The 54,077-nt window shown below is 58.7% G+C and carries 46 protein-coding genes and 2 tRNA genes; 12 read left to right on the forward strand and 36 right to left on the reverse strand.

What is annotated here, in order from left to right:
• The 12 genes from scpB to sdhC form a co-directional block, all read right to left on the reverse strand.
• On the reverse strand, window positions 1–393 hold a 393-nt coding region (scpB, locus tag ACESMW_RS07080), incomplete at its 3' end, for an SMC-Scp complex subunit ScpB (RefSeq protein WP_372986357.1).
• 42 nt (window positions 394–435) lie between these two features.
• Window positions 436–1,266: a segregation and condensation protein A gene (locus ACESMW_RS07085; RefSeq protein WP_372986358.1), complete on the reverse strand. Its 831-nt coding sequence runs from the start codon at window positions 1,264–1,266 to the stop codon at window positions 436–438.
• A gap of 48 nt (window positions 1,267–1,314) precedes the next feature.
• The gene (locus tag ACESMW_RS07090) at window positions 1,315–2,529 is read right to left on the reverse strand and encodes a tryptophan--tRNA ligase (protein WP_113862924.1); all 1,215 of its coding nucleotides are present in this window, start codon (window positions 2,527–2,529) and stop codon (window positions 1,315–1,317) included.
• Between the two features lie 158 nt (window positions 2,530–2,687).
• Window positions 2,688–3,560 carry a succinate--CoA ligase subunit alpha gene (gene sucD / locus ACESMW_RS07095; RefSeq protein ID WP_092002410.1) on the reverse strand — a complete coding sequence of 291 codons (873 nt, stop codon included), beginning with the start codon at window positions 3,558–3,560 and terminating at the stop codon, window positions 2,688–2,690.
• Entirely contained in the window at window positions 3,560–4,726 is a 1,167-nt protein-coding gene (gene sucC / locus ACESMW_RS07100; protein ID WP_092002413.1) for an ADP-forming succinate--CoA ligase subunit beta, read from the reverse strand. The genes sucD and sucC overlap by 1 nt, the downstream gene beginning before the upstream one ends.
• 36 nt (window positions 4,727–4,762) lie before the next feature.
• A complete protein-coding gene (gene lpdA / locus ACESMW_RS07105; protein WP_372986359.1) occupies window positions 4,763–6,205 on the reverse strand; it encodes a dihydrolipoyl dehydrogenase in 1,443 nt (480 codons plus the stop codon).
• A 35-nt stretch (window positions 6,206–6,240) separates the two neighbouring features.
• Complete coding sequence (gene odhB, locus ACESMW_RS07110) at window positions 6,241–7,467, reverse strand: 2-oxoglutarate dehydrogenase complex dihydrolipoyllysine-residue succinyltransferase (RefSeq protein WP_372986360.1); 1,227 nt, start codon at window positions 7,465–7,467, stop codon at window positions 6,241–6,243.
• A 25-nt stretch (window positions 7,468–7,492) separates the two neighbouring features.
• On the reverse strand, window positions 7,493–10,330 hold the full coding sequence (locus ACESMW_RS07115) for a 2-oxoglutarate dehydrogenase E1 component (protein ID WP_372986361.1): 2,838 nt from the start codon (window positions 10,328–10,330) through the stop codon (window positions 7,493–7,495).
• Between the two features lie 307 nt (window positions 10,331–10,637).
• Window positions 10,638–11,342: a succinate dehydrogenase iron-sulfur subunit gene (locus ACESMW_RS07120; RefSeq protein WP_372986362.1), complete on the reverse strand. Its 705-nt coding sequence runs from the start codon at window positions 11,340–11,342 to the stop codon at window positions 10,638–10,640.
• A gap of 16 nt (window positions 11,343–11,358) precedes the next feature.
• Window positions 11,359–13,131 (reverse strand): succinate dehydrogenase flavoprotein subunit, encoded by a 1,773-nt coding sequence (gene sdhA, locus ACESMW_RS07125; RefSeq protein ID WP_372986363.1) that lies wholly within the window; start codon window positions 13,129–13,131, stop codon window positions 11,359–11,361.
• Between the two features lie 3 nt (window positions 13,132–13,134).
• Window positions 13,135–13,476, reverse strand: coding sequence for a succinate dehydrogenase, hydrophobic membrane anchor protein (gene sdhD / locus ACESMW_RS07130; protein WP_372986397.1), 342 nt, complete (start codon window positions 13,474–13,476; stop codon window positions 13,135–13,137).
• Window positions 13,473–13,850: a succinate dehydrogenase, cytochrome b556 subunit gene (gene sdhC / locus ACESMW_RS07135; protein WP_092002432.1), complete on the reverse strand. Its 378-nt coding sequence runs from the start codon at window positions 13,848–13,850 to the stop codon at window positions 13,473–13,475. The genes sdhD and sdhC overlap by 4 nt, the downstream gene beginning before the upstream one ends.
• A gap of 477 nt (window positions 13,851–14,327) precedes the next feature.
• On the opposite strand from sdhC, the gene gltA reads away from it, so the two are divergent.
• A complete protein-coding gene (gene gltA, locus ACESMW_RS07140) occupies window positions 14,328–15,602 on the forward strand; it encodes a citrate synthase (protein WP_372986364.1) in 1,275 nt (424 codons plus the stop codon).
• A gap of 79 nt (window positions 15,603–15,681) precedes the next feature.
• On the opposite strand, the gene ACESMW_RS07145 is transcribed toward gltA, so the two are convergent.
• Together ACESMW_RS07145 and ACESMW_RS07150 are read right to left on the reverse strand one after the other, a co-directional pair.
• Window positions 15,682–16,956 carry an erythromycin esterase family protein gene (locus tag ACESMW_RS07145; protein ID WP_372986365.1) on the reverse strand — a complete coding sequence of 425 codons (1,275 nt, stop codon included), beginning with the start codon at window positions 16,954–16,956 and terminating at the stop codon, window positions 15,682–15,684.
• 211 nt (window positions 16,957–17,167) lie between these two features.
• Entirely contained in the window at window positions 17,168–18,379 is a 1,212-nt protein-coding gene (locus ACESMW_RS07150) for a pilin (protein WP_372986366.1), read from the reverse strand.
• 336 nt (window positions 18,380–18,715) lie between these two features.
• On the opposite strand from ACESMW_RS07150, the gene ACESMW_RS07155 reads away from it, so the two are divergent.
• Together ACESMW_RS07155 and ACESMW_RS07160 are read left to right on the forward strand one after the other, a co-directional pair.
• Entirely contained in the window at window positions 18,716–18,958 is a 243-nt protein-coding gene (locus ACESMW_RS07155) for a hypothetical protein (protein WP_372986367.1), read from the forward strand.
• Between the two features lie 200 nt (window positions 18,959–19,158).
• Complete coding sequence (locus ACESMW_RS07160; RefSeq protein ID WP_372986368.1) at window positions 19,159–20,034, forward strand: NAD(P)-dependent oxidoreductase; 876 nt, start codon at window positions 19,159–19,161, stop codon at window positions 20,032–20,034.
• A 197-nt stretch (window positions 20,035–20,231) separates the two neighbouring features.
• Here ACESMW_RS07160 and topA read toward each other — a convergent pair whose 3' ends face one another.
• The 3 genes from topA to fadB form a co-directional block, all read right to left on the reverse strand.
• The gene (topA, locus tag ACESMW_RS07165) at window positions 20,232–22,871 is read right to left on the reverse strand and encodes a type I DNA topoisomerase (RefSeq protein WP_372986369.1); all 2,640 of its coding nucleotides are present in this window, start codon (window positions 22,869–22,871) and stop codon (window positions 20,232–20,234) included.
• A 249-nt stretch (window positions 22,872–23,120) separates the two neighbouring features.
• Complete coding sequence (gene fadA / locus ACESMW_RS07170) at window positions 23,121–24,296, reverse strand: acetyl-CoA C-acyltransferase FadA (protein ID WP_372986370.1); 1,176 nt, start codon at window positions 24,294–24,296, stop codon at window positions 23,121–23,123.
• Between the two features lie 32 nt (window positions 24,297–24,328).
• Window positions 24,329–26,476, reverse strand: coding sequence for a fatty acid oxidation complex subunit alpha FadB (gene fadB, locus ACESMW_RS07175; RefSeq protein WP_372986371.1), 2,148 nt, complete (start codon window positions 26,474–26,476; stop codon window positions 24,329–24,331).
• Window positions 26,477–26,906: 430 nt separating this feature from the next.
• Between fadB and ACESMW_RS07180 the strand changes: the two genes are divergently transcribed.
• Together ACESMW_RS07180 and ACESMW_RS07185 are read left to right on the forward strand one after the other, a co-directional pair.
• Complete coding sequence (locus ACESMW_RS07180) at window positions 26,907–27,728, forward strand: hypothetical protein (RefSeq protein WP_372986372.1); 822 nt, start codon at window positions 26,907–26,909, stop codon at window positions 27,726–27,728.
• A gap of 150 nt (window positions 27,729–27,878) precedes the next feature.
• A complete protein-coding gene (locus ACESMW_RS07185; protein WP_372986373.1) occupies window positions 27,879–28,310 on the forward strand; it encodes a universal stress protein in 432 nt (143 codons plus the stop codon).
• Between the two features lie 54 nt (window positions 28,311–28,364).
• Here ACESMW_RS07185 and ACESMW_RS07190 read toward each other — a convergent pair whose 3' ends face one another.
• The 5 genes from ACESMW_RS07190 to ACESMW_RS07210 form a co-directional block, all read right to left on the reverse strand.
• The gene (locus ACESMW_RS07190; RefSeq protein ID WP_372986374.1) at window positions 28,365–30,293 is read right to left on the reverse strand and encodes an ATP-binding cassette domain-containing protein; all 1,929 of its coding nucleotides are present in this window, start codon (window positions 30,291–30,293) and stop codon (window positions 28,365–28,367) included.
• A 2-nt stretch (window positions 30,294–30,295) separates the two neighbouring features.
• Window positions 30,296–31,096, reverse strand: a complete 801-nt coding sequence (locus ACESMW_RS07195) for an MOSC domain-containing protein (RefSeq protein WP_372986375.1) — start codon at window positions 31,094–31,096, stop codon at window positions 30,296–30,298.
• 133 nt (window positions 31,097–31,229) lie between these two features.
• A tRNA-Gly gene (locus ACESMW_RS07200) sits at window positions 31,230–31,305 on the reverse strand.
• A gap of 141 nt (window positions 31,306–31,446) precedes the next feature.
• On the reverse strand, window positions 31,447–32,169 hold the full coding sequence (locus ACESMW_RS07205; RefSeq protein WP_372986376.1) for a murein L,D-transpeptidase catalytic domain family protein: 723 nt from the start codon (window positions 32,167–32,169) through the stop codon (window positions 31,447–31,449).
• 158 nt (window positions 32,170–32,327) lie between these two features.
• Window positions 32,328–32,930: a DUF924 family protein gene (locus ACESMW_RS07210; RefSeq protein ID WP_372986377.1), complete on the reverse strand. Its 603-nt coding sequence runs from the start codon at window positions 32,928–32,930 to the stop codon at window positions 32,328–32,330.
• A gap of 91 nt (window positions 32,931–33,021) precedes the next feature.
• On the opposite strand from ACESMW_RS07210, the gene ACESMW_RS07215 reads away from it, so the two are divergent.
• The 3 genes from ACESMW_RS07215 (at window position 33,022) to ACESMW_RS07225 (ending at window position 34,545) form a co-directional block, all read left to right on the forward strand.
• The gene (locus ACESMW_RS07215; protein WP_372986378.1) at window positions 33,022–33,408 is read left to right on the forward strand and encodes a sirohydrochlorin chelatase; all 387 of its coding nucleotides are present in this window, start codon (window positions 33,022–33,024) and stop codon (window positions 33,406–33,408) included.
• Between the two features lie 29 nt (window positions 33,409–33,437).
• On the forward strand, window positions 33,438–34,346 hold the full coding sequence (locus ACESMW_RS07220; protein ID WP_372986379.1) for a TIGR01777 family oxidoreductase: 909 nt from the start codon (window positions 33,438–33,440) through the stop codon (window positions 34,344–34,346).
• A gap of 123 nt (window positions 34,347–34,469) precedes the next feature.
• A tRNA-Glu gene (locus ACESMW_RS07225) sits at window positions 34,470–34,545 on the forward strand.
• Between the two features lie 54 nt (window positions 34,546–34,599).
• On the opposite strand, the gene ccoM is transcribed toward ACESMW_RS07225, so the two are convergent.
• Entirely contained in the window at window positions 34,600–34,755 is a 156-nt protein-coding gene (ccoM, locus tag ACESMW_RS07230; RefSeq protein WP_372986380.1) for a cytochrome c oxidase subunit CcoM, read from the reverse strand.
• Window positions 34,756–34,994: 239 nt separating this feature from the next.
• On the opposite strand from ccoM, the gene ACESMW_RS07235 reads away from it, so the two are divergent.
• Genes ACESMW_RS07235 through pta form a run of 3 tightly spaced genes read left to right on the forward strand, consistent with a single transcriptional unit; the run spans window position 34,995 to window position 40,798 of the window.
• Entirely contained in the window at window positions 34,995–37,412 is a 2,418-nt protein-coding gene (locus tag ACESMW_RS07235; RefSeq protein ID WP_372986381.1) for an EAL domain-containing protein, read from the forward strand.
• Window positions 37,413–37,430: 18 nt separating this feature from the next.
• Window positions 37,431–38,642 carry an acetate/propionate family kinase gene (locus tag ACESMW_RS07240; protein WP_372986382.1) on the forward strand — a complete coding sequence of 404 codons (1,212 nt, stop codon included), beginning with the start codon at window positions 37,431–37,433 and terminating at the stop codon, window positions 38,640–38,642.
• Window positions 38,643–38,647: 5 nt separating this feature from the next.
• Window positions 38,648–40,798 carry a phosphate acetyltransferase gene (gene pta, locus ACESMW_RS07245; RefSeq protein WP_372986383.1) on the forward strand — a complete coding sequence of 717 codons (2,151 nt, stop codon included), beginning with the start codon at window positions 38,648–38,650 and terminating at the stop codon, window positions 40,796–40,798.
• Between the two features lie 10 nt (window positions 40,799–40,808).
• Here the strand turns inward: pta and der are convergent, their stop codons facing one another.
• The 13 genes from der to trmJ form a co-directional block, all read right to left on the reverse strand.
• Window positions 40,809–42,230, reverse strand: coding sequence for a ribosome biogenesis GTPase Der (gene der, locus ACESMW_RS07250; protein ID WP_372986384.1), 1,422 nt, complete (start codon window positions 42,228–42,230; stop codon window positions 40,809–40,811).
• A gap of 9 nt (window positions 42,231–42,239) precedes the next feature.
• Window positions 42,240–43,412, reverse strand: a complete 1,173-nt coding sequence (gene bamB / locus ACESMW_RS07255; protein ID WP_372986385.1) for an outer membrane protein assembly factor BamB — start codon at window positions 43,410–43,412, stop codon at window positions 42,240–42,242.
• A complete protein-coding gene (locus ACESMW_RS07260; protein ID WP_372986386.1) occupies window positions 43,412–44,068 on the reverse strand; it encodes a YfgM family protein in 657 nt (218 codons plus the stop codon). Before ACESMW_RS07260 ends, bamB begins: the two co-directional genes overlap by 1 nt.
• 41 nt (window positions 44,069–44,109) lie before the next feature.
• On the reverse strand, window positions 44,110–45,390 hold the full coding sequence (gene hisS, locus ACESMW_RS07265) for a histidine--tRNA ligase (protein WP_372986387.1): 1,281 nt from the start codon (window positions 45,388–45,390) through the stop codon (window positions 44,110–44,112).
• 49 nt (window positions 45,391–45,439) lie between these two features.
• Window positions 45,440–46,558, reverse strand: coding sequence for a flavodoxin-dependent (E)-4-hydroxy-3-methylbut-2-enyl-diphosphate synthase (gene ispG / locus ACESMW_RS07270; protein ID WP_372986388.1), 1,119 nt, complete (start codon window positions 46,556–46,558; stop codon window positions 45,440–45,442).
• A gap of 34 nt (window positions 46,559–46,592) precedes the next feature.
• Window positions 46,593–47,588 carry a RodZ domain-containing protein gene (locus ACESMW_RS07275; protein WP_372986389.1) on the reverse strand — a complete coding sequence of 332 codons (996 nt, stop codon included), beginning with the start codon at window positions 47,586–47,588 and terminating at the stop codon, window positions 46,593–46,595.
• Complete coding sequence (pilW, locus tag ACESMW_RS07280; RefSeq protein ID WP_372986390.1) at window positions 47,578–48,339, reverse strand: type IV pilus biogenesis/stability protein PilW; 762 nt, start codon at window positions 48,337–48,339, stop codon at window positions 47,578–47,580. Before pilW ends, ACESMW_RS07275 begins: the two co-directional genes overlap by 11 nt.
• Before the next feature lie 76 nt (window positions 48,340–48,415).
• Complete coding sequence (gene rlmN, locus ACESMW_RS07285; protein ID WP_372986391.1) at window positions 48,416–49,528, reverse strand: 23S rRNA (adenine(2503)-C(2))-methyltransferase RlmN; 1,113 nt, start codon at window positions 49,526–49,528, stop codon at window positions 48,416–48,418.
• Between the two features lie 60 nt (window positions 49,529–49,588).
• Window positions 49,589–50,017, reverse strand: coding sequence for a nucleoside-diphosphate kinase (ndk, locus tag ACESMW_RS07290; protein ID WP_092002506.1), 429 nt, complete (start codon window positions 50,015–50,017; stop codon window positions 49,589–49,591).
• Between the two features lie 69 nt (window positions 50,018–50,086).
• A complete protein-coding gene (locus ACESMW_RS07295; protein WP_372986392.1) occupies window positions 50,087–51,235 on the reverse strand; it encodes an IscS subfamily cysteine desulfurase in 1,149 nt (382 codons plus the stop codon).
• A 21-nt stretch (window positions 51,236–51,256) separates the two neighbouring features.
• Window positions 51,257–51,754: a Fe-S cluster assembly transcriptional regulator IscR gene (gene iscR / locus ACESMW_RS07300; RefSeq protein ID WP_372986393.1), complete on the reverse strand. Its 498-nt coding sequence runs from the start codon at window positions 51,752–51,754 to the stop codon at window positions 51,257–51,259.
• Window positions 51,755–51,832: 78 nt separating this feature from the next.
• On the reverse strand, window positions 51,833–52,606 hold the full coding sequence (gene cysE, locus ACESMW_RS07305) for a serine O-acetyltransferase (RefSeq protein WP_372986394.1): 774 nt from the start codon (window positions 52,604–52,606) through the stop codon (window positions 51,833–51,835).
• A complete protein-coding gene (trmJ, locus tag ACESMW_RS07310) occupies window positions 52,599–53,465 on the reverse strand; it encodes a tRNA (cytosine(32)/uridine(32)-2'-O)-methyltransferase TrmJ (RefSeq protein WP_372986395.1) in 867 nt (288 codons plus the stop codon). Before trmJ ends, cysE begins: the two co-directional genes overlap by 8 nt.
• A gap of 190 nt (window positions 53,466–53,655) precedes the next feature.
• Between trmJ and ACESMW_RS07315 the strand changes: the two genes are divergently transcribed.
• Window positions 53,656–54,077, forward strand: a 422-nt coding sequence (locus ACESMW_RS07315; protein WP_372986396.1) for an inositol monophosphatase family protein, incomplete at its 3' end; no start/stop codon positions are given.

The raw sequence follows: 54,077 nt of genomic DNA on the forward strand, positions 1-54,077 counted from the left end.
AAGCAGGGTGCGAATGATATTGCTGCTTACCGTAACACCACGGATATCCTCGATTTCCCCCCGGGTAATCGGCTGCCGGTAGGCGATCAGGGCAAGGGTCTCCAGCAATGCCCGGGAGTAGCGCTGCGGTTTTTCCTCGAACAGGCGTCCGACCCAGGGTGCGTACTCTTCCCGAACCTGCAAACGGTAACCGCTGGCCACTTTTTTCAGCTCAAAGCCCCTGCCCTCGCATGCCGCCTCCAGCTGAACCATGACATGCTCCATCACCTGCCTGGCCGGCCGTTCGTCTTCGGTGAACAGTTCCCGGAGCTGTTCCAGTGAAAGCGGCTTGCCCGCTGCCAGCAGGGCTGCCTCGGCAATGGCCTGAATCCTTAGCAGGTGTTCTTCATTCATGATCAGAATCCGGTGTCTTGGGGTTTCTGGACTTGATGGCACTCAGCTCGCCGCACGGGCCCGGACGTGAATCGGCCCGAGCGTTGCGCCCTGAACCACCTCGATCAACTGTTCCTTGACCAGCTCCAGTGTGGCCAGGAAGGTTACCACCACGCCCAGCCGACCTTCTTCAGGGGTAAACAGGCTTTCAAAGGACACGAACCGGTCGTCCTGAAGCACCGAAAGGATGTGTGACATCCGCTCACGGGTGGACAGGATTTCCTTCTCAACGTGATGGCTGGTAAACAGATCCGCACGCTTGAGCACCCCCTGCATGGCCAGCAACAGCTCCCGGATATCCACATCGGGATGCGGCTGACTGGACGGCAGCTTCGGCAACGCTGCGGACGCGCCGAACGTATCACGCTCCATCCGGGGCAACTCGTCGATATCCTCGGCCGCCTGCTTGAAGCGCTCATACTGCTGCAGCCGGCGTATCAGTTCCGCCCTGGGATCCACTTCCTCTTCATCCTCGGACTCCTGGCGCGGCAACAACATCCGGGACTTGATTTCAGCCAGAGTGGCGGCCATCACCAGGTACTCCGCGGCCAGCTCGAAGCGCATCGCCTCCACGGCCCCGATGTAGTCCATGTACTGCCGGGTGATCTCGCTGACATCAATATCGAGGATATTCATGTTCTGGCGACGGATCAGATACAACAGCAGGTCCAGCGGGCCTTCAAAGGCCTCCAGAAACACCGCCAGGGCATCGGGTGGAATGTAAAGGTCCTTGGGAAGGTCAACGACGGGCTTGCCGGAAACCAGTGCCAGCGGCGTCTGTTCATCAGGCGCCTGTTCTGCTTCCGCTACCGTGGTGCTGGTATCGTCCGTCATAGCCTTCCCTCGGATGACACTGACCGGGATCCGGTCAGCGGCTGATCGTTAGCGGTAATGCAGCCCCATGGCTGCCCGCACTTCCTCCAGCGTATCACGGGCCGCATCCCGGGCATGCTCGCGACCTTCCTGCAGGATGGAATGCACCAGGTCCGGGTTGTTCTCGTATTCCCGGGCCCGTTCGTGCAGCGGGCGCTGCTCTTCGACAATGGCGTCGATCAGCGGCTTCTTGCAGTCGAGGCAGCCGATACCGGCACTGCGGCATCCGGTCTGCACCCACTCCTGGGTGTCGGCATCGGAGTAGATCTTGTGCAGTGCCCAGACCGGACACTTTTCCGGCTCACCCGGATCGGTGCGGCGTACCCGCTGGGGATCGGTCTGCATGGTGCGGATCTTGTCAGCGACCGCATCCGGCTCCTCACGCAGGCCGATGTAGTTGTTGTAGGACTTGGACATCTTCTGGCCGTCCAGTCCCGGCATCTTGGATTCGGGGGTCAGCAACGGCTGGGGCTCCGGCAGGATGACCTTGCCGCCACCTTCGATGTAACCGTACAAACGCTCCCGGTCACCCAGGGAGATATTCTGCTGCTCTTTCAGCAATGCCCGGGCAGTTTCCAGGGCCTCGAGATCGCCCTCTTCCTGGTACCGTTTCTTCAGGTTCCGGTACAGCTTGGCGTTCTTCTTGCCCATCTTGACGATGGCGCCTTCCGCCTGCTCCTCGAAGCCCGGCTCCCGGCCATAGATATGGTTGAATCGGCGGGCGATCTCGCGGGTGATCTCCACGTGGGAGACCTGGTCGGCACCCACCGGCACCTTGCCGGCCCGGTAGATCAGGATATCGGCGCTTTGCAGCAGCGGGTAACCGAGGAAGCCATAAGTGGCCAGGTCCTTCTCCCGCAGTTTCTCCTGCTGGTCCTTGAAGGTGGGAATACGCTCGAGCCAGCCCAGAGGCGTGATCATGGACAGCAACAGGTGCAGTTCCGCGTGCTCGGGCACCTGGGACTGGATAAACATGGTGGAGGACCCCGGGTTAACACCGGCGGCCAGCCAGTCGATCACCATGTCCCAGACACTCTGCTCAATGCCGGAAGGATCGTCGTACTGGGTGGTCAGGGCATGCCAGTCGGCGATGAAGAAGAAGCACTCATACTCGTGCTGGAGTTTGACCCAGTTTTTCAGCACACCGTGGTAGTGACCAAGGTGAAGCTTTCCGGTCGGACGCATGCCCGACAAAACCCGTTGCTGGGAATCTACAGAACTCAAAGCACGAACTCCTTCTGTTGCGAATAGTGCGCCCCGGCAAAAGAGGCTGACCGAGCATTATAGTCTGATAGCCCCTCGCCGTTAAGGATACAGGCCAAAAAACAAAAAACCCCCGGACACCGTCTGGTGCCGGGGGTTTTTCCTTCAGGAGGAAAGGCTTACCAGCCAGTCACTTCCTTCAGGGCCTTGCCGATTTCGGCCAGGCTGCGCACGGTTTTTACACCGGCGTCGTTCAGGGCAGCAAACTTCTCGTCTGCAGTACCCTTACCACCGGAGATGATAGCACCGGCGTGACCCATACGCTTGCCCGGAGGCGCAGTCACACCCGCGATGTAGGAAACAACCGGCTTGGTTACGTTCTCCTTGATGAACGCAGCCGCTTCTTCCTCGGCAGTACCGCCGATCTCACCGATCATGACGATGGCCTCGGTTTCCGGGTCTTCCTGCAGCAGCTTCAGGATATCGATGAAGTTGGAACCCGGGATCGGGTCACCACCGATGCCGACACAGGTGGACTGGCCGTAGCCGAAGTCAGTGGTCTGCTTGACCGCTTCGTAAGTCAGGGTACCGGAGCGGGATACGATGCCGACCTTACCCTTCTTGTGGATGTGGCCCGGCATGATGCCGATCTTGCACTCGTCCGGAGTAATCACGCCCGGGCAGTTCGGACCGATCATGCGAACGCCTTTACGATCAACGTATTCTTTGGCGTACAGCATGTCGATGGTCGGGATGCCTTCGGTGATGCAGACGATCAGCTGGATGCCGGCGTCTGCCGCTTCGATGATGGCGTCCTTACAGAACGGAGCCGGCACATAGATCACGGTGGCTTCCGCGCCAGTCGCTTCAACAGCGTCACGAACAGTGTTGAATACCGGCAGGCCCAGATGCTCGGTGCCGCCCTTACCGGGGCTTACACCGCCAACCATCTTGGTGCCATAGGCAATGGCCTGCTCGGAGTGGAAGGTACCCTGGGAGCCGGTAAAGCCCTGGCAGATAACCTTGGTGTCTTTGTTGATCAGGATGCTCATTACTTACCCCCTGCGGCTTTAACGACTTGCTCTGCAGCATCCGCCAGGCTGGTGGCGGCAATGATGTTCAGGCCACTCTCGGCCAGTACCTTGGTGCCCAGCTCGGCGTTATTACCTTCAAGGCGAACAACCACAGGAACTTTTACACCGACTTCCTTTACAGCGCCGATGATGCCCTCTGCAATCATGTCGCAGCGAACAATACCACCGAAGATGTTAACCAGAACGGCCTGAACCGCGTCGTCAGACAGGATGATCTTGAACGCTTCGGAAACACGCTCTTTGGTCGCGCCGCCGCCTACGTCCAGGAAGTTGGCAGGCTGGCCGCCGGACAGCTTGATGATGTCCATGGTGCCCATGGCCAGACCGGCACCGTTAACCATACAGCCGATGTTGCCTTCCAGCGCCACGTAGTTCAGTTCCCACTTGGCCGCTTCCGCTTCACGGGAATCTTCCTGGGAAGGATCGTGCATCTCGTGGATTTTCTTCTGGCGGTACAGGGCGTTGCCGTCCACACCAACCTTGGCGTCCAGGCAGTGCAGGTCACCGGCCGGAGTGATAACCAGCGGGTTGATCTCGACCAGTGCCAGGTCGGCTTCTTCGAACAGCTTGGCCAGACCCAGGAAGATCTTGGTGAACTGACCGATCTGCTTGCCTTCCAGGCCCAGCTTGAACGCCAGTTCACGGCCCTGGTACGGCTGCGCGCCAACCAGCGGGTCGATCTCGGCCTTCAGGATCTTTTCCGGAGTCTCTTCGGCAACCTTCTCGATCTCCACACCACCTTCGGTGGATGCCATGAAGACGATACGACGGGTGCCACGGTCAACCACGGCGCCCAGGTACAGCTCTTCCTCGATGTCGGTCAGGGATTCAACCAGGATCTTGCTGACCGGCTGACCGTTCTCGTCGGTCTGGTAGGTAACCAGGTTCTTGCCCAGCCACTTCTCGGCAAACTCACGGATTTCTTCTTTGCTCTTGACCAGCTTTACACCGCCGGCCTTACCACGGCCACCCGCGTGAACCTGGGCCTTGACTACCCAGCCGTCACCGCCGATTTCGTCTGCCGCTGCTACGGCTTCCTTGGGAGTATCGCAGGCAATACCCTTGGATACGGGCAGGCCGTACTCAGCAAACAGCTGCTTGCCCTGATATTCATGCAAATTCATAGTAAATGTCCCGAATTAAAGAATTCCTGGTTTGCGTTACTTCTTCTTGCGACGGTTCGCGATATGGATCGCGCCGCCGGCAACAGCCAGAGCCGCCTCGTGCACAGACTCGGACAGAGTCGGGTGCGCGAAACAGGTCAGGGCCAGATCTTCCGCGCTGGAACCAAACTCCATCGCAATCACACCCTGGGCCACGATTTCGGAGGCCTGGGGGCCTACCACGTGGAAACCGAGGATGCGGTCAGTCTTGGCATCAGCAATGATCTTGACCAGACCACTGGCTGCATTGGCTGCCATGGCGCGACCGTTGGCAGCGAACGGGAAGGTACCGACGTTGTACTCTTCACCCTCAGCCTTCAGCTGCTCTTCGGTCTTGCCTACCCAGGCCACTTCCGGCGCGGTGTAAATCACGTTCGGAATGCAGTCGTAATTGACCTGCGGCTTGTGCTCGGCAATGCGCTCGGCAACCATCACGCCCTCTTCAGACGCCTTGTGGGCCAGCATCGGACCGCGAACCACGTCACCGATTGCCCATACACCCGGTGCTTCGGTCTTGCAGTTGTCATCCACGAAGATGAAACCGCGCTCGTCCATCTGGACACCGGCGTCTTCGGCCAGCAGGTTGTCGGTGTAAGGACGACGGCCAACCGCAACGATCAGCTTGTCGAACTTGGCTTCCTGCTTGCCCTTGGAGTCTTCATAGGTGACGTTGATCAGCTTGCGCTTGACTTCAGCGCCGGTCATCCGTGCACCCATGACGATATTCAGGCCCTGCTTCTTGAACTGCTTCAGGGCGTCCTTCGCGACCTGCTGGTCAACCGCCGGCAGGAAGGTGTCCTGGGCTTCCAGAACAGTGACTTCGGAACCCAGACGGGCCCAGACACTGCCCAGCTCGAGGCCGATGACACCGGCACCGATAACGCCCAGACGCTTGGGCACTTCCCTGAACTCCAGCGCGCCCTCGGAATCGACGATGTACTCACCGTCGAACGGAGCCGGCGGAATCTCGATCGGCTTGGAGCCGGTGGCGAGGATTACGTTGTCGGCTTCGTAAGTCTTGGTCTTGCCGTCCTTGTCGGTCACTTCCACCTTGCGACCGGCCAACAGCTTGCCGTGGCCGTGGATGGGGGTTACACCGTTGGACTTGAACAGACCGGCAATACCACCGGTCAGCTGCTGCACGATGCCGGACTTGCGCTCCATCATCTTGGCGATGTCCATGGACACTTCTTTCGCCATGATGCCCTGCATCTCGTAGTCGTGGCTGGCTTCCTCGTACTTGTGAGAAATCTCCAGCAGGGCCTTGGACGGAATACAGCCCACGTTCAGGCAGGTACCGCCAAGTACCTGGCTCTTGCCGTCTTTGGACGTCCAGGACTCGACACAAGCGGTTTTCAGGCCGAGCTGAGCGGCTTTGATAGCGGCCACGTAACCGCCGGGGCCGGCACCGATGACAATGACGTCGTACTTATCAGACATAATTTATCCCGTTCTCTGATTCGTTAAGTGTCAGTTCACACGTCCAGCAGAATACGTGCCGGGTCTTCAAGCATTTCCTTGATGGCTACGAGGAACTGCACTGCTTCCTTACCATCGATCATACGGTGATCGTATGACAGCGCCAGGTACATCATCGGCAGGATTTCAACCTGACCGTTCACCGCCATCGGGCGCTCCTGGATCTTGTGCATGCCCAGGATTGCGGTCTGCGGCGGGTTCAGGATAGGCGTGGAGATCAACGAGCCGAAGATACCGCCGTTGGTGATGGTGAAGGTACCGCCGGTCATCTCGTCGATGCCCAGCTTGCCTTCTTTGGCCTTGGTACCGTACTCGACAATCTTCTTCTCGATGTCGGCCAGACCCATGGCGTCGGAATCGCGCAGAACCGGAACCACCAGACCACGATCGGTGGATACCGCGACACCGATATCCTGGTAGCCATGATAAACCATATCGTTGCCGTCGATGGACGCATTAACCGCCGGGAAACGCTTCAGGGCTTCGGTTGCCGCCTTGGTGAAGAAGGACATGAAGCCCAGCTTGATACCGTGGCGCTTCACGAAGCTGTCCTGGTACTGCTTACGCAGCTCCATGATCGGCTTCATGTTAACTTCGTTGAAGGTGGTCAGCATGGCCGCGGTCTGCTGAGCCTCGACCAGACGCTTGGCGATGCTGGCACGCAGACGGGTCATCGGAACCCGCTTCTCCGGGCGCTCGCCCTGGGCCACGCTGACTTCCGGCATGCCGGCGGCAGCGGCCGGCTTGGCGGCACCACCGGAGGCCTTGCTGCTGTCGATGTGAGCCTGAACGTCTTCCTTGGTGACACGGCCATCTTTGCCGGTGCCCTTGACGGCGTTCGGGTCGACATCGTTTTCCTCGGCCAGCTTGCGAGCGGCCGGGCTCAGGATAGCTTCGCCGGAAGCGGCGTCTGACTTGGCCTCTTCCTTCGGAGCTTCCTCTTTGGCTTCCGGCTTGCTTTCGGCGGGTTTGGACTCACCCGCTGCGCCTTCCTTGAATTTGCCGATCACTTCGCCGCTTTCAACGGTATCGCCTTCATTCTTGACGATTTCCTCGATCACACCGTCAGCCGGTGCAACCACTTCGAGGACAACCTTGTCGGTTTCGATATCGACGATCAGCTCGTCGCGGGAACAGGCTTCGCCGGGCTGCTTGTGCCAGGTCGCGACGGTACCCTCTGCGACCGACTCCGGGAAAACGGGGGCTTTAATCTCAGTTGACATTACAAATCCTTAGTTCGGTAGCTCGTCAGATTTCAAACGCGTCGTTGACCAGTTTCTTCTGCTCTTCAATGTGAACAGACATATGTCCACAGGCTGGAGCAGCCGAGGCATCACGACCGGCATACTGAAGGTACAGCTTGGGGTTCAGGCGCTGCAGGGCATTACGCATGTGATGCTGGCTGCAGTACCAGGCACCCTGGTTCATCGGCTCTTCCTGACACCAGACCACGTGCTTGAGTTTGGTGTACTGGCTCAGCAGCTCGTCCAGGTCATCCCCCGGGAACGGATACAGCTGCTCGATCCGGACGATCGCAACGTCGTCGCGTTCGTCCGCCTTTTTCTTCTCCAGAAGATCAAAGTAGACCTTACCGCTGCACATGATCAGACGGGTGACCTTCTTCGGATCGGAAGGCTCCTTCTCGGGCAGAACCGTCTGGAACGTACCTGAGGTCAGATCATCCAGGCCGGAGGTCGCTTCCTTGTGGCGCAGCAGACTCTTCGGAGTGATGGCCACCAGCGGCTTGCGCAGAGGGCGCTTCACCTGACGGCGCAGCATGTGGAAGACCTGGGACGGCGTGGTCGGAACGCACACCTGGATGTTGTGCTCCGCACACAGCTGCAGGAAGCGCTCCAGGCGAGCGGAGCTGTGTTCCGGCCCCTGCCCTTCGTAACCGTGCGGCAGCAGCAGCGTCAGGCCACACAGACGGCCCCACTTGTGCTCGCCACTGGTCAGGAACTGGTCGATCACCACCTGGGCACCGTTGGCGAAGTCACCAAACTGGGCTTCCCAGACAATGAGCGCGTTCGGGGTGGTGGTAGAGTAACCATACTCGAACGCCATGACCGCTTCTTCGGACAGCAGCGAGTCATAGATCTCGAATTGTGGCTGGTCGTCGGACAGCTTCTGCAGGGAAATGTGGGTGGAGCCATCCTTCTGGTTATGCAGAACTGCATGACGGTGGGAGAATGTACCCCGGCCAATATCCTGACCGGTAAGACGGATCGGATGCCCTTCGTTCAGCAGTGTGGCGTATGCCATCATCTCGCCGTAGCCCCAGTTCAGGGCCAGAGCGCCCGCCGTCATCTTCTCGCGATCATTGACGATCTTGGACACCTGGCGCTGGACACTGAAACCTTCCGGCAGGGAGGTCAGTTGCTTGCCCAGCTTCTGGATCGTCTTCAGGTTGACGCTGGTCTTGCACTTGGCTGTCCACTCGTGCCCCAGGTACGGCGTCCAGTCAACGTACAGCTCCGTGTTGGGCTCCTTGACCAGAGACTTAACAACGTGCTCGCCATTATCCAGGGCGTCACGGTATTCAGTCTCCATCTGCTTGGCTTCGTCTTCGGAGATAACACCCGCCTCGACCAACTGTTCTGCATACAGGGCGCGGGTGGTCTTCAGTTTGCGGATCTTTTCATACATGAGCGGCTGGGTCGCAGCCGGCTCGTCGGCCTCGTTGTGGCCGCGACGACGGTAGCACACCAGATCGATGACCACATCGCCCTTGAATTCGTTGCGATAGTCCATGGCCATCTGGGTGGCGAACATGACCGCTTCGGGATCGTCCGCGTTCACGTGCAGGATCGGCGCCTGGACCATCTTGGCCACATCGGTACAGTACTCAGTGGAGCGGGCGTCTTCCTGCTTGCTGGTGGTAAAACCAACCTGGTTGTTGATGACGATATGGATGGTACCGCCAACGCCATAGCCCCGGGTCTGGGACATCTGGAAGGTTTCCATCACCACGCCCTGGCCGGCAAAGGCAGCATCGCCGTGCATCACAATAGGCACGACCTGAGTGCCATCGGTATCGCCACGACGGGTCTGGCGTGCACGCACCGAACCTTCAACCACCGGAGACACGATTTCAAGGTGAGACGGGTTGAACGCCATCGCCAGGTGCACTTCGCCACCGGGAGTCATGACGTTGGAAGAGAAGCCCTGGTGATACTTGACGTCACCGGAGCCGGAGTCCGCCAGTTTCTTGCCCTCGAACTCGTCGAAGAGTTCTTTCGGGTTTTTGCCGAGTGTGTTCACCAGAACGTTCAAACGGCCACGGTGGGCCATGCCAAGAACGATTTCTTTTGCACCGTAGGAGCCCGCGCGCTGGATCAGCTCATCCAGACAGGGAATCAGGCTCTCACCGCCTTCCAGGCCGAAACGCTTGACGCCGGGGTAACGGGAACCCAGGTACTTCTCGAGCCCTTCAGCCGCGGTCAGGCGCTCGAGGATATGCTTGCGCGTGGTTACTTCGTATTCCGGTCGTGAGCGAACCGGCTCCATACGCTGCTGGAACCAACGCTTCACCCGGGTATCGACGACGTGCATATATTCCGCGCCGATACTTTCGCAATAGGTCTTGCGCAGCCCGTCCACGATATCCGAGAGCCTCATGGTCTCGGAACCGAAATTCAGGGAACCAGTCTGAAATTCGAGATCGAGGTCGGATTCGCCAAGTTCATGGAACCGGGGATCCAGGTCTTCTACCTGGGGACGCTGCCAAACGCCGAGAGGATCGAGCTTCGCTTCCTGGTGGCCGCGGAAACGGAAAGCGTTGATCATCTGGAGTACGCGGATCTGCTTCTTGTCCGCGTCAGATGTGGCGCTGGCGGGAACGCCGCCGGTGGCCAGGAAACGCTGGTTTCGGGAAATATGCTCGAACTGTTCGCGGATGGAAGAGTGGACGATATCGCGGCCGTGGTAGCCGTCAACGCTGGGAAGCTTGTCAAAGTAGCTTCGCCACTCTTCGGGAACGGCGTTGGGGTCTGTCAGGTAGGTTTCGAAAAGCTGTTCAACGTAGGCAAGATTTCCACCCTGCAGGTGGGAAGTCTGCCACAACTGCTCCATTATGCTTTCGTGCATCTTGAATAGCTCACCTTGGGCTGGTGCGGGGAGCCGGTATGGTCGGTCAGGGGTAAAACTCAGTCAATACGGGTATCTACGGCATGACTTTGACCACCACACGCGACACGGATGTTTTCCATTCCCCAGTGGTTTTTATACTCGGCAAGCCGCGAAAAACCTTTTAAGTTATCGTCACGGCATGCGTAGTGTGCACCCGGCTAAGACTTTTGACCATAAGCCTTTGGTTGAAGGCCCCGCGTATAGCGAGGCCTTCGGGGTGCTAACCTGGTCAGAACAGTATAGCGTCTGTGTCGGAACCTGCTGATCAGGTTGCCCGTTGCAGCAGGAGGTTCCGGATGTGGCCGATAGCCCTTGTGGGGTTCAGGCCTTTCGGGCAGACACTGACGCAGTTCATGATGCCCCGGCAGCGGAACACACTGAACGGATCGTCCAGGTCAGCCAGGCGCTCCGCCTGGGCGGTATCGCGGCTGTCCGCCAGGAACCGGTAGGCCTGCAGCAGGCCGGCCGGGCCGATGAACTTGTCCGGGTTCCACCAGAAGGACGGACAGGAAGTGGAACAGCAGGCACAGAGAATACACTCGTACAGGCCGTCCAGCTTCTCCCGGTCTTCAGGAGACTGCAGACGCTCGATCGCAGGCGCCGGCTTGTCGTTGATGAGGTACGGCATGACCTTTTCGTACTGCTTGTAGAACAGGCTCATGTCGACCACCAGGTCACGGATGACCGGCAGACCCGGCAGCGGGCGCAGCACCAGCTTGTTATTCTTCACCACCTGGGAAACAGGCGTGATACAGGCCAGGCCGTTCTTGCCGTTCATGTTCATGCCGTCGGAGCCGCACACACCCTCGCGGCAGGAACGACGGTAGGACATGGTTTCATCTTTTTCCTTCACCAGATTCAGCACGTCAAGAACCATCAGGTCCTTGCCGGCGGGAATCTCCACCTCAACGTCCTGCATGTAGGGGGCGTTGTCAGTCTCGGGATTGTAACGGTACAGGCTTACCAACATTCTCTACATCCTCCCCTTAGTAAGTCCGGATCTTCGGCTCGAACATCGGCACAGTCTTCGGCGCAAAGTTCACATCACGCTTACCAACCCGCTTGTCCAGAGGGAAGTACATGGAGTGCTTCAGCCAGTTCTCGTCGTCACGCTCGGTGAAATCGTTCCTGGCGTGGGCGCCACGACTTTCCTTACGCTCGAACGCGGAAATGGCTGTCGCCAGAGCAACCTCAAAAAGATTGTCCAACTCAAGCGCCTCTATGCGAGCGGTATTGAAGGCATCACTGGTATCAGCAAGCCTGGTGTTACGAACACGCTCGCCAATAGCCTCCAGCTTCTTCAAGCCCTCTTCCATGCTCTTGCCATCACGGAATACACCGAAATACAGTTGCATGCAGTTCTGAAGATCCTTGCGAACCTCTGCAACGCTCTCACCCTCGGAAGCACTGTTCAGACGATCCAGACGAGCCATGGCACGCTTGATATCTTCTTCGCTAGCGCCGTCAACTTCGAAGCCGCCGCGCAGTTGCTCTTCAATGTGCAGACCAGCCGCACGACCGAACACCACCAGATCCAGCAGAGAGTTGCCACCCAGACGGTTGGCACCGTGTACGGACACACAGGCAGCCTCGCCACAGGCAAACAGACCCGGGATCGGCTTGTCGTTGCCGTTTTCGTCCTGAGTCAGAGCCTGGCCACCAACGTTGGTCGGAATACCACCCATCATGTAGTGACAGGTCGGCACAACCGGAATCGGCTCTTTCACCGGATCCACGTGCGCAAAGGTGCGGGACAGCTCACAGATGCCCGGCAGGCGCAGATTCAGAGTCTCTTCACCCAGGTGATCCAGCTTCAGCAGCACGTGATCCTTGTCGGGACCGCAGCCGCGACCTTCGAGGATTTCCAGAACCATGGAGCGGGCCACAACGTCACGGCCAGCCAGGTCCTTCGCATTCGGAGCATAGCGCTCCATGAAACGCTCACCCTCGGAGTTGATCAGGTAACCACCCTCACCCCGACAACCTTCGGTCACCAGCGTACCGGCACCGTGGATACCGGTCGGGTGGAACTGCCACATCTCCATATCCTGCATCGGGAAGCCGGCACGCAGGGCCATGCCGATACCGTCACCGGTGTTGATCATGGCATTGGTGGTGGAAGCGTAGATACGGCCAGCACCACCGGTGGCCAGAACCGTGGCCTTGGACTTGATGTAGCAGACTTCGCCAGTCTCGATCTCGATGGCAACAACGCCAACCACTTCGTCTTTGGAATTCTTGACCAGATCGACGGCGTACCACTCATTAAGGAAAGTAGTACCGCCTTTCAGGTTGGCCTGATAAAGGGTATGCAGCAGCGCGTGGCCGGTACGGTCAGCAGCGGCACAGGTACGGGCTGCCTGGGTGGGGTTGTCCGGACCCTTGGACTGACCGCCAAACGGACGCTGATAGATACGGCCCTGCTCGGTACGGGAGAACGGGAGGCCCATGTGCTCCAGCTCGAAAACAGCCTGGGGGCCTACGGAACACATGTACTCGATGGCGTCCTGGTCACCGATATAGTCGGAGCCCTTGACGGTGTCATACATGTGCCAGCGCCAGTCATCGTTGGGATCGGCACTTGCGATCGCACAGGTGATACCGCCCTGGGCGGACACGGTGTGAGACCGGGTCGGAAATACTTTCGTGATACACGCAGTGTTGACGCCGGATTCAGTCAACTGAAGGGCGGCTCGCATACCGGCACCGCCACCACCGACAACAATCGCGTCAAAAGACATGGTCTTGATGTTAGCCATCGATTAAAGCCCCCAAAGAATCTGAATGCCCCACACCACATACACGAAAATCACGAGCACGCAGGCAGCCTGGAACAGGAAACGCTGCATCGCGGATTTGATGTAGTCGGTGGAAACGGTCCATAAGCCAACCCACGCATGCCCGGCAATGGACAGCAGCGCCAGCAGAGTGAAGATCTTGAACCACCCCTGACCGAACAGAGCGGACCAGGACTGATAATCGACATCAGTGGTCACTAAGAAGCCAAGAAGGAACAGTGTATAAAGGGCTAATACGTAAGCGGTGACCCGCTGGATGATCCAGTCCTGGATCCCGTTACGACCAATGTTCGTTGCGCTGTTCATGCCCATACCCAGACTCCTGCCAGAACGATGAGAATGACGGAAACCACGATCGTAGCTTTCGCAGCGAGGCGACCGCTCTCAAGATCTTCACCGATGCCCATATCCATGAACAGGTGCTTGATACCCGCAACCAGGTGGTAAAGCAGAGCAGACAAAATGCCCCAGGTAATCAGCTTGGCAAGGAAGCTGTCCAGCAGTTCACTTACCCGACTGAAGCCCTCTTCCCCGGACAGGGAAAGCTGAAGCCCATAAAGCAGGAACGCAACACCAACAAAAATGATGATGCCGCTGATACGGTGCAATATGGACGTAATGGCTGGCAGCGGAAAATGAAACTTGCCGAGATCGAGATTTACTGGTCGTTTGCTATTCACAGCGCTCTCACACTCTCTCTTGGTTCCGCGAAGCCGGCGAGCCGACGTACGGATGGTTGGTATGTAAGGTTCGGCCGATCGATACGCTACCGATAACCGATTGGTTCAGGAGGGCGGATGCCATCCAGATAGCTTGCTATGCTGCAGCTCGCGTGAAAGTGCATCCCCGATTCCGGGCTACGGATTATAAGGAGTGACCCTTACAATTACAAACGCGCAGCCCGCTCCCCAGCCTGTATTTACGGGGGCTAAGCCATCTATAAGGATTATTGACAAATCCGTTTCTGCATTGCATCAGGCTCTGTGCGGGATTTCCCTGATTTACATCAATGGGGAATTCGATCTTTTTACGGCACCCTCCATTGACAAAAAAAGCTGACGCCCTATATTTTGCCGCCAGTTTTGCGATAATACGCGCCTTCTAGCGCATCGACACATGCAGATAAAGCTTCCAAAGCTGATAAATAGGAGAGCACCATGACCGACAGGAAAGCCACGCTCTCGGTGGGGGACAAGTCCATTGAGCTACCGGTTTATTCCGGCACCGTCGGCCCTGACGTTATCGACGTACGAGGCCTGGTCCAGGAAGGCGTTTTTACCTACGACCCGGGATTTGTTTCCACAGCGGCCTGCGAATCAGCCATCACCTACATTGACGGCGCCAACGGGGTTCTCCTGCACCGCGGCTACCCTATTGACCAGCTTGCCGAGCATTCCGACTACCTGGAAGTCTGCTATCTGCTGCTGAACGGCGAACTGCCGTCCGAGGAAGAGAACAAGCGCTTCCACGACACTATCAAGAACCACACCATGCTGCACGACCAGATGCGCAACTTCTTCAACGGCTTCCGCCGTGACGCGCATCCGATGGCCATCATGTGCGGCGTAGTGGGCGCGCTGTCGGCGTTCTACCATGACCAGATGGACGTAACCGACGAGACCCAGCGCCAGATCACCGCGCACCGCCTGATCGCCAAGATGCCGACCATCGCCGCCTGGTGTTACAAGTACAGCCTGGGCCAGCCGTTCATGTACCCGCGGAACGACCTGTCCTACTCCGAAAACTTCCTGCAGATGATGTTCGGCGTTCCCTGCGAGGAATACAAGCCAAACCCGGTTCTGGCCAAGGCCATGGACAAGATCTTCATCCTGCACGCGGACCACGAGCAGAACGCATCTACTTCTACCGTGCGTCTGGCCGGCTCCACCGGCGCCAACCCGTACGCCTGTATCGCTTCCGGCATTGCCGCCCTTTGGGGCCCGGCTCACGGTGGCGCCAACGAGGCGGTACTGGATATGCTGGCCGAGATCGGCGACGAAGCCAACATTGAGAAGTTCATCGAGAAGGCCAAGGACAAAGACGACCCGTTCCGCCTGATGGGCTTCGGTCACCGCGTTTACAAGAACTTCGACCCGCGCGCCAAGGTGATGCGCGAGACTGCGCACGAAGTTCTGAAGGAACTGGGTCTGGAAAACGATCCGCTGCTCAAGATCGCCCAGCGCCTGGAAAAGATCGCCCTGGAAGACGAGTACTTCGTGGAGCGCAAGCTGTACCCGAACGTCGACTTCTACTCCGGCATCATCCTGAAGGCCATCGGTATCCCGACCTCCATGTTCACCGTAATCTTTGCCATGGCACGCACCATCGGCTGGTTCTCCCACTGGAACGAAATGGTCAGTGGCAACTACCGCATCGGCCGTCCGCGCCAACTTTACACCGGCTCCGACAAGCGGGACTATCCGAAAAAGTAAGTCTTTCAGAGACTTGCCAGCCGGAACGAGAGAGGCCGCTGATTTCAGCGGCCTCTTTTTTTATGCACACATTCATCACCTACAACCCGAATGGATAGGTATCCGGAACCCCCGGCAATACGCCTGTGGCAAACGGCGTGATCGCCCGGGTCTCGTCCAGCCAGACATACTCATCGAACTGCTCAGGCAGGCAGGCCCGGAAATAATGGCTCTGCCGCTCCGTTTCAGGCCGATAGATCACACCGATTGCCCGTTCCAGAAACCGCTCCGACAACGCCTCAAGCACTCTGCCCTGCGCCTTTTTAAACGGGAGCAGAAATCCAGGGAGTTCGGTCTGATGGCATAACCGCTCGAAACTGCCCTCCAGCGACGGCCTGACCTGCTTGATTTCCATCGGCGCATCCCAGTTTGACGCCGCCGCCACCGTGCCATGATCGGTGCCGAACCCGATGGTATAGAGTTCCTTGCCAAACCGGGCCCGGCAAAGCCGGCCGATATTGAACTCTCCCCGCCGGCTCATGTCCGTCGCATCGGAATCGCCTACATGGCTGTTATGGGCCCAGACCACCGCCTTGCTGCCGTCTCCGTAGTGTTTAAGCAGCGACTCCAGGGTCTCGAACATGTGGGTATCCCGCAGATTCCACGCGCTGTGGGAGCCGTAATACATGGTGCGGTAATACTCCTCGGCATCCGCCACCAGCCGAGCATTCTGGATCGCATCCAGAAACCGGTCGGAATCGTGCTCCGCATAGCGCCGATGCCGGCTGAGTAACTCGTCGAGCATGTCGAGGACAGGCTTTTCGCAGGTCTGGTAATCCGGATTGAGCGCCGCTTTGGCGTAGGTTGCCGGCTCACCCTCGAACGGTGCCAGGCATTCATAGCGCTGCCGGGCATCAATCGCGAGATCCGGATCCACCTCTTCCAGGTACTCGAGCACCGCGCGGATAGAGCTATAAAGGCTGTAAAGGTCGAGACCATGAAACGCCACCCGCTCATGGGCCGGGCGTGCGCTGTTGTAGCCATGTAGCCAGTCGACAAAGCCCCGCACTTCCTCGTTGCGCCACATCCAGGTGGGGAAGCGGGAAAAGGCGGCCCATTCCGAGGGCGGGTATTCGGCGTGACGGACGTAATGATCCACCCGCGCCGCGTCCGGCCAGTCCCCTTCAATGGCCACGAAGGAAAACCCCTTCCTCTCGATCAGGGCTCGGGTGATACGTTGGCGGGCGAGATAAAATTCTGCGGTACCGTGGGACGCCTCTCCCAGAAGCACCACTCGCGCATCACCGATGCGCGAAAGCAGGTTATCGAGAGGCAGGGCATTCACGGAACTGAAGGGCTCGGCAAGACCGGCCATTGTCTTTGAAAGATCTGGTCCGCCTGTACCCGCGGAACCTCCAAAACCGAATGGATCATAACCAATGGCCATGGCGAGTCCTCCCCTCTGTCGGTGTCCTGATTACAGTCTAGTACACCAGAGGAAGCTCAGGTCAATTCTATGAAGTACACCTAACACAATGAAATAAATAGAAAGGGACCCGAAAGCCCCTTTTGGTTACAGCCTGAACCTACTGACAATCAGCGGGCAAATACTGCTCGTTCACGTTCTGGCCATAGCACGCCCAGCTGATCTCGCCGCTATCAACGGAAGGCTCAAGCACAATGTATTCTGACTCGCCGGAATCATCGACGCCCATTTCGACGCCGATCAGACCGTCGTCATAAACGTCGATAGAGTAGTTCTGCTCTTCATTTGCCAGGACCAGCTCGGGGTATCCCAACTCCTGCATTGTCACCGGCCAGGCCTGATTATCGTACGCGTAGGAAGTCACCCTTTCCTGAACACCCTGAGCCTCCGAGTAGGCTGCGGAGTAACGGGCTTTCTCCTCATACTGCTGATAGGCAGGTATGGCCACCGCAGCCAGAACACCAATAATCGCCACCGTTACCAGGAGCGACGCCGCCCCACCAGCTCCACCACCGACCCGGGGCACAAACATCGACAGTGTCCAGGCCCAGAGGCTACGGCGTGGATGCTTCACCTCCCTGCCCTGCGACAGTGCGACCGCGGTCGCCATCCGTTTGGTCAGCCACGGATAGTCACCGGTCAGCTCATTGAACGACATCCAGAAACCATTGGTGGCCTGCACCTGACTGACGTACGCATCCACATTGATGGTCTTCCAGCGAGTATCCCCGGCGGCAATCGCGGCAATGGCGGCCTTTATGTCCTCCTCGGACTGGCAACAGGCAACGCCGTAACGATCACAGGTGTATTCCTCAGCGCGCCGCAAAGCCGGGCCAACTATCGGCAACAACGAGCCTGGCATCACAAATGCACGCCAGGAAAGGTGCTTACGATGGATGTGGCCAAGTTCATGACCAATGTAGAAGTCGATTGCACCGGGCTGATCTTCCAGGGCATCGATCACATCCGTAAACAGTACGACAAAGTGACGCCCAAGGAACTTGGTGGCCAGTGCGTTAAAGAAATCCGTACGCAGCAGGTAAGCCTCAGGCACTTCCTTGACGCCAACCTTCTGGCAACAACGGACCAGCCGCTCATACAGATCCGGATATTGCTCCTGGCTGATCCGCACCCCCGAACCTTTCAGGTGGGAGATAAATGCGGAATGCGCAAACAGAAAGAACACATACCCCAGAAGCAGGTACAACAATACAATTCCGAAGGTCCCGACAAACAACGCCAGCCAGATAATCGCTGAAAACACGACCGCTATCCTGAGCAACGGTTTCTCGTTCTTGTAAACCAATTCCATGCTATTCCCTCAATTTAATGACTACAGGGTGACGGGCCACATCCGGGGCCCGGTTATCCAACCGGGCGAAAGCACAGGACAATGCACGAGGTGGTTCAGGGAGGAGGCGTCATTGCGGTGCGTCCGCACAGTAGACAAAGGAGTATAGGAACAGCATCAAATCACTGCCACGGCTGCCTGCCGATTTCACGGACCAGGTGGCCAGAGTGTGACCAGGTTCAATAATGCGATGCCTATTTGCTCGATAACGCGGGGGAACCGACTAGAAAATGCCCCATCAAACTACGACCGGGCAAACTATATTTCTCCGGGGCGTGCAAAAAAGGAGGCAATATTATGCGTTACTTAGCTGCACTCTTATTCACGGTGTTTTTCGCCGGTTCCGCACTGGCCAGCCAGTGCCCTTCTCTGATAAGCCAGATCGACCAACAGCTTCAGTCAGCTCAACTCGACAGTGAGACCGAAGCCAGCATCAGGGCTCTCCGGGATCAGGGGCAATCATTGCACAACCAGGGCAAGCATTCAGAATCAGTGAAGGTGCTCAGGAAAGCAATGGATAAACTGGACGCGACGTCCTGACAACCAACAGCCAGGTAGCGGTAAGGCCGTTAGCTGCCTGGCCCCCGCCTACCCTTCGACAATTCTCGATAGCCTTAGGACAGATCCATGAACGGGTCCCAACGGAGCGGGATCTGCGCTATGATCCCTATCGACTCGCAATAAAATGTTCTTCTCGACAATTTCATATAATCAACAACTTAGAGAACCCGGAGACAACTATGACAACCACTGCAACCTTCATCGGACTTGGTGTAATGGGCTACCCGATGGCCGGGCACCTGGCCAGAGCCGGCCTTGATGTCCGGGTCTGGAACCGGACGGCCGCCAAGGCCGAGCAATGGGCCGGCGAATACCAGGGAACCGCCTGCAAGACAATTGCGGAAGCCGTTGAAGGCGCAGACTTGGTCATGACCTGCGTGGGCGCAGACAAGGATCTGGTTGAGGTGTTCGAGGGCGAGGACGGCATCATTGCCAACGCACCCGAGGGCGCAATCCTGATTGATCACACCACCGCATCGGCGGGCGTTGCCGAGCGTCTGGCGGCGGCCGCGGCGAAACGGAATCAGGCCTTTATCGATGCGCCGGTTTCCGGTGGCCAGCAGGGGGCGGAGAACGGCAAATTGACCGTTATGTGTGGCGGGCCGGAGGAGGCTTTTGCCAGGGTGAAGCCGGTGATGGATTACTACGGCCGTGCGGTGAACCTGATGGGGCCTGCCGGTAGCGGGCAGAAGACCAAGATGGTTAACCAGATTGCCATCGCCGGCCTGGTTCAGGGGCTGTCAGAGGCGCTGCATTTTGCCGAGCAGGCGAACCTGGATGTGGCCAGGGTGGTGGATGTGATCTCCAAGGGCGCGGCGCAGTCCTGGCAGATGGAGAATCGCTCCGGGACGATGATCGAGGGGGAGTTCAACCACGGCTTTGCGGTGGACTGGATGCGCAAGGATCTGGGGATCTGCCTGGAGGAAGCGAACAAGATCAACGCGACGCTGCCGGTGACGGCACTGGTGGATCAGTTTTATGCGGATGTTCAGGCGATGGGAGGGAGTCGGTGGGATACTTCCTCGTTGATTCAGCGGTTGCGGAAGTTTCGGTGAGTGCGGGGTGGGCATGAACATGGGGTCAGATGAACAAGTTCATCTGACCCCTGAGAAAGTAGGGGTCTGAAGAAAGCTTTCTTCTGACCCCGGGGTTGACCTTAAGTTGGGGTCAGATGAACGAGTTCATCAGACCCCTGAGTATGGCCTGGCAATGGGGTCTGATGAAAACCTTCATCTGACCCCGTCCTGGAGGCTTACTTACCCTTCTCCCGCGGCTGCCACTTGCCGTTGACGTACCACGCGGACCAGCCGGTCGCCTTGCCATCCTTTTCCGACATGACGTACTGCTCTTTCGATTTCCGGCTGTAGCGGATCACCGTGGGGTTGCCTTCGGGGTCGGTTTCCGGGGCATCCATGAGGTAATCGTACTTGGGATCGATTTCCTTGCGGTGCGGTTTGATTTCCTTCACCAGCGGCGGGCGGGTTTCCCGGTTTTTGGGGAACTTGCTGGCTGCCAGGAACAGGCCGGAGGCGCCGTCGCGAAGCACGTAGGTGTCGTCCACTTTCTGGCATTGGAGCTCGGGCATGGGCACCGGGTCCATCTTGGGGGGTGCCGGTTCCCCGTTCTTGAGCAGTTTCCGGGTGTTCTTGCAGTCCGGGTTGGTGCAACCGAAGTATTTGCCGAAGCGGCCGGTCTTCAGCTGCATCTCGGAGCCGCACTTGTCGCATTCCAGGGTCGGGCCGTCGTAGCCCTTGATGCGGAAGGTGCCCTCCTCGACCTCATAACCTGAGCAGTCGGGGTTGTTACCACACACGTGCAGCTTGCGCTTCTCGTCGATCAGGTAGCTGTCCATGGCGGTGCCACACTTGGGGCAGCGGCGCTTCTTGCGCAGCAGGCGGGTTTCGCCCTCGCCTTCCACGTCCTCGTCGGCACTGACCACCTCATCGCCCGGAGTCAGGTTGATGGTGGTCTTACAGCGTTCCTTGGGTGGCAATGAATAGCCGGAGCAACCGAGGAATACACCGGTGCTGGCCACCCGGATTTGCATGTTGCGGCCACAGGACGGGCACGGAATGTCGGTCTCCGTGGGCGTGTTCGCGCGCATGCCACCTTCGGCTTTTTCCGCGGATTCCAGCTGTTGCCGGAACCGGGCGTAGAAATCATTGAGTACCTGCTTCCAGTCCTCGTCGCCCTCGGCAATCTCGTCCAGCTCGTCTTCCATGCGGGCGGTGAAATCAAAGTCCATCAGATTCGGGAAGGACTCGGATAACCGTTCGGTGACGATCTCGCCCATTTTCTCCGCGTAGAACCGGCGGTTCTGCAGGCGCACGTAACCACGGTCCTGGATGGTGGAAATGATCGAGGCATAGGTGGACGGCCGGCCAATACCCTGCTTTTCCAGTTCTTTTACCAGGCTCGCTTCAGTGTAACGCGGTGCCGGCTTGGTAAAATGCTGGCTCGGGTCGAGCTTTTTGAGGTCCAGGGTTTCGTTGACCTGGATATCCGGCAGCGCCACATCCTCGTCTTTCTTGCTGGACTGGGGTGCGGCCTTGAGGAAGCCGTCAAACTTGACGATGCGGCCACGGGTGCGGAGCTCGTAACCGTCATTGGCTACGACAATGGAGGTGCTCAGGAACTCGGCATCGGCCATCTGGCAGGCAATGAACTGGCGCCAGATCAGGTCGTAGAGCTTCTCTGCGTCTTTTTCCAGACCGGTAATGTCGGATGGACGACGGCTCACTTCGGTAGGTCGAATCGCCTCGTGGGCTTCCTGGGCGCCCTCCTTGCTGCCGTAGACGCGGGGCTTCTCGGGCAAGTACTTGTCGCCGAACTGTTTCCTGACGAATTCCCGGCAACTGGCAACCGCGTCCTGACTCAGGTTGGTGGAGTCGGTACGCATGTAGGTGATGAAACCCGCTTCGTACAGGCGCTGGGCCAGCATCATGGTTTTCTTGACGCTGAAGCCCATGCGGTTACTTGCCGCCTGCTGCAGCGTCGAGGTAATAAAGGGAGCAGACGGGCGTGACCGGGTCGGCTTGTCTTCCCGCTTGGCGACCTTGAAGCCACCTTCCTTCAGGCGCGCAACGTGCTCGTTGCTCTGGGTTTCATTGACCGGTCGGTAGGGCTGATCGTTGTACCGGGTCACCTCGAAGCGCACCGGATCCTTCGCGCCTTCTGGAGCCAGATCTGCGTGTAACTGCCAGAACTCTTCCGGGATGAACTTGCGGATTTCCCGCTCCCGCTCGACGATCAGGCGCACAGCCACCGACTGGACCCGGCCGGCGGACAGACCACGGGCAATCTTGGCCCACAGCAGCGGTGACACCATGTAACCCACGACCCGGTCCAGGAAGCGGCGGGCCTGCTGTGCATTCACCCGGTTCCGGTCCAGATGGCCGGGATCGTTGAACGCCTCCTGAATGGCACGCTTGGTGATCTCGTTGAAGACCACGCGCCGGTATTTATCGGAATCACCGCCAATGGTTTCCTGAAGGTGCCAGGCGATGGCCTCCCCTTCGCGGTCCAAATCCGTTGCCAGATAGATGTGGTCGGCGGACTTGGCCAGGCGTTTGAGTTCACTGACCACCTTTTCCTTGCCGGGAAGGATCTCGTAGCGGGCCTGCCAGTCGTGGTCGGGATCCACACCCATGCGGGCCACCAGCTGCTCACGGGCCTTGCGCTTCTTGTGCTCGGCCTTCTCTTCAGGACTCATCTTGCGGGTCAGCGCCGCCTGGCGCGCCCGTTCCTTGGGGTCGGTCTGGGAACCGCTACCGCTGACCGGCAGGTCCCGGATGTGCCCCACGCTGGACTTCACGATGTAGTCGGAGCCCAGGTACTTGTTGATGGTCTTCGCTTTCGCTGGCGACTCGACAATTACGAGACTTTTACCCATATCGGAGATCTGTTTCCTTGGCGACAAATCGGTCAATTATTCAGCAAACCGTAAACTCGCTGTAAAATCAGGCGGCTAGAAAACACGCAGGAGCCGCCATTCTGTATAGGCTCACTGTTTTACAGGGTCAAGATTGGCAAGACAACCCATTCTTTATTTTCTTGGGGGCTTTTTTCACAACTCACAAACAGCGAGGCCCGGCAGTTGCCGGGCCTCCTGTTCACAGAGCGATCAGTTCCGCAAGCGGAATCAGACGCGCTCCCACACAGTGGCAATGCCCTGACCCAGGCCGATACACATGGTGGAAACACCAAGCTTACCGCCTTTGGCCTGCATGACATTCAGCAGTGTGGTGGAGATGCGGGCACCGGAACAGCCCAGCGGATGGCCCAGGGCAATCGCGCCGCCGTTCAGGTTCACCTTCTCTTCCATAACACCCAGCAGTTTCAGATCCTTCAGGACCGGCAGGGACTGACCAGCGAAGGCTTCGTTCAGCTCCCAGAAGTCGATATCTTCGACTTTCAGGCCTGCACGCTTCAGTGCCTTCTTGGTGGCCGGAACCGGGCCATAACCCATGATTGCGGGGTCGCAGCCAGCCACGGCCATGCTGCGGATCTTGGCAATCGGGGTCAGGCCCAGGGCCTCTGCCCGCTCGGCGGACATCAGCACCATGGCAGAAGCGCCATCGGTCAGCTGGGAAGAAGTACCGGCAGTTACGGTACCGTTCTTCGGATCAAACGCCGGACGCAGCTGAGACAGAGACTCAACGGTGGTTTCCGGGCGAATGGTCTCGTCTTCCTCGATCAGCTTCACAAAGCCGTTCTCGTCATGACCTTCGATGGGAACGATTTCATTCTTGAAGCGGCCTTCAACGGTCGCTTCGTGGGCCAGGCGATGGGAACGGGCACCGAACTCATCCTGCTGCTCACGGGTGATACCGTGCATCTTCGCCAGCATTTCCGCGGTCAGGCCCATCATGTTGGAGGCCTTGGCGGAGTACTTGGACGCAGCCGGGTTGTGGTCGAAGCCTTCAGTCATGGGGACGTGGCCCATGTGCTCGACACCACCAACCATGAACATGTCACCGTTGCCAGTCTGGATCGCCTGGGCGGCTGTGTGGATGGCGCTCATGGCGGAGCCACACAGACGGTTCACAGTCTGGGCCGCGGATTCGTGCGGGATACGGGTCAGCAGGGAAATCTGCCGCGCCACGTTAAAGCCCTGCTCCTTGGTCTGGTTTACACAGCCCCAGATCACATCTTCCACTTCTTTCGGGTCGAGCTTCGGGTTGCGCTCAAACAGTGCTTCGATCAGCGCAGCCGAAAGGGTCTCGGCACGTACGTTGCGGAAACAGCCGTTTTTGGCACGACCCATCGGAGTCCGCACGCAATCGACGACGACAACGTCTCTCGGATTAAGGCTCATAGATCTTTCTCCGTTCGGAAATCTCGTTAGGGTTAGCCAAAGAACTTCTTGCCGGTCTTGGCCATTTCACGCAGCTTCTCAGTCGGGGCATAAAGCGGGCCAAGATCTGCGTACTTGTCTGCCAGTTCGACGAACTTGTCGACGCCCATGTCGTCGATGTAGCGCAGAGCACCACCACGGAACGGAGGGAAACCGATACCGTAGATCAGGCCCATATCTGCATCGGCCGGGTCTTCAACAATGTTGTCTTCCAGACAGCGAACGGTTTCCAGGCACAGAGGGATCATCATGCGGGCGATGATCTCTTCCTCGTCGAAGTCCTTGCTGCCGCTAACCACAGGCTCGATGAGCTTGTAGGTTTCTTCGTCGACAACCTTCTTCGGCTTGCCCTTCTTGTCTTCATCGTAGCGGTAGAAGCCCTTGTCGTTCTTCTGGCCGTAACGGTCGTTCTCGAACATCACGTCGATGGCGGACTTGAAGTCGGCCTTCATGCGATCCGGGAAGCCGTCTGCCATCACTTCGTTGGCGTGCCTGGCGGTGTCCATGCCGACTACGTCGAGCAGGTAGGCCGGACCCATGGGCCAGCCGAATTTTTCCATGACCTTGTCGATCTTCTGGAAGTCGGCGCCGTCACGTACCAGTGCGGCAAAACCACCGAAGTACGGGAACAGAACACGGTTAACCAGGAAGCCCGGGCAGTCGTTGACCACGATCGGGGTCTTGCCCATGGCCTTGGCGTAGGCAACGGTGGTCGCGATGGCGCGATCACTGGTCTTCTCGCCACGGATTACCTCAACCAGCGGCATCATGTGCACCGGGTTGAAGAAGTGCATGCCACAGAAGTTCTCCGGACGCTTCAGGTTCCTGGCCAGAAGGTTGATGGAGATGGTGGAGGTGTTGGAGGTCAGGATGGTGTCCTCGCGAACCGCGTCTTCGGTCTCGCGCAGAACGGCATCTTTCACCTTCGGGTTTTCAACAACTGCTTCAACAACCAGGTCTACGCTCTTGAAATCACCGTAGTTCAGGGTCGGCGTGATGTTGTTCAGGACGTCGCCCATCTTGTCGGCGTTCATCTTGCCCTTGGCAACACGCTTGGACAGCAGCTTCTTGGCCTCATTCAGGCCCAGCTTGATGCCGTCCTGATTGATGTCCTTCATGATGATCGGGGTGCCCTTCAGTGCGGACTGGAAGGCCACACCGCCACCCATGATACCCGCGCCCAGTACGGCGGCCAGGTTCACATCAGAGGCTTCCTTCTCCCAGGCACTGGCTTTCTTCTTCAGGGCCTGGTCATTCAGGAACAAGCCGACCAGGCACGCGGCGACGTTGGTCTTGGCCATCTTGGCGAAGCCCTTGGCTTCCACTTCGATCGCCTTGTCGCGGGTCAGACTGGCATGCTTCTGCATGGTCTTGATGGCTTCCACCGGCGCCGGATAGTTCTTGCCAGCCTTGCCGGCCACGAACGCCTTGGAGATCTCGAACGCCATCATGCTTTCCATGGCGTTGAGCTTGATCTTGCCCTTCTTCTCTTCCCGGCGAGCCATGTGGTCCAGCTTGCCTTCGTTGCACTGGTTGATGATGGCAACAGCCGCGTCCACCAGCTTGTCAGCCTCAACGACGGCATCCACAGCACCGGTCTTAAGAGCGGCATCGGCACGGTTCTCGGTACCACCGGCAATCCACTCAACGGCATTGTCCACGCCAACCAGTCGGGACAGACGTACGGTGCCGCCAAAGCCCGGGAAGATGCCCAGCTTGACTTCCGGCAGACCTACCTTGGCCTTCGGGGCCATAACCCGGTAGTCGGTTGCCAGACACATTTCAAAACCACCACCCAGCGCGATACCGTTGATGGCGGTGACGGTCGGGACCGACAGGTCCTCAATCGCGTTGAATACTTCGTTGGCTTTGAGGTTGTTGGCCACGAGGTCTTCCTCGGAACCGGCAAACAGCTCGGTGAACTCGGTGATATCCGCACCGACAATGAAGCTGTCCTTGGAGCTGGTGACTACCAGGCCCTTCAGATTCTTCTGGGACTTGAGTGCTTCGGCTGCGGCACCAAGCTCTTCAATGGTGAGACGGTTGAACTTGTTGACTGACTCGCCCTGCAAGTCAAAGTCCAACTGAGCGATCCCGCCTTCGATCTCTTTAACCGTGATGGCTTTACCTTCGTAAATCATCAACTGATCTCCAGTCTGTGTTTGGAACTGCTGACAGCCACCTGAACTTATCCTTCCCGGTGGCCGCCCGTGCAGCGAGATTTCGGTCACTGCCCGATCATCCGATCCAAAAATTCATACAGTCGTTTGAATCGTGAGGGCACACGATGAAAAAAAACCGAGCGTTTGTCAATTTGTTTCTTGCTGAAGGCGTGCAAAAGTCTCCGTCTGAACGGAGGCACCCAAAGGGAAGAACATCCGATTTGTTGTATATCAAGGAGATAACTGCAATCGACTGCTAAAAGTGATCCCTGTCACACTGATTTCAAAGTAATTGACAATTGCAGCCTCCGCTGCCGGCAAAATCGCTTGCTTGGCCGGTACAGTTAATTTACCTTCGAAGTACGACTTTGGTCGAGAATAACAACACAGTTTTACGGAGAGTCATCCGATGAAAGACGCCCGCCTGCGATTTGTATCCCTTGCTATCGGCTTGATCGCGCTTGCGATTGCGTCCCTGGGAGCGAAAGCCCAGGAGGCCTCCGACAGCTTCCTGGCTGAGCTGCATAATTTCCGTATCAGCAACTACATGGCACTGGATGCCTATTATCGTTTCAGCGGAACCGGAGACACCGACACCCTGAATGAAATAGTGGTGGGTATCAACACCGCCAACGACGCCATGAACAGTGTCAGTCAGAGCACGGCCGGCGTCCTTTCCGGAGACCAGATCGAAGCGCTCAATCAGGAATTCGACAAGTTCAAGGCGCTGATGCGGGACAACATCAATGACGTGCGCAATCGCGGCTATCCGGACCTGCGACTTGTCTCGGACATGGCAAACCAGGCTTTGACCATGAACAACAAGGCCACCGAGCTCTACACTGCCGCCCGGGAAAGCAGCGAAACCGATACCAACCCACGGGTGGAGGCGGCACGGATGGCCGCGGTGAAGATGGCCCAGATGATGGCCAAGTATTCGGTTCGATCCAACTCAGCAGTCACCCAGACCTTCCAGGGCTCGGATACCGAGACCTCCCTCGATGAGCAGGCCCGTGAATTTGATGAACTGCTTGCGACCGTGCAGCAGGGCCCCGCCCAGGGAGAGCTCAAGACCCTGCTGGAGGACATCGGCTCCAAGTGGCAGTTCATCCGCGGCTCCTACATCAACTACAACGAAAAGAACGTCGGCTTCGTGATTGATCGTTATTCCAAGGGCATCCTTAACAGCCTGGCCACCACCATCGACCTTTTGCAGAATCCTGCTTCCTGATTGGCCGCCGACCTCTGACGGGGTGTAATTCCCCGTCAGACTTCATTTTTTCCCGCCCCTGTATTGATACCTGTCAGTTTCCCGCTACACTCTTTCGATTAGATTTGGACTACTATTTCCTATGTAAGCCCGATGCGAAGGAGTGATGCGATGTCCGCCTACAAGAAGATGCTCGTTGCCATTGACCTGACGGAAGAAGCTCCGCAGGTACTGAACAAGGCAAAAGCGATCAGCAGCGCCCATGGCGCCGAACTGATGCTCGTACACGTTGTTGAACCGGTGGGCTATGCCTATGGCGGCGACATTCCCATGGACCTGACCGAGCTTCAGGATCAGCTCGACAAGGCTGCCAAGGACCAACTGGCAAAATATGGGGATGAGTACGGCGTGGCCAAGGAAGACCAGGTTGTTACCGTGGGTCGCCCTGAATCCGAGATCCACCGCCTGGCAAAAGAACAGGACGTCGACCTGGTCATTGTCGGCAGCCATGGCCGCAAAGGCTTCCAGCTGCTGCTCGGCTCCACCGCCAACGGCGTTCTCCACGGCACGGAATGTGATGTTCTCGCGGTGCGCATTCACTGATCCGGCAGACGTTTGCTACTGAAGGGCGGCCGATACGGCCGCTCTTGCTCCAGTTTACTGACCCGCCTGCTCTTCCAGCTCCATCCAACGCTCGATGGTCTGCTCCAGTTTTTGCTCCGCCTCCGTCAGTTTCTGCAGGGTAGCAGAGACTTCCTCGGCCGGCCCGGAGTAGAAATCCGATCCTGAAATGGTTTCCTGCAGCTCCGCCACTTCCTGTTCAAGCGCTTCAATTTTCGCAGGAAGCTGCTCCAGTTCCAGTTTGAGCTTGTAACTGAGCTTGACAGGTTTGGCTTTCGCAGGTGCCTTCGACGCCGCGGCATCGCCCTTCGCGGGCTCACCCGATTTCGATTGTTTATCCTGCTTGTCCGGCCGGTTGCCGCACTGCTCCGAGGGAAAACGACCGCCCTGGCGCCGCCAGTCAGAATAGCCGCCCACGTATTCCCGAACCCGGCCGGTGCCGTCCAGGAAGATGGTCTCGGTCACCACGTTATCCAGGAACTCACGGTCGTGACTGATCACGATGACGGTGCCCTTGAACTCGGCCAACTGTTCTTCCAACAGTTCGAGGGTTTCCACATCCAGGTCGTTCGTGGGCTCATCCAGAACCAGGATGTTGGCCGGCTTGCTGAACAGCTTGGCGAGCAGCAGACGGGCCCGCTCGCCGCCCGAGAATACCCGAACAGGCGACCGTGCCCGCTCTGGGGTAAACAGGAACTCCTGAAGGTAACCCAGCACGTGCTTGCTCTGGCCATTGATTTCGATGAATTCCCGCCCCTCGGAGAGGTTATCGAGGGCGTTACGCTCAAGATCCAGCTCGCCGCGCAGCTGATCGAAATAGGCCACTTCCAGATTCGTGCCGAGGCGGATAGCTCCGTTTGTTGGCTTGAGATCACCCAGCAGCAAACGTACCAGGGTCGTCTTGCCGGTACCGTTCTCACCCACCAGGCCGATCTTGTCGCCCCGGAGGATGGTCAGATTCATATCCCTAATTACCTGGGTACCATCGGGATAGGCAAATCCGGCGTCGCGGGCTTCCACCACCAGCTTGCCGGAACGGTCAGCCTGCTCCACGGCGAAGCTGGCGGTTCCGCCCCGGACCCGGCGCTGACGGTGCTCCTCGCGCATGGCCTTGAGCGCCCTTACCCGACCCATATTACGGGTACGGCGCGCCTTGATGCCCTGGCGAATCCACGCTTCCTCTTGCTTGAGCCGCTTGTCGAACAGAGCGTTCTGGCGCTCCTCTTCCTCCAGAGCCTTTTCCTTGAGCTCCAGGTAGCGATCGTAGGTCGCCGCAAAGCTGACCAGCTTGCCGCGGTCCAGCTCGACGATCCGGGTTGCCATGCGGCGGATGAACGCACGGTCGTGACTGACAAACAGCATGGCTCCGCGGAACTGGGTCAACGCCTCTTCGAGCCAGGCGATGGCGGGCACATCCAGATGGTTCGTCGGCTCATCCAGCAGCAGGATATCCGGCTCGGCCACCAGGGCACGCGCCAGCAAAACCCTGCGCTGCCAGCCCCCGGAGAGGGTGTTCAGGCGCCGGTCAGGATCGATGCCGTATTGCCCGAGAATAGTGGTGACCTTCTGGTCCAGTCGCCAACCGTCCAGGGCCTCGAGACGCTCCTGAACCTTTGTCATTTTCTCCAGGCTGGCCTCGTCGGCCTGCTGCGAGAGCCGGTGAAATTCGGCGAGCAATTCCCCGGTTTCCGGAAACGCCCCGGACACCACATCATAAGCGGTTCGGGTATCGTCAGATGGCAGGTTCTGCGGCAGTACGGCCAGCACAGCACCGTCGTCCAGGCGTACGGTGCCGCCATCGGGAGTGACTTCGCCACTGACGATCTTGAGCAGGGTGGACTTGCCCTCACCATTACGCCCCAGAAGGCACACACGATCGCCGGCCTCGATCACCAGAGAGGCATGATCAAGCAGCGGGTGCATACCATAGGCAAGGGACACCGAATCCAGAGTTAACAAAGGCACGTTCAGGTATTCTCCGTTTTGATAATGCTGACAGGGTCACCGACACGGATGCTGCCGGGCTGGTCGTGAATGGCATTCATGCCGAAGATGACGCCTTCCCCGGTACGGCGGTACCCTGAAAGTGTGCGAAGCGGCTGGGCTGAAGGGTCTTTCAACCCCTTATCCGGATCAACGGTGGTCATGATACAGCGGGAACAGGGCTTTACCAGCCGGAATTGCCGGTCACCGATCTGCAATTCACGCCAGTCATCCTCTGCCCAGGGCTCTGCGCCTTCAACGACAATATTGGGGCGGAAGCGGCGCATGGTGACCGGGTGCTCGAGGCGACCGTTCAGCTCTTCCAGCGATGCAAGGTTGGTTATCAGGAACGGAAAGCCGTCCGCAAATCCGACCCGGCGATACTCCCCGACCCGATCCGCGTCTACCCGGCGGAAGGTCTCATCCGCCATGTAGACAAACCGGAAAGACTGACCGCAGAAGCGGGAGAGCGCGTCGTTGGCCCCCGATTCTCCCAACCGGGCCTTCACCCAGTCACGCCAGACCAGCACGGGGAACATCTCATCGGTTGAAGAGAGCCGGAAGCCCCCCTCTCCAGGAATATCCACCTGGACCTGGCCCTCCGAAAACCGGGCCTTGATCCGGGCCAGCTGGGGATAACTGCGCTGGGTAACGAAACGACGCTCATCATCCACAATCATCCACCGCCGATCCCCCGCCGGTCCGAAGTCATCCATATCAAAGGAATCAACCTGGATACCAGCCAGCGACTTCACCGGATAGATATAAAGCGAGTGGATATGCATGCTGCGCGCCTCCCGTACTGAGAAGAATTGGGTATGGCTGCCGAGTATAACCGAGAGGAGGTTCGGGCGCTGCGCCTGAGCGGAGCCCTGAAACGAAGAAACCCGGCTTTTTTCAAAGCCGGGTTTCGGAATCTGGAGCGGGAAACGAGACTCGAACTCGCGACCCCAACCTTGGCAAGGTTGTGCTCTACCAACTGAGCTATTCCCGCATTGCTGAACGGTTATTGCCGTCAACGGAGGCGTATTCTACGGATCAGACTCCGGCCGTCAACCTCTTTTTTCAACTTTTTTACAGGACCGGGAAAATTGCTCAGATCCCATGCAATTCGTTGAATTTTCAGGCAGGGAGATCAACTCTGCCCTGCTTCATTACCGGCAGCCGCAGCCATCTGGGTATCGTCGCAGTGCAGGAAGCTGGAACTCTGCAACCACTCCTGATCCGGATAATACTTGAAGACCAGCTGACCGCCCTTGAGATTGTCGACCACCTCTTCAATGACCTGGTTATCCACTGCCGGGCAACCCAGGCTGCGGCCGATACGACCGTACTGATCCACCCAGCTGTCACTCACATAGTCCGCGCCATGAATGACGATGGCACGCTGACGGGCCAGATCATTCACGCCCGGCTCCAGTCCGTCCAGGCGCAGGGAGTAGCCGTGCTTTCCATAGTAGGACTCGCTGGCGCGGAACAGGCCGATGCTGGACATATTGCTGCCCTCGACATTGGAGAATGCCGTAGAACGGAAATTGCCGGATTTCCGGCCATGGGCAACGAGATCCCGGAGCACAAGGTTGCCGGTGCGAACGTCGAAAATCCACATACGCTCTTCACTGGACGGCAGCGAAAAATCGATGACCGCCAGGCGCTCAGGCATGGCCACGCCGTTTCCGATTGCGCACCTGGAAGCGTTCACCGCCATGGAGAGAACCTGGGGATCCAGCCTGGGCGCGGATTCGGTCATACGCGCCAGGAGGCTGCCATCAAGAGTTTCTGACTGGGCCTGCAGGCTTACAGTGGCCAACAGGGGCAAACACAGGGAGAAGGCAATACGCCGACTGCGTCTCAACATCTTCATTTACCGTTACAAAATGATTGGCGATTCCGGATCGTCCATAGCCGGATTACCTGAATTTTGGCTCATTCTATCAGGACCAAATGATAAACCGGTCTAATCGTACGCTTTTTATACAAAACGGTAACAAATCGCTCAAGAATGCAATCGGAGAGTTACTGCCCGAAAGACTTCCCTCCTTCGAGATAATCCTGCTCTTCCGGGGTGGACGTCCTGCCCAGCGCCCGGTTCCTGTGGGGGAATCGGCGGAACTTCCGAATGATGGCCCGGTGCTCTTCCGCCGACTCCAGGAAACTTGCAATGAAATCGCCCGGAATACCGCTGGTGGTGGCCACGAGCTGCCCATAACACTCCACTGAGAGGTCCTGATCCTCCAGGCGCTCGGAGTGCTGCAACGGCATATAGAGGAAAGCGCGCTGGACCGGTACAAGAGCCATATCCATCCCTTTATGCATGGCCTGCCGGCAAAGCTTCCGTGCCAGGGTGTCCTGCTCGAAGGCGAGCGCCCCGCCCCGGAAGATGTTCCGGGAGAACTGGTCCAGCAGGATGATTTCCGCCAGGGCGCCGCCCGGCTCGGTGCGCCAGTGGTCGAGGCCCTGTTCGGAAGCGAACAGCACCATGGAAAGAAAACGCCGGCGTACCTCCTGATCAAATTTTCGGTCTGACCGGAACCAGCGGTTGCGGTGAAAGTGGTCCGGAAGCCCCTGCTCGTCGAGCTCTCCGAACCAGAAATCCAGAATCTCTTTCCAATCGAACATTAACCTACACCCTGATATCTTGGACTTAAGGAAGCGCACAATTGTGCAGGATTACGACGGGGTTCCCCTAACTGATTACCCAGGAGCAGGAATGACCAGCAACCACCGCATTGTTCTTTTGGCCCACGGAAGCAGCGACAAACGCTGGTGCGAAACCTTCGAACAGCTCGCCGCGCCAACCCTCCAGGCCGTATCGGGCTCCCGCATTGCCTATATGGAGCTGGCTTCACCGTCCCTGGAGGAGACCATTGCCGAAGGCCTTACCGAGAATATCAGCGAGTATACGGTCGTGCCGCTGTTCCTGGCTGCTGGCCGACACCTGAGAAAAGACGTCCCGGCCATGATCGCGGACCTCGAGAAAAACCATGACGTAAAAATCCATCTTGCGCCACCAATTGGCGAAAATCCGCTACTTGGCCAGGCCATCAAGGATGTTGTTACCCTGCAACTGGAACAGACCGGGACGTCGGCGTCCTGATCAGGGAGCACCGAGGGAGGCACAAGGTTATGGCAAAAAGGATTCTGATTACCGGCGGCACCGGCTTTATCGGAAAAGAGCTCTGTCCCCGCTTACTGGAACGCGGGGACCAACTCTCGGTATACAGTCGGCAACCCCCGGAAAACGTCAAGGCAGTCTGCGGCCGGGTCGAGGCTGTGAGCGATCTTGACTCGCTTCGCTCCAGTCCGGGTTTTGATGCGGTGATCAATCTGGCCGGGGAAGGCATTGCCGACAAACGCTGGTCCGCCAGCCGCAAACAGGCGCTGAGGGATAGCCGGATCCAGCTGACCGAACAGCTTGCTGATGTGATCAGAACCTGGGAGACGTCACCGGAAGTGATGGTTTCCGGCTCGGCCGTCGGTTTTTACGGGGACCAGGGTGCGGCGCCTGTTACCGAAGACACCACTCCCCATGATGAATTCACCCATCGACTTTGCAACGACTGGGAAAAGGCGGCCATGGTGCTCGCTGGCGAGAACACTCGTGTCTGCCTGTCCAGGACCGGGGTGGTCGCCGGCCCGGGCGGTGGGTTCCTGCAAAGAATGCTGCTGCCCTTCAGGCTCGGACTGGGCGGCCGGTTGGGAAGTGGCGAGCAATACATGCCCTGGGTGCACCGAACGGATGTCGTGAACGCGCTGATCTGGATGGTCGACACAGAAACCGCGCAAGGCCCCTACAACGTCGTCAGCCCCAACCCGGTCACCAATGCCGAATTCACCAGGACACTGGGCAAGGTTTTGCATCGCCCCACCCCGTTCCCCGCACCGGGGCCGGTTCTGAAAGTTGCGTTGGGGGAAATGTCGCGGCTGTTGCTGACCGGGCAGAATGCCAGGCCGGCGAGACTTCTGGACGAGGGGTTCGAATTTCACTTCGAGGATCTGGAATCGGCCCTGCAGGATTCGGTGGGAAAGCACTAGCCGCAACGAAATTCGGGCGTCCGACAGACGCCCGAAATTTTTTTGATAAAAAGCGTTGACACTACCCCAAGGCTTACTTAATATACGCGCCACCTCGACGAGGCAAGCTTTTGAAAACGTTGCGTCCCCTTCGTCTAGTGGCCTAGGACTCCGCCCTTTCACGGCGGCAACAGGGGTTCGAACCCCCTAGGGGACGCCAATTTTTCCTTGCCCGAGATGATTCAGCTTCCCTGCTGAACATGATCTCGATTCCTCAGACCGGCTTTCCGCCGTGCTTGCCCTGCTGCTTTTTGCCCTGATGGCCGTGTTGCTTCTGATCTTTCATCACGAAGACTCCAACACCCACGAAAAAGCCCACCATCAGAAGTACCGTTACAATTCCTGCGATTACCACGGCGTCCATATACATAGCTACTCTCCTTCACTTATCAAACTTGATTAAGCTCAGGTTACGCCGGCCCTGAATGCAGGGTATTGACCCAGGTCAAACCAACCTTTCGAGTACGGATACGCAAAAACACCAATCCGTCACACAATTCTCTACAGTTTTCCTGCATTTGCAGGGAATTTGCCAAAGACAACTGCTATATTCGGGATTGTAGCCAAGGCACTGGTTTCCTCTCCCTGAAGGGTGGCTGTACTCACGACATGCCGAATTTGTCGAAGCATTTCCAACGTTTGCGCACAGGCTCCCCCCTGTCCTTCAGGCTGCTGGCCTGGATTCTTCTGTTCAGCTCGGCCTTCACCCTGATCGCCTCGGGTGTTCAGCTGTACTCGGACTATCGCAAAGATGTGGGCCTGATCGACCAGCGCCTGAAAGTCATTGAATCCGGATACGCGTCCAGCCTGGCGAGAAGTCTTTGGGCCCTGGACCAGAAACTGCTGCAAACCCAGATGGAGGGCATCCTCAGCCTGCCCGACATTACCCACCTCAGGCTACGAATCGAGCCGGACTCCGAGCTGGTTATGGGCAGTATTCCGCGGGGTGCCGAGACCAAAACCCACAGTTTCACACTGGTGCACGAAGGCGACCAGAGTTTCAGGCTCGGCGAACTGACTGTCACCGCCAATCTGGACCGGGTCTACCGGGAGATGAAACAGAAGATCGGGGTCATTCTCACCACCCAGTTCCTGAAAACATTATTCGTCTCCATCCTCATCCTCTTGATAATCCGCCACCTGGTCACCCGGCACCTCTCGGACATGGCCGCCTACGCCCGTGATTTTTCCCTGGAGAATCTGTCTGAGCCCCTCACACTGGACCGCCCGGATTCACGGGCCAACCGCAGTGACGAGCTCGGGCAGGTGGTAGACGCCATCAACCAGATGCGGGAACGCCTCAACACCGACATAGCGCGACAAAAGCGGGACGCCGCCGAGATCCGGAAATTCTCCAAGGCCATCGAGCAGAGCCCCTCCTCGGTGCTGATCTGTGATCGCCAGTGGCACATTGAATACGTGAACCAGAAATTCACCCAGCTCACCGGGTTCGATCGCAAGTCCATCCTCGGGAAACATCCGGCGGAACTGGGCGATGAAGGCGGCCAGAACCGAGAGCGCCAGAACCTGTGGCAATCCATCCGCCTGCAGGTGCAGCGCGTTGGTGTCTGGCAGGGTGAGGTCAACAGCATCCGCAAGAGCGGTGAGCGCTTCTGGGAACAGTTGGTGGTGACGCCCATCAAGGACAACGATGGCGAAATTACCGGCTACCTGATCCTCGGCGAGGACGTCAGCATCCGGAAACGGTACGAACAGCAACTGCTCCGGCAGGCCAATTACGACATCCTTACGGGTCTGCCCAACCGGATGCTGGCGCTGGACCGCCTAAAGCTTGCCCTGGCCCAGGCCCGCCGCGAGAATACCCTGGTGGGAGTCATGTTCCTGGACCTGGACAACTTCAAGCACATCAACGACACCCTGGGCCATGATGCCGGTGACAATCTCCTGATAGAGGCGGCCCGGCGTATCTCCAGTTGCCTGCGCGGCACCAGCACCGTCGCCCGCCTCGGGGGCGATGAATTCCTCGTGGTTCTGCCGGGGCTGCCGGGGCCGGACGCGTGCTCCCAGGTCGCTGAGCGGATACTGAAGACCTTTTCGCCACCGTTTACCCTGAATGCCCAGGAGGTCTTTGTCACCACCAGCATCGGCATCGCCATATTCCCCACCGATTCGGACAACAGCGGCACCCTGCTCCAGCACGCGGATGCCGCCATGTACGAGGCCAAGCACAATGGCAAGAGCGCTTACGCCCACTTCTCGCCGGAAATGAGCGAGGTGTCCCATGAACGGCTCCAGATGGAATCGTTGATGCGCCGGGCCCTGGAACTCGATGAATTCGAACTGCACTACCAGCCGATCGTGCACACCGAATCCGGCAAGCTGCAGGCAGCGGAAGCCCTGCTGCGCTGGAACAACCCCACCCTCGGGCTCGTCATGCCGGACCGGTTCATCCCGCTGGCCGAGGAAACCGGGCTGATCACGCCGGTTGGCGAATGGGTGCTCCAGGAAGCCTGTCGCACCGCGGTCGGTTGGGGCAAGAACACAGGCAGAGGTATCGGCATCTCCGTCAATGTATCCCCACGCCAGTTCCGTGATCCGGGCTTCCTGGATACGGTAATGGGCGCACTGCACAGCAGTGGCCTCAAACCGGAACTGCTGGAGCTTGAGATTACCGAACGCCTGCTCCTGGACAACTCCATTGAAACGGCAACCATCCTCTATCAACTGGATCAGGCCGGAGTGAGACTGTCCGTCGATGACTTCGGCACCGGCTACTCTGCCCTGAGCTATCTGAAAAGCTACCCCTTCGACGTCCTCAAGATCGACAAATCCTTCGTCAATGACGTCAACAAGGAACCGGAGGATGCCTCCCTTGTCCGTGCCATTATCAACATGGCCCACAGCCTCGGCCTCAAGGTCATTGCCGAGGGCGTGGAGGACGAGAGCCAGGCGGATTTCCTCCGGCAGGAGCATTGTGACTATTCCCAGGGTTACTATTACAGTCGGCCACAAACCGGCAAAGATTTTGAAGGCTGGCTCAAGAACAATCACCGGATACCGGTCTGAACAAGCGGGAAACGGGTTATGGATAACAAGATACTGGTGATCAATTGCGGCAGTTCCACCCTCAAGCTTGCCCTCTTTGACGACCAGAGCCTGAACTGCACGGCAACGGGACTGGCAGAGCGCCTGAACCATGACGATGCCGTAGCACGGATCGGAGAAATCGAAGGCGACATTCCATTACCGCCTGGCGCGACTCATCGCCAGGCTCTCGAAGCCATGACGACGGCCCTGAAAGAGTCCGGATTGCTGACAGGAGCGCCTGTCGCCATCGGGCACCGGGTCGTCCACGGCGGCGAGGACTTCCGGGAAGCCGCCCTGATAGACGACGGGGTTCTCAAGGCCATTGATGCCTGTGCCAGCCTGGCGCCGCTGCACAATCCGGTTAATATTTCCGGCATCGAGAGCACCCGAAGCCTGTTTCCGGACGTCCCCAATGTGGCCGTATTCGATACGGCCTATCACCAGACGCTACCGCCCAAGGCCTACCTTTACGCGGTTCCCCATTCCTACTACCGGGACTGGGGAGTTCGCCGCTATGGCTTCCACGGCATCAGCCACAGTTACATGCTGACAGAAGCAGCCAGACGCCTGGATAAAACTCCGGCGTCGACTTCCATCATCTCCGCCCACCTCGGCAACGGATGCAGCATCGCCGCTATACGTGACGGCCTCAGCGCCGATACCAGCATGGGCCTCACGCCCCTGGAAGGTCTGGTCATGGGCAGCCGCAGTGGCGATATCGATCCCGGACTGTTCGACTACCTTAAATCCAAAGGCATCGCCCAGGACGAACTGCACCACGTGCTGAACCACGAAAGCGGCCTGCTCGGACTGTCCGGCCAGACCAATGATATGCGGACACTGTGTGAACTGGCCGAACACGGCCACGAGCCATCACGGGTTGCGATCGAGGTTTTCTGCTTCCGGCTGGCCCGGTATATCGGTTCGATGATGGCCTCCCTGCGCCATCTGGACGCCCTCGTGTTCACCGGCGGCATTGGCGAGAACAGTGACCGGGTACGGCAACAGACCCTGGATAGCCTGCAGCTGCTAGGCTTCGAACTTGATGACGAGTTGAACCGTTACGGCGGCGAATTCAGTGGCGGTCATATCGAGGGGCCTGGATCAAGATTTCCGGTACTGGTGATTCCCACCAACGAAGAACTGGTGATTGCCCGGGAAGCCGCTCGCCTCGCCAAAGCTTCAAACGGAACCCAAACGCCAGGATAATCACTATGGCCAAAAGTCTTTTTATCGCACCTACCTCCATGGATGCCGGCCTCACCTCGGTCTGTCTCGGATTGCTCCGGGCACTGGAGCGTGTGGGCGTCAGCGTCGGCTTCTACAAGCCGTTCAGCCAGTCGGTCCACGAGGCCGAGTCCCTACATAACGCCGGGCAGGACTCCTCCGTCGCGTTCGTCCGTGATCGCAGCCACCTGGACACACCGGAACCCATCCCACTGAAGAAAGCCCAGCAATTGCTCAACCGGCATCAGTCCGATCTGCTGATGGAGAATGTGGTGGGCGAATTCCACAAGGTAGCCAGCAAGGTCGATGTGGTAGTGATCGAGGGCCTGGTGCCGGACCGTAGCGAAGCCTACATTGCCCGCCTCAACGTCGAGGTGGCGAGGAATCTGGGCTCCGAAGTTATCCTGGTCAGCACCCCGAAGAATTGCAGTGCCGAAGAGCTGGAAGAAGAGCTGGAGTTTTCGAGCCGGCTCTATGCCGACCCGAGTGATCCGGACGTCATTGCCGCCATTCTGAACAAGGTCGGAGAACCGGAACAGTCAGGCCTGACGCTACACCGGGACAGAGAGCCAACAGCCAGGATCGACTATCAGAAAGAGTGCCCGATATTCAGCAAAGGTCGGCTCCGTTTGTTGGCAGAGGTCCCCTGGCAGCCGGAGCTGCTGGCACCGAGGGTATCCGACATCGTACGCGAGCTGGGTGTGCCGGTGCTCAATGAGGGTCAGATGGAGAAACGGCGGGTCAAAACAGTCTCGGTGTGTGCCCGCACCATCAGCAACATGACCGACACACTCAAACCGGGAACCCTGATGGTTACCCCCGGCGACCGGGAAGACATCATTGTCACCACCGCCCTGGCGGCGCTCAACGGGGTTCCGCTGGCCGGTCTGATGCTGACCGGGGGCCTGATGCCGGCGAAGTCCGTCATCGACCTGTGTCGGCGGGCCCGGGATACCGGGTTGCCGGTACTTGGCTCTGACACCAATACCTACGAAAGCGCCTACATGCTTGCCAACCTGTCGTCTGCCATTCCGCTGGATGATCCGGAGCGGATCGAACAGGCCATGGATACGGTTGCTCCCCGGATCGACGCCGAATGGCTGCGGGAACACCTGCGGGTGGAACGCCAGAGCCGGTTGTCTCCGCCGGCTTTCCGTTACCAGCTGTCCGAGCGGGCACGGGCTGCCAACAAGCGCATTGTTCTGCCCGAGGGCAACGAACCCAGAACTATCCAGGCGGCGATCACCTGCCATGAGCGTAAGCTGGCGCGCTGTGTGCTAATCGGTGACCGGAACGAGATCGACAGCGTTGCCGCTACCCTGGGGCTGACCCTGCCGGATGACATCGAGGTGATTGAACCGGCGGCCGTGCGCAACCGGTACGTGGACCCGATGGTCAACCTCCGCAAGCACAAGGGACTGACCCCGCAGATGGCCGAGGCCATGCTGGAGGACAACGTGGTGCTGGGTACCATGATGGTTGCCCTCGATGAGGCCGACGGCCTGGTCTCCGGTGCCGTGCACACCACCGCCAACACCGTGCGCCCTGCCCTCCAGCTGATCAAGACCCACGATCAGGCCCGGGTGGTTTCCTCGGTGTTCTTCATGCTGCTGCCAGAACAGGTTGTGGTCTACGGAGACTGCGCCATCAATCCCGACCCGAACGCCGAGGAGCTGGCGGACATCGCCATCCAGAGCGCCCAATCCGCAGAAGCATTCGGTATCGAACCGGTGGTGGCAATGATAAGTTACAGCACCGGTGAATCCGGCACCGGCCAGGACGTGGACAAGGTTCGCGAAGCCACCCGGATCGCCCGGGAACGGAGGCCGGACCTTCTTATAGACGGGCCGTTACAGTACGATGCCGCAGCCATCGAGAGTGTGGGCCGCAGCAAGGCGCCGGACAGCAAGGTGGCCGGCCGTGCCACCGTGTTTGTGTTCCCGGATCTGAATACCGGCAACACCACCTACAAGGCGGTCCAGCGCAGTGCCAACGTGGTCAGCATCGGCCCGATGCTGCAGGGTCTGCGCAAACCGGTAAATGACCTTTCGCGCGGGGCTCTGGTGGAAGACATTGTCTTCACCATCGCCCTCACGGCGGTACAGGCAAAACAGGTGGAGGATGCCGGGCTGGCGTGAGCCTGCCCGGTTAACGCTTGAGGCTTTTCTGGCGGGTCTTGCGGATCCGGCGGCCTTTCTTCAGGTCGTTATCCTTCTTGACCTTCTGGCGCGGCGTCAGACGGTCCACCTTGCCGGCGAACGGGTTCTCGCTGGAGCGGAACTCGAACCGGATCGGGGAACCTGTCACCTTCAGCACTTTCCGGAAGGTATTCTCCAGGTACCGTTTGTAGGCACCGGGCAAGGCCTCGGTCTGGTTGCCATGGACCACGATGACCGGAGGATTAGATCCGCCCTGGTGCGCGTACCTGAGCTTGATACGGCGGCCATGGACCATGGGTGGCTGATGCTGGGCTACCGCATCCTGCAGGATCGCCGTCAGGCGGTTGGTCGGCCACTTGGCCATCGCAGACTCGTAACAGGCTTCCACGGATTCGTACATCACCCCGACACCGGAACCGTGCAGTGCGGAAATATAGTGCTTGTCCGCATAATCGAGGAAATCCAGACGGCGAAGCACCTGTTCCTTGACCCGCGCCCGGTCATCCGGATCCATGCCGTCCCACTTGTTGACGGCAATCACCAGTGACCGGCCGGCATCCAGGACGAAACCGATGAGATGCAGATCCTGATCCACCAGCCCTTCGCGGGCGTCGATCACCAGGATCACCACATGGGCGTCATCAATGGCCTGCAGGGTCTTGATGATGGAAAACTTCTCCACCACCTCACGAACGTTCTTGCGCCTGCGTACACCGGCCGTGTCGATCAGCGTGTATTGCTTGCCCTGGCGCTCATAGGGAATGTAGACGCTGTCCCGCGTGGTTCCGGGCATGTCATACACCACCACCCGGTCTTCGCCGAGCATCCGGTTCACCAGGGTGGATTTGCCCACGTTGGGGCGACCCACCACACCGATCCGGATTCCCGGGTACTTGTCAGCCCGGTCTTCCTCTTCGGCATCTTCCGGGCTCGGCAGCAGTTCGTCCAGCATGGACCGGATGCCCCGGTTATGGGACGCGGCAATCAGGTACACGGACTCGAAGCCGAGGCTGTAGAAATCAGACGCCGCAACATCGGGATCCTGGCCATCGGTCTTGTTCACCACCAGGTGCGCCTGCTTGCCGCTCCGGCGCAGATGGTCGGCAATCATTTCGTCCCCGGCGGTCAGGCCGGCGCGGCCATCCACCAGGAACAGCACGATGTCCGCTTCCTCGACGGCCTGCATGGACTGGCGTGCCATTTCGGCGTCGAGGCCAACCTCATCGCCGGTCAGGCCACCGGTATCGATCACGATAAACCGCTGGCCTTCGTAGTTGCCCTCGCCGTATTTCCGGTCACGGGTAAGCCCGGGGAAATCCGCCACGAGGGCGTCCCTGGAACGGGTCATCTGATTGAACAGAGTGGACTTGCCGACGTTCGGGCGTCCGACAAGGGCAATTACTGGGGTCATAATGATGCGTTACTCTACTGGCCTGAGTTCGAAAGACACCAGGCGGCCGCTGTTTCCAAAAACGAGCAGATTACCATTGCTCAGGCGCTGTGCCGGTAAGCGGATACCCTCATCATCGAATTCAAGCTGACCCTGGAGACTGCCGTCTTCCTGGGATATGGCATGGAGGTAGCCTTCGAAATCACCGACTACCAGATAATCTCCGGACACCATCGGCTGGGTCAGCTGACGCCAGGACAGGCGGTCCTGGACCCAAAGCTCGCGGCGATCCGAACCCCGCAGGGCAACAATGTCGCCGTTGGCCGAGGCAAGGTAAATGGAACCGTTACCGATCATCGGTGAATAAAGACTGGATGCCTTCTTGCTCCAGATTTCCTGGCCGGTACGGATATCAAGCAGTGCCAGCTTGCCCTGGTAACCCACCACCATCAGTGCGGACTCCAGCACCAGGGGCTGCCCGCCAATATCGACCAGGCGCTCCAGTTCGGTACGTCCCTGCGGCTGGCCGAGCTCGTACTGCCACATGGGCTGGCCGGAATCGGCAGACAGCGCAATCAGCTTGCCGTTGGCGAAAGAGGCAATGACAATGTCTCCACCCACCAGTGGTGCCGCAGCCGCCCGCATGGTGAGTACCGGCACCTGGCCATCGTATTGCCAGAGCTTCTCGCCGTCAGCAGCGTTGAACGCCAGCACACGACCATCGGTGGTCTGGATCACTACCATGGATCCGTTGGATTGTGGCGCAGCCAGCACTTCCGTCGGCAGTGGTGCCCGCCATCGTTCCTCGCCACCATCACGGGAAAGCGCGAGCAGGTCCGCTTCCCTGGTGACCAGGTACAGCTGGTTGGCATCGCCACCGATGCCCGCGAAGATCCGGTCCTCAAGTTCCCGTTCCCAGAATACTTTGCCATTCTCGGGAGCCACCGCCACCAGCTCTCCGTCTGCCGACGCAGCGTAGACGGTATCGCCGGCATTCAGCGGCGCAAGGTACAGGAATTCACCGTCATGGCCATCACCCACGGACATGCTCCAGACCTGCTTGAACTTCACGGTCGGATCAATCTCCGGAACCGGTGCCGGCTGTTCAAACGTATCCGTGGTGCTGCATCCGGTGATCCCGGCCAACGCCAGGAATCCTGCCAACAGAAACGGTTTCGGGATGCTCAAACGAAGCCCCGGCATCAGGCGTCCTCCCTGACACCCAGGTCAGACAGTTTCAGTTCGAGGATGCCGCTACGGCCCTGGGAGCTCTGTTCGCGGGCGGCAAGGTAGGCTTCTTTGGCGGCCTCCCGGTCACCCTGGGCAAGCAGGATGTCACCCTTCAATTCGGAGAAGATGGGGGCAAAGCTTCCCGCGTTGCTCACACCATCGATGGTGGCCAGGGCCTCGTCATACTGGCCGGCCGCAAACTGAGCACGGGCCAGGCGATTCTGCACCACCAGGGTCAGAGCGGCGTGGTCTCTGGCCTTCTCCAGTGCCCACTTGAGTGACTCGACGGCCGCTTCGGCATTGCCCTGCTCCATCATCTGCTGACGGGCAAGGATCAGGTTGCCATAGACCGCATACGCACTGTCTGTGTAGTCTTCCCGCAGCTTTTCAGCGACAAAGGCCACGGTCTCACCGGAGGTTTCGTCTGCCTGATCGCTGAATGCGTTCAGCAGGTTGGCAAACTGGTTCGCCGCTTCGGTCCGCTGTTGTGCCTGATGGTTCTGCCAGGCCTGCCAGCCAAATACGATGGCGAGTGCGGCACCGATACCAATCAGCAGGGAGCTGCCGTTCTTCTTCCACCAATCCTTGATCGCCTGGACCTGTTCTTCTTCGGTGCGCAGTTCAGCCATGATGACTCCTGTTGGAAATTATTGCTTTTGTAACGTTGAATTCAGTTTGAAAGTACGTCAGCCAGTACTTGTCCCAGTTCTGCCCGCCGGACTTCCCTCTGCTGCTCGTCGGAGCGCAGGGGTTTCAGGCCGGCTGTGCCACCGGCCACTTCGTTTTCGCCAAGAATCACGGCGTAGCGGGCGCCGCTCTTGTCCGCTTTCTTCATCTGGCTCTTGAAACTGCCGCCTCCACAGTGGGTTACCACCACATGGTCGGGGAGCTGGTTCCGGAGCTGCTCGGCCAGGGCCAGGGCCGGAGCAACGGCACCTTCACCCATGGCGGTTACGTATACGTCGGCATTGCTGTTCACGTAGTCCGGAATCAGCCCCAGAGTTTCCAGCAACAGAATCAGACGCTCAACCCCCATGGCAAAACCGACTGCAAAGGTCGGCTTGCCACCAAGCTGTTCCACCAATCCGTCATAGCGACCACCGGCACAAACCGTACCCTGGGCGCCCAGGCTGTCGGTGATCCACTCGAAAACGGTCTTGCCGTAATAGTCCAGGCCTCTTACCAGAGCCGGGTTGACGGTGTACTTGATGCCGGCGGCATCCAGCAAATCGCGCAAACGATCGAAGTGGGCCCGGGAATCTTCGTCCAGGTAATCGTCCAGATTCGGGGCGTTTTCAAGGATCTTGCGGGTCCCGGCATCCTTGCTGTCCAGAATGCGCAATGGATTGGTTTCCAACCGGCGCTGGCTGTCAGCATCCAGCTCGGATTTGTACTGGCTCAGGTAATCCACGAGTGCGGCCCGGAAGACCTTGCGGGCTTCGGAGGTGCCGATAGAATTGATTTCAAGCCGGGTATGGCCAGACAGTCCCAGCGCCTGCCACAGACGGGCGGTGAGGATCAGCAACTCGGCATCGATGTCCGGGCCGCTCATCCCGAAGCACTCCACACCGATCTGGTGGAACTGGCGGTAGCGGCCCTTCTGTGGCCGCTCGTGCCGGAACATCGGGCCGGTGTACCACAGGCGACGGGTCTGGTTGAACAGCAGACCGTGCTCCTCCGCGGCCCGCACACAGCCCGCAGTGCCCTCGGGACGCAGGGTCAGGCTGTCGCCGTTCCGGTCCTCGAAGGTATACATCTCTTTCTCGACAATGTCGGTGACTTCACCGATGGAGCGCTTGAACAGGTCCGTCTGCTCGACGATCGGCATCCGGATTTCCTGGTAGCCGTATTGTCGCAGAACTTTCCGCACCGTCGCTTCCACAAACTGCCATACCGGCGTCTGTTCCGGCAGGATATCGTTCATCCCGCGAATTGCCTGAATTTTAGCCAAGTGAAACCCTTAACTGTTTCTGATGGTTAACTGGTGAACGTAAGAGTGGTCAGTCATCTGACCGGACGATGATGGCCTCTTCCTGCTCTTTCCTGCGTGCCACTTCTTCCCGGATCAAGCGCTCCAGATCGTCGGTCAGGGTGGCGTTATCCAGCTTCTGGTTCGGCTTGCCGCCCATGTAGAACAGGTTCCTGGGGCTGCCGCCAGTGAGGCCGATGTCGGCTTCCTTGGCTTCCCCCGGACCATTGACGATGCAGCCGATAATGGCGACGTCCAGGGAGGTGTTGACATCCTCCAGCCGGGCTTCCAGATCGTTCATGGTCTGGATCACATCAAAGTTCTGCCGGGAACAACTCGGGCAGGCGATGAAATTGATGCCGCGGCTGCGCAGGCGAAGGCTCTTGAGAATGTCGTAGCCAACCTTGATCTCCTGGACCGGATCGGCGGCCAGGGACACCCGGATGGTATCGCCGATACCGTCCATCAGCAGCATGCCCAGGCCAATGGACGACTTCACTGTGCCGGAACGGAAACCACCGGCCTCGGTGATACCAAGGTGCAACGGCTGCTCGATCTGGCTGGCGATCTTCCGGTAGGCGTCCACCGTCATGAACACTTCGGAGGCCTTGAGACTGACCTTGAAGTCCTGGAAATCGTGACGATCCAGGATGTCGATGTGGCGCATGGCGGATTCCACCAGCGCATCGGCGGTGGGCTCTCCGTACTTACGCTGAAGGCTCTTTTCCAAAGAGCCGGCGTTGACGCCGATCCGGATCGGAATGTTCCGGTCCCTGGCGGCACTGATCACCGCGTTCACACGATCGTCGCGACCGATATTACCGGGATTGATGCGCAGACAGTCCACACCCAGCTCGGCAACCCGCAGCGCAATCTTGTAGTCGAAGTGGATGTCCGACACCAACGGAACCGATACCCGCTCACGGATCTTGCCAAAAGCCTCGGCCGCATCCATGGAGGGAACCGAGACCCGGACGATATCGGCACCCGCCTCTTCCAGGGCCCGGATCTGGGCCACGGTGGCATCCACATCGCAGGTGTTGGTGTTGGTCATGCTCTGCACCGCGATCGGTGCGTCACCACCCACCGGTACATTGCCAACCATGATCTGGCGGGATTTACGTCTCTTGATCGGGGATTCGTGCTTCATGTCTGACTGACCAATAAAATATCGACTGTACCTGTCAGAGGGACAGGGTAAATTCGGTGCGGTTGTTGGCAACCCGGAAGTCGCCCAGGTCGACAGGTTCGCCCTGGAAACGGACGGACCCTACCGCATCCACGGCTCCGATAACCACCCGGAGCGGTGCGTCCCCTGACACATCTATTCTGTCACCCTGGCGTTGCAGGGATGCGACCAGGCGGTTGCCGTCTGCATCACTCACCTGCACCCAGCAATCCCCCGTAAAGGTCATCTGGAGCCTGGCCGTATCACCAATCACCACCGGTTCTTCAGGATTCTCTACCAGGGGTTTCGGCTCCTCAACAACAGGAACCGGCTGTTCGACAGCCGGTTCCTGAGCCGGTTCCTCAACCGCAATTTCCTCAGTCACCGGTTCAGGGGGCTCTCCCCCGACCGCGTCGCCGGCAACACTTTCGGGCTCCGGAGCCGCAAGCTCCTCTTCAACCGATTCCGGTTCAACAGCATTCTCTGCCACCGGAGAATCGAGTGCGGAGGGGGAATCCGCCTCTGTCAGATCCGCCTCGGACTGACCCTCCGAGGTCTGCTCCGTCGATTCTTCGGTGATCGGCGCAGAGTCATCCTGCAAGACAAAGCGATATGACAGATAGCCGGCCAGAACAACCGCCAGGATCCACACCAGGGTTTTCGCGATCCTGCGTTTTTGGTGTCGGCGCCGTTCGATGTCCACCAGCGGATTGGCTTCCTGCTGCTGTTCACGCTCAATACGAAGCGGCTCCAGCTCACGGTCAAGATCCGTAATCACGCTGTCCGGGTCCAGTCCCACCTGACTCGCGTAGGCGCGGACATAACCTTTAAGGAACAGTTCGCTGTCGATCCGGGTATGCTCACTGTTCTCGATCGCCTGGATGATAGCGGGCCGCAGGTGTTGTGCCCGGGCGATATCGTCGACACCAAGCCCCAGCTTTTCCCTTGCGCGCTTAAGTTGAACGCCGACAGGATCGCTTACCACTGATTGGGGATTTTCATCACTGGTCATTAGAAATCAGTACCTTATATTGTTGGTATTCCACTGACTCCGGATATTCATTCTTCAGCAACATCGCCAGGCTCGCCTCCTGGTCCTTGTCATTGAAATAGCGGGCGATGCGGATGCCCGTGTACAGACTTTCCGCGGAATGCGTCATGCGCGGATTCCGGGCGATGGCTGTGGAAAGTCGGCTGTAATAACGTGACGCTGGCTCGTACTCGCCCCGTTCCACCAGTACCCGCGACAAGGCAAGCAGTGGCCTGGCATCTCCCCGGGACAGCTCGACGGCCCGGCGGTAGGACGTGACGGCGTTATCCGCCTCTTCCAGGCGCTCCTGGGCCATGCCAAGATTGAAGAAGACCGAGCCCCGGTCCTCGTATTCGGTGTCCCGTGACGCTGCCCGGAACTGGTCTCGGGCATCCGCGAACCGGCCCTGGCTGTACAGGAAGGCACCATAGTAAACCCTGGCCCGGGTATAGCCTCCATCGGCACTGATTGCCTTGCGGAAACTGGATTCGGCAAGCTCAGGCTCGCCTTCGGTATTGTAGATCAGCCCCATGGCCGCCAGGGCTTTGGGAGATTTCGGTTCCAGCTTGAGGGCCCGGTCCAGGTGATGCCGGGCACGGTCAATATTCCCCTGACCGATGTAGGCCGTGGCCAGTTTCACGTAGTTATCAACCGCTTCCTGGCGATCGGCTTCCCGGGAGAACCGGCTGTCAGTAGTGGTAACACATCCGGCGAGCCCTGTGGCCATCGACATCAAAGCTACCAGGAAAAAACGTCTTATCACCGGTCTAGTCGCCACTGTTCTGCAGTCCTCGCATCTGGTTTGTGAATCAGGGGTTCACCTGCTGTACCTCAATGTACCGCTGACTGCGGCGGGTACGGTCCTCGACCCGGCCAACGAGCTGCCCACAGGCTGCATCAATATCATCACCCCGGGTCGTCCGGATGGTGGCGATATATCCGGCCTCATTGAGGACGGTCTGGAACCGGCGGGTGGCGTTCATGCTCGGGCGCCGGAAATCGCTCTCCGGGAACGGATTGAAAGGAATCAGATTGATCTTGCAGGGCAGCCCCTTCAGCAGGACGGCCAGTTGCCGGGCGTGTTCCGGCTGGTCATTCATCCCCTCGATCACGGTGTACTCAATGGTTGCCTTGCGCTTGTCCGGCAGCCGGCCGAGATACCGCCGCGTTGCCGCGAGCAATTCCGCTATCGGGTACTTTTTATTCAACGGTACCAACTGGTTACGCAACTCATCATTGGGGGCATGGAGCGAAATGGCCAGTGAAACATCTGTAACCTCGCCCAGACGGTCCAGTGCCGGCACCACACCGGAGGTACTCAGAGTGACCCGGCGCTTGGAGATACCGTAGGCCAGATCCTCCATCATCAGGTTCATGGCATCAACGACGTTGTCGAAGTTGAGCAGTGGCTCACCCATGCCCATCATCACCACGTTGGTGATCGGCCGGTCGGCGTTGGGATCGAATGGCATAAAGGCCTTCCGGGCCACCCACACCTGGCCGATGATCTCCGCGGCGGTCAGGTTCCGGTTGAAACCGCGCTTACCCGTTGAACAGAAGGTGCAATCCAGGCTGCAACCGATCTGGGAGGAGACGCACAGAGTGCCCCTCTCGCCATCGGGAATCAGCACGGTCTCGACACTGTTGCCGTTATCCATGCGCATGACCCACTTACGGGTGCCATCCTTCGAGGTTTCGTCGTAAACCACCTCCGGCCCGCGAACCTCGGCCACCGCCTTGAGCTTTTCCCGGAGCGCCTTGCTCATATTGGTCATTTGGTCGAAGTCATCCACGCCGCGCTGGTGGATCCACTGCAGCACCTGCTGCGCACGGAAGCGCTTCTCGCCGAGGGTCTCGAAGAAAGCCTCGAGCTTGGCCTTCGGCATCCCCAGCAGATTGGTTTTTTCAGCAGCAGCTGTCATGTCATAACCTCGATCAAATAACCAATTCGGGGCAGTCGAAGACTGCCCCTTACAACCAGATCAGCCGCGCGGGCAGATCTCGTTGTCATTGAAGAAATAAGCGATTTCGCGCTCGGCAGAAGCCGCGGAATCAGAGCCGTGAACGGCGTTGGCATCGATGGAAGATGCGAAATCGGCGCGGATGGTCCCCGCTTCGGCTTCCTTCGGGTTGGTGGCACCCATCAGGTCACGGTTCTTCAGGATGGCGCCCTCGCCTTCCAGAACCTGAACCACAACCGGACCGGAGGTCATGAACGCTACCAGGTCGTTGAAGAACGGACGCTCTTTGTGCTCAGCGTAGAATCCTTCAGCCTGCTCCTGGGTCAGGTGCATCATCTTGGCAGCAACAATCTGCAGGCCAGCCTTCTCGAAACGGCTGTAGATTTCGCCGATCACGTTCTTGGCGACTGCGTCGGGTTTAATGATAGAGAGCGTGCGCTCGTTTGCCATGGTAAGTCTCCAGTATGGTTCGGGTTAAAAATTCTGGCCTGCGATTATACGCAGTCCGGGGGCTACTGCCTACCGCACTGAGCGCAGGCGGCTAACGACATCAACGATTTGCGAACTGGCAAAGGCCACTTCTTCCTCGGTGGTGAAACGCCCCATGGAAAACCGCAGCGCCCGGTGCGCCTCTTCGTCGCTCAGGCCGATGCCTCGCAACACAAAAGAGGGCTCGATGGTTGCGGACGAACAGGCCGATCCGGAGGAAACCGCCAGATCCCGCAGGCCGAGCATCAGCGACTCCGCCTCCACGCCGTCAAACGAAAGATTGACCAGCCCCGGCACACGGTGGGACTCGCTGCCATTCACGGTTACCCCTTCAAGACCTTCCAGGCCCTTCAGGAAGGCGGCACGCATGGATTCGAGCTTTCCCATCTCCGCTTCAAGCCCGTCTGCGGCAATTGCAAAGGCCTTGCCCATGCCCACAATCTGGTGTGTCGGCAAGGTCCCGGAACGCATTCCCCGTTCGTGCCCCCCGCCGTGCATCTGGGCCTCGATCCGTACATCCGGCGACCGGCGCACATACAGCGCACCAATGCCCTTGGGTCCATATACCTTGTGCCCGGACAAAGACAGCAGGTCCACCGGAGTCCGATTCAGGTCAATGGGCATCTTGCCGGCTGCCTGGGCGGCGTCCACATGGAACAGCACGCCCCGCTCTCGCAGCTCACTGCCGATCGAGGCGATATCGGTAATGCATCCCAGCTCGTTATTCACCAGCATCAGGCTGACCAGGACCGTGTTGTCCCGGAGCGCCTCGATGACCCGGCCCGGAGGAATCCGGCCGTCCGCATCGGGGGCCAGCCAGGTGACTTCCACACCCCGACCCTCGAGCCACTTGCAGGTATCGATCACCGCCTTGTGCTCGATCTTCGAGGTGATGACATGAACATCCCTGCGATCACCTACCGCACCCTTGATCGCAAGGTTGTCGGATTCGGTGGCACCGGAGGTCCAGACAATCTCCCGGGGATCGGCGGAAATCAGGTCGGCGACCTGTCGTCGAGCAGCCTCAACAGCCGCCTCCGCCTGCCAGCCATAGGCATGGGACCGGGAAGCAGGGTTCCCGAACACACCGTCAAGCGTGAGATATTTCGCCATTTCGTCGGCAACGACGGGATCAACGGGCGTCGTGGCCGCGTAATCCAGATATACGGGCTTTTTCATGATATGTAAGAACGTTCTGTATCAGGCCGGCGCCTGGTCGGTCAGACGGTCGGTGTTGATGGTTTCAGAATCCTTGCCGTCCTGGCGACGGTTCTGACGATCCGCAACCTGACGGATTTCATGCTTCTTCATCAGATCCCCGAGACTGATTTGGCTGAGGAACTGGTGAATCTGATCACTCAGATCAGACCATAGATGGTGGGTAAGGCATTTCTCCCCGTTCTGGCAGTCACCCTTGTTGCCACAACGCGTGGTATCAAGGGATTCACTGACCGCATCCACCACCTCGGCGATGTAGACACGGTCGGCGTCACGGCTCAGGCGGTAACCACCACCAGGGCCACGGATACTGACAACCAGTTTCTGCCGGCGCAGACGGGAGAACAGCTGTTCCAGGTAGGATAGCGAGATTTCCTGCCGGGACGATATATCCGCCAGACTGACCGGCCCCTGATCCCCGTGAAGGGCCAGGTCCAACATCGCCGTAACAGCATAGCGGCCTTTGGTGGTCAGTTTCATGGCAGTCAGCCCCGCGACGGGAATGAATCTCGATTAACAGATGCGAGTATGAATTGACCAAGTAATTCAGTCAAGTATTCAACCCCGCGTATCCGTGTCATCCCGGACGCAGTCAAAGTCCTCTTCATCCAGCGGCGGCAGTTCGCCATTCTGGTATTCACTGTTAACCTTCCGGATGGCCTTGCACATGTTCTCGATACGGTCATCGACCGCGTGCATGTGATCAAGCAGAGCACGCATCGCCCGCGCCACCGGGTCCGGCATTTCCTCGGTAACCCCGTAGGCATCGAAGCCCATACGCTCTTCCATCTCCTTGCGGCGGACATCGTCTTCAGACTTGCGCTTGACGATCACCCGCCCCGGTATGCCAACCACCGTGGCACCGGCCGGCACCGCCTTGGTCACGACCGAGTTGGAACCTATCTTGGCACCCTCACCCACCTCAAATGGCCCGAGGATCTTGGCACCTGCACCGACGACGACACCATCTCCGATAGTCGGATGGCGCTTGCCCTTGTTCCAGCTAGTGCCACCGAGGGTAACGCCCTGATAGAGGGTCACATCATCACCGATAACCGTAGTCTCACCGATGACCACACCCATGCCGTGGTCGATAAAGAACCGGCGCCCGATGGTCGCCCCCGGGTGGATCTCGATGCCGGTGAACCAGCGGGCAAGGGTTGATACCGTGCGGGCCAGCCACTTGAGCCCCAGATTCCAGAGCCAGTGGGCAAACCGGTGAAACAGCAAAGCATGGAGGCCCGGGTAATTGGTGAGAACCTCGAACGTGTTCCGCGCCGCCGGATCCCGGTGAAAAACACTGTTAATGTCTTCCCGCAATTGTTCAAACATGGCCTTCTTCCTGTCCCGTCGCCGATGACTCACCATCGGTGGATTGGCGTTGATTTTGTGCCTTGCCGGCTGCCTTTTGGGCCGCCGTCAGGATGCCACGGAGAATGTTGACTTCCATCTGATCAAGTCTGGCCCGCTGGAAAAGCCTCCGCAAGCGGGTCATCAGCTGGCGCGGATTTTCACGGCGGTGAAACTCCACATCCACCAACATCTGCTCGAGGTGGCCGAAGAATCCTTCCACATCCCTGACCGAAGCCGGAGACACATCCCAACCGGCATCGCCCGGTGCCGACATGGGCTTGAGGTATGGGCTCCCCTCGCCACCTTCAAGGTTACGAAGGTAAAGCATCCGCAATTCGTAACACATCACCTGTACCGCCATGGCCAGATTCAGGGAGCTGTATTCCGGATTGGACGGGATATGAATGTGGTGGTGGCAATGCTGGAGCTCATCATTGCTCAGGCCGTTGCTCTCACGCCCGAACACCAGCGCAACGCTGCCTCCGGCAGACGCTTCCGATGCAGTTTCGGCCGCTTCGGGAGGCGGCATCACCGGCCAGGGCACCTTTCGGCCTCGGGCACTGGTACCCATCACCAGGACGCAATCGTCAATGGCCTCTTCCAGGCTGCCGACAATCTGCGCACGGTCGAGCACATCCGAGGCTCCGGCGGCGCGGGCGTAGGAGGCTTCGTCCGGAAAGGATTTGGGATTGACCAGCCAGAGGTTCCCCAGCCCCATGTTCTTCATGGCCCGGGCAACCGCGCCAATGTTTCCCGAGTGGGAAGTTTCCACCAGAACAATGCGGATCCGGTCGTTATAGGTGTCCGTGCCTTCCAGGGGGAGCGCGGGTTTGTGCATGGTCAAAAGCCCGTTTCTGTCTGCAGAGTGAACCAAGCGCGACATGATAGCAGAACCACCACCCTTCCACCTCTCCGGAAATTCCGTAACTAGCCGCCATCCGTGGTTTTCCGGAGTCAAAAAACATACAAGGAGGGTGATCTTTTGCTATCATACCCGGCCTCCACACACCTGGATAATGAACACTCAGATGCAACCAGCAATCAAAATGGCCCTGCGCGTTGCGCGTCAGGGGTCCGACTACCTGAAAGCCCATTTCGAGCGCCAGGAACCCAACGGCAAGGACGAGAGCGAACGTCGCCGCCAGCTGGATCGGGTTGAGCAGTCCATTTATGACAACTTCAAGGAGCAACTCGAGAAGTCCTACAAGGACCACACGATTGCTCCGCTGAACGAGGCCAACGCCGGCACCAGTGAGAAGAGCTGGCACATCTTCCCGGTGTTGGGTCGCGAAAACTTTCTCCGTGGCATCCCGGATTTTGTCCTGGCCCTGTCCCAGAAGCGGAACAACCGCACCGAGAACCTGCTGATCGTGAACCCGATTACCGGCGAGGAATATTCCGCGTCCCGGGGCCATGGTGCAGCCCTGAACAGCCGCCGGGTACGTACGTC

The sequence above is a fragment of the Marinobacter sp. genome, from assembly GCF_041690455.1.
Taxonomy (GTDB): Bacteria; Pseudomonadota; Gammaproteobacteria; order Pseudomonadales; family Oleiphilaceae; genus Marinobacter.

What these genes read in the sequence shown, in the direction of transcription:
- ACESMW_RS07180 (WP_372986372.1), top strand. Translation starts at nt 26,907, where the DNA reads ATGAAAGACGCCCGCCTGCGATTTGTATCCCTTGCTATCGGCTTGATC.
- sdhA (WP_372986363.1), bottom strand. Translation starts at nt 13,131, where the DNA reads ATGGCTAACATCAAGACCATGTCTTTTGACGCGATTGTTGTCGGTGGT.
- ACESMW_RS07145 (WP_372986365.1), bottom strand. Translation starts at nt 16,956, where the DNA reads ATGGCCGGTCTTGCCGAGCCCTTCAGTTCCGTGAATGCCCTGCCTCTC.
- ACESMW_RS07085 (WP_372986358.1), bottom strand. Translation starts at nt 1,266, where the DNA reads ATGACGGACGATACCAGCACCACGGTAGCGGAAGCAGAACAGGCGCCT.
- fadB (WP_372986371.1), bottom strand. Translation starts at nt 26,476, where the DNA reads ATGATTTACGAAGGTAAAGCCATCACGGTTAAAGAGATCGAAGGCGGG.
- trmJ (WP_372986395.1), bottom strand. Translation starts at nt 53,465, where the DNA reads ATGCACAAACCCGCGCTCCCCCTGGAAGGCACGGACACCTATAACGAC.
- ACESMW_RS07260 (WP_372986386.1), bottom strand. Translation starts at nt 44,068, where the DNA reads ATGGCTGAACTGCGCACCGAAGAAGAACAGGTCCAGGCGATCAAGGAT.
- pta (WP_372986383.1), top strand. Translation starts at nt 38,648, where the DNA reads ATGGCCAAAAGTCTTTTTATCGCACCTACCTCCATGGATGCCGGCCTC.
- cysE (WP_372986394.1), bottom strand. Translation starts at nt 52,606, where the DNA reads ATGTTTGAACAATTGCGGGAAGACATTAACAGTGTTTTTCACCGGGAT.
- ACESMW_RS07235 (WP_372986381.1), top strand. Translation starts at nt 34,995, where the DNA reads ATGCCGAATTTGTCGAAGCATTTCCAACGTTTGCGCACAGGCTCCCCC.
- rlmN (WP_372986391.1), bottom strand. Translation starts at nt 49,528, where the DNA reads ATGACAGCTGCTGCTGAAAAAACCAATCTGCTGGGGATGCCGAAGGCC.
- fadA (WP_372986370.1), bottom strand. Translation starts at nt 24,296, where the DNA reads ATGAGCCTTAATCCGAGAGACGTTGTCGTCGTCGATTGCGTGCGGACT.
- ACESMW_RS07240 (WP_372986382.1), top strand. Translation starts at nt 37,431, where the DNA reads ATGGATAACAAGATACTGGTGATCAATTGCGGCAGTTCCACCCTCAAG.
- ACESMW_RS07295 (WP_372986392.1), bottom strand. Translation starts at nt 51,235, where the DNA reads ATGAAAAAGCCCGTATATCTGGATTACGCGGCCACGACGCCCGTTGAT.
- ndk (WP_092002506.1), bottom strand. Translation starts at nt 50,017, where the DNA reads ATGGCAAACGAGCGCACGCTCTCTATCATTAAACCCGACGCAGTCGCC.
- sucD (WP_092002410.1), bottom strand. Translation starts at nt 3,560, where the DNA reads ATGAGCATCCTGATCAACAAAGACACCAAGGTTATCTGCCAGGGCTTT.
- ACESMW_RS07160 (WP_372986368.1), top strand. Translation starts at nt 19,159, where the DNA reads ATGACAACCACTGCAACCTTCATCGGACTTGGTGTAATGGGCTACCCG.
- ACESMW_RS07275 (WP_372986389.1), bottom strand. Translation starts at nt 47,588, where the DNA reads ATGACCAGTGATGAAAATCCCCAATCAGTGGTAAGCGATCCTGTCGGC.
- ACESMW_RS07215 (WP_372986378.1), top strand. Translation starts at nt 33,022, where the DNA reads ATGACCAGCAACCACCGCATTGTTCTTTTGGCCCACGGAAGCAGCGAC.
- ACESMW_RS07195 (WP_372986375.1), bottom strand. Translation starts at nt 31,096, where the DNA reads ATGCATATCCACTCGCTTTATATCTATCCGGTGAAGTCGCTGGCTGGT.
- ccoM (WP_372986380.1), bottom strand. Translation starts at nt 34,755, where the DNA reads ATGTATATGGACGCCGTGGTAATCGCAGGAATTGTAACGGTACTTCTG.
- ACESMW_RS07210 (WP_372986377.1), bottom strand. Translation starts at nt 32,930, where the DNA reads ATGTTCGATTGGAAAGAGATTCTGGATTTCTGGTTCGGAGAGCTCGAC.
- ACESMW_RS07115 (WP_372986361.1), bottom strand. Translation starts at nt 10,330, where the DNA reads ATGCACGAAAGCATAATGGAGCAGTTGTGGCAGACTTCCCACCTGCAG.
- ACESMW_RS07120 (WP_372986362.1), bottom strand. Translation starts at nt 11,342, where the DNA reads ATGTTGGTAAGCCTGTACCGTTACAATCCCGAGACTGACAACGCCCCC.
- odhB (WP_372986360.1), bottom strand. Translation starts at nt 7,467, where the DNA reads ATGTCAACTGAGATTAAAGCCCCCGTTTTCCCGGAGTCGGTCGCAGAG.
- ACESMW_RS07185 (WP_372986373.1), top strand. Translation starts at nt 27,879, where the DNA reads ATGTCCGCCTACAAGAAGATGCTCGTTGCCATTGACCTGACGGAAGAA.
- bamB (WP_372986385.1), bottom strand. Translation starts at nt 43,412, where the DNA reads ATGCCGGGGCTTCGTTTGAGCATCCCGAAACCGTTTCTGTTGGCAGGA.
- ACESMW_RS07155 (WP_372986367.1), top strand. Translation starts at nt 18,716, where the DNA reads ATGCGTTACTTAGCTGCACTCTTATTCACGGTGTTTTTCGCCGGTTCC.
- der (WP_372986384.1), bottom strand. Translation starts at nt 42,230, where the DNA reads ATGACCCCAGTAATTGCCCTTGTCGGACGCCCGAACGTCGGCAAGTCC.
- ACESMW_RS07205 (WP_372986376.1), bottom strand. Translation starts at nt 32,169, where the DNA reads ATGTTGAGACGCAGTCGGCGTATTGCCTTCTCCCTGTGTTTGCCCCTG.
- sucC (WP_092002413.1), bottom strand. Translation starts at nt 4,726, where the DNA reads ATGAATTTGCATGAATATCAGGGCAAGCAGCTGTTTGCTGAGTACGGC.
- topA (WP_372986369.1), bottom strand. Translation starts at nt 22,871, where the DNA reads ATGGGTAAAAGTCTCGTAATTGTCGAGTCGCCAGCGAAAGCGAAGACC.
- gltA (WP_372986364.1), top strand. Translation starts at nt 14,328, where the DNA reads ATGACCGACAGGAAAGCCACGCTCTCGGTGGGGGACAAGTCCATTGAG.
- lpdA (WP_372986359.1), bottom strand. Translation starts at nt 6,205, where the DNA reads ATGTCTGATAAGTACGACGTCATTGTCATCGGTGCCGGCCCCGGCGGT.
- sdhD (WP_372986397.1), bottom strand. Translation starts at nt 13,476, where the DNA reads ATGAACAGCGCAACGAACATTGGTCGTAACGGGATCCAGGACTGGATC.
- pilW (WP_372986390.1), bottom strand. Translation starts at nt 48,339, where the DNA reads ATGTCGATGGCCACAGGGCTCGCCGGATGTGTTACCACTACTGACAGC.
- ACESMW_RS07150 (WP_372986366.1), bottom strand. Translation starts at nt 18,379, where the DNA reads ATGGAATTGGTTTACAAGAACGAGAAACCGTTGCTCAGGATAGCGGTC.
- iscR (WP_372986393.1), bottom strand. Translation starts at nt 51,754, where the DNA reads ATGAAACTGACCACCAAAGGCCGCTATGCTGTTACGGCGATGTTGGAC.
- ispG (WP_372986388.1), bottom strand. Translation starts at nt 46,558, where the DNA reads ATGAAGCACGAATCCCCGATCAAGAGACGTAAATCCCGCCAGATCATG.
- ACESMW_RS07220 (WP_372986379.1), top strand. Translation starts at nt 33,438, where the DNA reads ATGGCAAAAAGGATTCTGATTACCGGCGGCACCGGCTTTATCGGAAAA.